The organism is Streptomyces sp. NBC_01089 (genome assembly GCF_045162975.1).
Lineage (GTDB): Bacteria > Actinomycetota > Actinomycetes > Streptomycetales > Streptomycetaceae > Streptomyces.
In genome coordinates this window covers 4,544,564-4,602,234 of record NZ_CP108660.1, presented here as the reverse complement: position 1 = coordinate 4,602,234, position 57,671 = coordinate 4,544,564, and the positions used below count along the sequence as shown (strand labels likewise).

50 protein-coding genes, 1 tRNA gene and 2 pseudogenes (1 of these 53 cut by a window edge) are annotated in these 57,671 nt (G+C 69.0%); 35 read left to right on the top strand and 18 right to left on the bottom strand.

The features are described 5' to 3' along the window. Positions 1-1,206, bottom strand: partial view of a thiamine pyrophosphate-binding protein gene (locus OG510_RS20600; RefSeq protein WP_406138606.1) — the 5' portion only. It extends 510 nt beyond the left edge of the window; only the first 1,206 of its 1,716 coding nucleotides appear in the window; the start codon lies at positions 1,204-1,206; the stop codon falls past the left edge of the window. A 378-nt stretch (positions 1,207-1,584) separates the two neighbouring features. On the opposite strand from OG510_RS20600, the gene OG510_RS20595 reads away from it, so the two are divergent. The 4 genes from OG510_RS20595 to OG510_RS20580 all read left to right on the top strand — a co-directional run bounded on the left by OG510_RS20595 (position 1,585) and on the right by OG510_RS20580 (position 5,114). Continuing rightward, complete coding sequence (locus tag OG510_RS20595) at positions 1,585-2,580, top strand: aldo/keto reductase (RefSeq protein WP_406138604.1); 996 nt, start codon at positions 1,585-1,587, stop codon at positions 2,578-2,580. 140 nt (positions 2,581-2,720) lie between these two features. After that, a complete protein-coding gene (locus OG510_RS20590) occupies positions 2,721-3,176 on the top strand; it encodes a nuclear transport factor 2 family protein (RefSeq protein ID WP_406138603.1) in 456 nt (151 codons plus the stop codon). Between the two features lie 52 nt (positions 3,177-3,228). Continuing rightward, positions 3,229-4,428, top strand: coding sequence for a serine hydroxymethyltransferase (locus tag OG510_RS20585; RefSeq protein ID WP_406138601.1), 1,200 nt, complete (start codon positions 3,229-3,231; stop codon positions 4,426-4,428). Positions 4,429-4,514: 86 nt separating this feature from the next. Then, complete coding sequence (locus OG510_RS20580) at positions 4,515-5,114, top strand: flavin reductase family protein (protein ID WP_406138600.1); 600 nt, start codon at positions 4,515-4,517, stop codon at positions 5,112-5,114. 46 nt (positions 5,115-5,160) lie between these two features. Here OG510_RS20580 and OG510_RS20575 read toward each other — a convergent pair whose 3' ends face one another. Then, a complete protein-coding gene (locus OG510_RS20575; protein ID WP_406142466.1) occupies positions 5,161-6,948 on the bottom strand; it encodes a BTAD domain-containing putative transcriptional regulator in 1,788 nt (595 codons plus the stop codon). 628 nt (positions 6,949-7,576) lie between these two features. Between OG510_RS20575 and OG510_RS20570 the strand changes: the two genes are divergently transcribed. The 18 genes from OG510_RS20570 to OG510_RS20485 all read left to right on the top strand — a co-directional run bounded on the left by OG510_RS20570 (position 7,577) and on the right by OG510_RS20485 (position 27,377). Next, the gene (locus OG510_RS20570; RefSeq protein WP_406138599.1) at positions 7,577-10,141 is read left to right on the top strand and encodes a dCTP deaminase domain-containing protein; all 2,565 of its coding nucleotides are present in this window, start codon (positions 7,577-7,579) and stop codon (positions 10,139-10,141) included. Positions 10,142-10,143: 2 nt separating this feature from the next. Next, positions 10,144-11,361: a hypothetical protein gene (locus tag OG510_RS20565; protein ID WP_406138597.1), complete on the top strand. Its 1,218-nt coding sequence runs from the start codon at positions 10,144-10,146 to the stop codon at positions 11,359-11,361. Beyond that, complete coding sequence (locus OG510_RS20560; RefSeq protein WP_406138596.1) at positions 11,361-12,161, top strand: HAD hydrolase-like protein; 801 nt, start codon at positions 11,361-11,363, stop codon at positions 12,159-12,161. Before OG510_RS20565 ends, OG510_RS20560 begins: the two co-directional genes overlap by 1 nt. Further along, entirely contained in the window at positions 12,158-13,786 is a 1,629-nt protein-coding gene (locus OG510_RS20555) for an alkaline phosphatase family protein (protein WP_406138594.1), read from the top strand. The genes OG510_RS20560 and OG510_RS20555 overlap by 4 nt, the downstream gene beginning before the upstream one ends. A gap of 36 nt (positions 13,787-13,822) precedes the next feature. Beyond that, the gene (locus tag OG510_RS20550) at positions 13,823-14,920 is read left to right on the top strand and encodes a DUF6001 family protein (protein ID WP_406138593.1); all 1,098 of its coding nucleotides are present in this window, start codon (positions 13,823-13,825) and stop codon (positions 14,918-14,920) included. Between the two features lie 11 nt (positions 14,921-14,931). Further along, positions 14,932-15,501, top strand: a complete 570-nt coding sequence (locus OG510_RS20545; protein ID WP_343235047.1) for a DUF6031 family protein — start codon at positions 14,932-14,934, stop codon at positions 15,499-15,501. Positions 15,502-15,569: 68 nt separating this feature from the next. Beyond that, positions 15,570-16,007 (top strand): type II toxin-antitoxin system RatA family toxin, encoded by a 438-nt coding sequence (locus OG510_RS20540; RefSeq protein WP_406138591.1) that lies wholly within the window; start codon positions 15,570-15,572, stop codon positions 16,005-16,007. Positions 16,008-16,024: 17 nt separating this feature from the next. Beyond that, entirely contained in the window at positions 16,025-17,095 is a 1,071-nt protein-coding gene (locus tag OG510_RS20535; protein WP_406138590.1) for a hypothetical protein, read from the top strand. Continuing rightward, entirely contained in the window at positions 17,092-17,649 is a 558-nt protein-coding gene (locus OG510_RS20530) for an AAA family ATPase (RefSeq protein ID WP_406138589.1), read from the top strand. The genes OG510_RS20535 and OG510_RS20530 overlap by 4 nt, the downstream gene beginning before the upstream one ends. After that, complete coding sequence (locus tag OG510_RS20525) at positions 17,640-18,173, top strand: dCTP deaminase domain-containing protein (protein WP_203599405.1); 534 nt, start codon at positions 17,640-17,642, stop codon at positions 18,171-18,173. Before OG510_RS20530 ends, OG510_RS20525 begins: the two co-directional genes overlap by 10 nt. Continuing rightward, a complete protein-coding gene (locus OG510_RS20520; protein WP_406138586.1) occupies positions 18,160-19,506 on the top strand; it encodes a cation:proton antiporter in 1,347 nt (448 codons plus the stop codon). Before OG510_RS20525 ends, OG510_RS20520 begins: the two co-directional genes overlap by 14 nt. A 53-nt stretch (positions 19,507-19,559) precedes the next feature. Beyond that, a complete protein-coding gene (locus OG510_RS20515) occupies positions 19,560-21,248 on the top strand; it encodes a CTP synthase (RefSeq protein ID WP_406138584.1) in 1,689 nt (562 codons plus the stop codon). A gap of 34 nt (positions 21,249-21,282) precedes the next feature. Continuing rightward, positions 21,283-22,539 (top strand): ATP-grasp domain-containing protein, encoded by a 1,257-nt coding sequence (locus tag OG510_RS20510; protein ID WP_406138583.1) that lies wholly within the window; start codon positions 21,283-21,285, stop codon positions 22,537-22,539. Beyond that, complete coding sequence (locus OG510_RS20505) at positions 22,529-23,506, top strand: EamA/RhaT family transporter (RefSeq protein ID WP_406138582.1); 978 nt, start codon at positions 22,529-22,531, stop codon at positions 23,504-23,506. The genes OG510_RS20510 and OG510_RS20505 overlap by 11 nt, the downstream gene beginning before the upstream one ends. Continuing rightward, the gene (locus OG510_RS20500) at positions 23,503-24,315 is read left to right on the top strand and encodes a metallophosphoesterase (RefSeq protein ID WP_406138581.1); all 813 of its coding nucleotides are present in this window, start codon (positions 23,503-23,505) and stop codon (positions 24,313-24,315) included. Before OG510_RS20505 ends, OG510_RS20500 begins: the two co-directional genes overlap by 4 nt. Before the next feature lie 102 nt (positions 24,316-24,417). Further along, positions 24,418-25,419 (top strand): helix-turn-helix domain-containing protein, encoded by a 1,002-nt coding sequence (locus tag OG510_RS20495; protein WP_406138580.1) that lies wholly within the window; start codon positions 24,418-24,420, stop codon positions 25,417-25,419. 196 nt (positions 25,420-25,615) lie between these two features. Next, positions 25,616-26,317 carry a DUF4232 domain-containing protein gene (locus tag OG510_RS20490; protein ID WP_406138579.1) on the top strand — a complete coding sequence of 234 codons (702 nt, stop codon included), beginning with the start codon at positions 25,616-25,618 and terminating at the stop codon, positions 26,315-26,317. A 157-nt stretch (positions 26,318-26,474) separates the two neighbouring features. Further along, positions 26,475-27,377, top strand: a complete 903-nt coding sequence (locus tag OG510_RS20485; RefSeq protein ID WP_406138578.1) for a phosphotransferase family protein — start codon at positions 26,475-26,477, stop codon at positions 27,375-27,377. A gap of 76 nt (positions 27,378-27,453) precedes the next feature. Here OG510_RS20485 and OG510_RS20480 read toward each other — a convergent pair. Next, a tRNA-Thr gene (locus tag OG510_RS20480) sits at positions 27,454-27,527 on the bottom strand. 181 nt (positions 27,528-27,708) lie between these two features. Between OG510_RS20480 and OG510_RS20475 the strand changes: the two genes are divergently transcribed. From OG510_RS20475 to OG510_RS20465, 3 genes are all read left to right on the top strand, one after another. Next, the gene (locus OG510_RS20475; RefSeq protein ID WP_164262372.1) at positions 27,709-28,842 is read left to right on the top strand and encodes an ABC transporter ATP-binding protein; all 1,134 of its coding nucleotides are present in this window, start codon (positions 27,709-27,711) and stop codon (positions 28,840-28,842) included. 202 nt (positions 28,843-29,044) lie between these two features. After that, positions 29,045-29,458, top strand: a complete 414-nt coding sequence (locus OG510_RS20470; protein WP_164262374.1) for a hypothetical protein — start codon at positions 29,045-29,047, stop codon at positions 29,456-29,458. A gap of 86 nt (positions 29,459-29,544) precedes the next feature. Then, complete coding sequence (locus OG510_RS20465) at positions 29,545-30,294, top strand: NDP-sugar synthase (protein ID WP_406138577.1); 750 nt, start codon at positions 29,545-29,547, stop codon at positions 30,292-30,294. A gap of 167 nt (positions 30,295-30,461) precedes the next feature. Here OG510_RS20465 and OG510_RS20460 read toward each other — a convergent pair whose 3' ends face one another. The 7 genes from OG510_RS20460 to OG510_RS20430 form a co-directional block, all read right to left on the bottom strand. After that, entirely contained in the window at positions 30,462-32,102 is a 1,641-nt protein-coding gene (locus tag OG510_RS20460) for a DoxX family membrane protein (RefSeq protein WP_406138576.1), read from the bottom strand. A gap of 95 nt (positions 32,103-32,197) precedes the next feature. Continuing rightward, a complete protein-coding gene (rlmB, locus tag OG510_RS20455; RefSeq protein WP_164259779.1) occupies positions 32,198-33,154 on the bottom strand; it encodes a 23S rRNA (guanosine(2251)-2'-O)-methyltransferase RlmB in 957 nt (318 codons plus the stop codon). A gap of 84 nt (positions 33,155-33,238) precedes the next feature. Continuing rightward, positions 33,239-34,639, bottom strand: coding sequence for a cysteine--tRNA ligase (gene cysS, locus OG510_RS20450; protein WP_406138575.1), 1,401 nt, complete (start codon positions 34,637-34,639; stop codon positions 33,239-33,241). Between the two features lie 200 nt (positions 34,640-34,839). Beyond that, positions 34,840-35,244, bottom strand: coding sequence for a PPOX class F420-dependent oxidoreductase (locus OG510_RS20445; protein WP_406138574.1), 405 nt, complete (start codon positions 35,242-35,244; stop codon positions 34,840-34,842). 297 nt (positions 35,245-35,541) lie between these two features. Further along, complete coding sequence (gene ispF, locus OG510_RS20440) at positions 35,542-36,075, bottom strand: 2-C-methyl-D-erythritol 2,4-cyclodiphosphate synthase (protein WP_406138573.1); 534 nt, start codon at positions 36,073-36,075, stop codon at positions 35,542-35,544. Then, on the bottom strand, positions 36,065-36,859 hold the full coding sequence (gene ispD / locus OG510_RS20435; protein ID WP_406138572.1) for a 2-C-methyl-D-erythritol 4-phosphate cytidylyltransferase: 795 nt from the start codon (positions 36,857-36,859) through the stop codon (positions 36,065-36,067). The genes ispF and ispD overlap by 11 nt, the downstream gene beginning before the upstream one ends. A gap of 392 nt (positions 36,860-37,251) precedes the next feature. Further along, positions 37,252-37,734 carry a CarD family transcriptional regulator gene (locus tag OG510_RS20430; RefSeq protein ID WP_006380568.1) on the bottom strand — a complete coding sequence of 161 codons (483 nt, stop codon included), beginning with the start codon at positions 37,732-37,734 and terminating at the stop codon, positions 37,252-37,254. A 694-nt stretch (positions 37,735-38,428) separates the two neighbouring features. Between OG510_RS20430 and OG510_RS20425 the strand changes: the two genes are divergently transcribed. Then, on the top strand, positions 38,429-39,130 hold the full coding sequence (locus OG510_RS20425; RefSeq protein WP_406138570.1) for a DUF461 domain-containing protein: 702 nt from the start codon (positions 38,429-38,431) through the stop codon (positions 39,128-39,130). Between the two features lie 115 nt (positions 39,131-39,245). Here the strand turns inward: OG510_RS20425 and OG510_RS20420 are convergent, their stop codons facing one another. After that, on the bottom strand, positions 39,246-39,926 hold the full coding sequence (locus OG510_RS20420) for a response regulator transcription factor (protein ID WP_102918029.1): 681 nt from the start codon (positions 39,924-39,926) through the stop codon (positions 39,246-39,248). Then, positions 39,923-41,269, bottom strand: a complete 1,347-nt coding sequence (locus OG510_RS20415) for a sensor histidine kinase (protein ID WP_406138569.1) — start codon at positions 41,267-41,269, stop codon at positions 39,923-39,925. Before OG510_RS20415 ends, OG510_RS20420 begins: the two co-directional genes overlap by 4 nt. A gap of 211 nt (positions 41,270-41,480) precedes the next feature. Here OG510_RS20415 and phoU point away from each other — a divergent pair, with 211 nt between their 5' ends. From phoU to OG510_RS20380, 7 genes are all read left to right on the top strand, one after another. Next, entirely contained in the window at positions 41,481-42,161 is a 681-nt protein-coding gene (gene phoU / locus OG510_RS20410) for a phosphate signaling complex protein PhoU (protein ID WP_164259765.1), read from the top strand. Between the two features lie 98 nt (positions 42,162-42,259). Continuing rightward, positions 42,260-42,409, top strand: a complete 150-nt coding sequence (locus tag OG510_RS20405) for a hypothetical protein (protein WP_406138567.1) — start codon at positions 42,260-42,262, stop codon at positions 42,407-42,409. Between the two features lie 407 nt (positions 42,410-42,816). Further along, entirely contained in the window at positions 42,817-43,527 is a 711-nt protein-coding gene (locus OG510_RS20400; RefSeq protein ID WP_406138566.1) for a hypothetical protein, read from the top strand. Between the two features lie 462 nt (positions 43,528-43,989). Beyond that, a complete protein-coding gene (locus tag OG510_RS20395) occupies positions 43,990-44,427 on the top strand; it encodes a hypothetical protein (RefSeq protein ID WP_406138564.1) in 438 nt (145 codons plus the stop codon). Between the two features lie 188 nt (positions 44,428-44,615). Beyond that, positions 44,616-46,697 carry a TerD family protein gene (locus OG510_RS20390; RefSeq protein WP_406142465.1) on the top strand — a complete coding sequence of 694 codons (2,082 nt, stop codon included), beginning with the start codon at positions 44,616-44,618 and terminating at the stop codon, positions 46,695-46,697. Positions 46,698-47,364: 667 nt separating this feature from the next. Then, positions 47,365-48,531, top strand: a complete 1,167-nt coding sequence (locus OG510_RS20385) for an alpha/beta hydrolase (RefSeq protein ID WP_406138562.1) — start codon at positions 47,365-47,367, stop codon at positions 48,529-48,531. A 1,671-nt stretch (positions 48,532-50,202) separates the two neighbouring features. Beyond that, positions 50,203-51,093, top strand: coding sequence for a hypothetical protein (locus OG510_RS20380; RefSeq protein WP_406138561.1), 891 nt, complete (start codon positions 50,203-50,205; stop codon positions 51,091-51,093). 506 nt (positions 51,094-51,599) lie between these two features. Here the strand turns inward: OG510_RS20380 and OG510_RS20375 are convergent. From OG510_RS20375 to OG510_RS20350, 6 genes and pseudogenes are all read right to left on the bottom strand, one after another. Then, positions 51,600-52,103 (bottom strand): annotated as a pseudogene (locus tag OG510_RS20375) (UTRA domain-containing protein); the annotation flags it as partial. 242 nt (positions 52,104-52,345) lie between these two features. After that, positions 52,346-52,672 (bottom strand): annotated as a pseudogene (locus OG510_RS20370) (IS630 family transposase); the annotation flags it as partial. Positions 52,673-52,679: 7 nt separating this feature from the next. Continuing rightward, positions 52,680-53,342, bottom strand: coding sequence for an NAD(P)-dependent oxidoreductase (locus tag OG510_RS20365; RefSeq protein WP_406138559.1), 663 nt, complete (start codon positions 53,340-53,342; stop codon positions 52,680-52,682). 277 nt (positions 53,343-53,619) lie between these two features. Beyond that, positions 53,620-54,417, bottom strand: a complete 798-nt coding sequence (locus OG510_RS20360) for a CPBP family intramembrane glutamic endopeptidase (RefSeq protein ID WP_406138557.1) — start codon at positions 54,415-54,417, stop codon at positions 53,620-53,622. A gap of 370 nt (positions 54,418-54,787) precedes the next feature. Then, positions 54,788-55,462: a response regulator gene (locus tag OG510_RS20355; protein ID WP_406138556.1), complete on the bottom strand. Its 675-nt coding sequence runs from the start codon at positions 55,460-55,462 to the stop codon at positions 54,788-54,790. Then, on the bottom strand, positions 55,452-56,729 hold the full coding sequence (locus OG510_RS20350; protein ID WP_406138555.1) for a sensor histidine kinase: 1,278 nt from the start codon (positions 56,727-56,729) through the stop codon (positions 55,452-55,454). The genes OG510_RS20355 and OG510_RS20350 overlap by 11 nt, the downstream gene beginning before the upstream one ends. A 288-nt stretch (positions 56,730-57,017) precedes the next feature. Between OG510_RS20350 and OG510_RS20345 the strand changes: the two genes are divergently transcribed. Both OG510_RS20345 and OG510_RS20340 read left to right on the top strand, forming a co-directional pair. Beyond that, the gene (locus OG510_RS20345) at positions 57,018-57,152 is read left to right on the top strand and encodes a hypothetical protein (protein ID WP_406138554.1); all 135 of its coding nucleotides are present in this window, start codon (positions 57,018-57,020) and stop codon (positions 57,150-57,152) included. 52 nt (positions 57,153-57,204) lie between these two features. Then, positions 57,205-57,669, top strand: coding sequence for a hypothetical protein (locus OG510_RS20340; protein WP_406138553.1), 465 nt, complete (start codon positions 57,205-57,207; stop codon positions 57,667-57,669). Positions 57,670-57,671: the final 2 nt, after the last annotated feature.

Sequence of the window (57,671 nt, the reverse complement as noted above, 5' to 3'; positions counted from 1 at the left end):
GCCCTCCCCCGACTCGGCGGACTCCCCCATCACCGTGTTCATGCAGTCGATCACCTGGTGGACCCGCATGCCGTCCGTGTAGTGCTCGGGGTCGGCGAGGAACTCGGCGACCCGCTCACGCAGCGGGGTGATGTCGTGCGCGGTCTTCGGCGCGAGCCCGGCCGTCCTGCCCTCCACGTACTCGACGAAGGCCAGTACGTCCGCGACCACGTCCACGTCGGGCCGGTACACCCGCGGGACGGGGTTGACCGTGGGAGACACCCGGACGGTCTTCTTCGGGCCGCCGCGCTCCCACATCGAGGGCCGCAGGTCCTCGGCGTAGTCGTAGCCGAGGGTGAGGATCGCGTCGGCGGGGCCGAAGAGGGCCTCCAGCGCCGGGAAGGAGAGGATGCCGTCCATGTAGCCGGTGACCGCGCCGTAGTTGAGCCGGTGGCCCTGCGGCAGCACGCCCTTGGCGATGTACGTGGTGATGACGGGGATGTTCAGCCGCTCGGCCAGGGCCCTGATGGCCGGTACGGCACCCGACCTGATCGCGGCCGCACCGACCACCAGTACGGGGTGTTCGGCGCCCGAGAGCAGTTCGGCGGCCTTCTCGGCCGCGTCCTGCCAGCCGTCCTGGACCGCGCCGACGGGCTTGCCGGGCGTGTGGGCCGGCGGGGCGACCCGTGTGGTGTCGATGTCGCTGCCGAGCAGGTCGACCGGGAGCGAGATGAAGCTGGGGCCGACCGGCTCGGTCATGGCCGCGGCGACCGCCGAGTCCACGAGGTCGGTGATGTCGTCGGGACGCTGCAGCTCCACCGCGTACTTGGTCAGCGGACGCATCACACCGACCGCGTCCAGGCACTGGTGGGTGTCGTTGGGGAAGATGTCGTGCGACTCGGACTGAGCGGCCAGCGCGATGACCGGCGAGCGGTCAAGCACCGATGTGGCGACACCGGTGGACAGATTCGTCATGCCGGGGCCCAGCGTCGCCCAGCACGCCTGCGGCCGGCCGCTGATCCGGGCCAGCACGTCGGCGGCGACACCGGCCGTGAACTCGTGGCGGGTCAGGACGAAGTCGATGCCCTCCACCTCGTCGAAGAGGATGGATGCGGCCTCCCGGCCGACCACGCCGAAGACGGTCTCGACTCCGTGGTCACGCAGGCGCTGGAGCAGCGCGTGTGCGGTTGTCGGGTTGTTGCTCGGGGTGGTGGACACGCGCGACATGGAAACTCCTCGTAGCTTACGGATGCTGCTCGGTATCGGGCGGGGGATTTCGACCTGAGCCGCTGCGTACCGTGGAATCGGCCCGCTCGGCACGCAGTTCCCACTGTGAAGACCGTGCCTTGCACGCGTATGGACGCCGCGCTTGCAGCAAATCCGGTACGCCCCGGGGAACACCGGCCGGTATTCCAGCGAAGCGTCAAACGACCGGACTCGGCGGGCGTTGTGAGCCCCGGTGAGAACGGATACCGTGCTGCCGTCCATACAGCACAGCCAATTCGCCCTGCCGACCGGGGAATTCACCACTCCCCCGTATTAAAGGCCGTATGGATTCAGCCATATGTCCCGATCCCGGCTCACCCGTACACCGGAGGTTCCGTCATGCCCTCGTCCTACGCTCCGCCCCTGCGCGACCTGCGCGGCCTACGGGTCAGCGCCCAGGGGTTCGGCTGCCTGCCGACCACGAGCTTCTACGGCCACCCGGACCCCGGCCGGGCGATCGCCACCATCCGCGCCGCCCTGGACGCGGGCGTCACGCTGGTGGACACCGCCGACGTCCAGGGCCAGGGGGCGGGCGAGGAACTGCTCGGCCGCGCCCTGGCCGGGCGGCGCGACGGCGTCGTGATCGCCAGCAAGTTCGGCATGGTGCGCGCCCCCGACGGCACCTTCGACGGCCTGTGCGGCGAACCCGCCTATGTGCGCGCCGCCTGTGAACGGTCACTGCGCCGCCTGGGCGTGGACCACATCGACCTGTACTACCAGCACTGGATCGACCCCGCGGTGCCCGTCGAGGAGACCGCTGGCGCGGTGGCCGAGCTGATCCAGGCGGGCAAGGTCCGCCACTTCGGGCTCTGCGAGCCCTCGGCGGCCACGCTGCGCCGGGCGGACGCGGAGCACCCGGTGACCGCGGTGCAGAGCGAATGGAGCCTGTGGAGCCGGGACATCGAGGCCGAAGTGGCCCCCGCCTGCCGGTCCCTGGGGGTCGGGATCGTGGCGTACGCCCCGCTGGGCCGCGGCTTCCTGACCGGCGGGATCCGCACCACCGACGACCTCGCCACCGACGACTTCCGCCGCGGCCAGCCCCGGTTCAGCGCCGCCGGCCTGGCGCACAACCAGCTGCTGCTGCGGCGGCTGCGCCCCGTCGCCGACCGGCTCGGCCTCACCCTGGCCCAGCTCGGCCTGGCCTGGCTGCACCACCGGGGGGCCGACGTCGTGCCCATCCCCGGAACCAGTGATCCGGCCCATCTGACGGAGAACCTGGCCGCCTGCGCCGTACGGCTGGAAGCGGACGATCTGGCCGCCGTGGCTCGGGCCGCGGACGTCCCGGTGCACGGAGACCGCTACGCGCCCGCGATGCTCGCCATGACCGGCAACTGAGTGCGCTGCAAGCCGGGCGGCAGAACGACGTCAAGGCAGCGCCAAGCGCGCCCTGCGATCGTGGATCACGGCCGCTCGGACACCCCCCTTCCTCGATGCGGCGCGCTTTCCGGGAATTCCGGCAGTTCTGGAGGTCGTTCATGCCCGCGGCAGTAACCCCTATGACGGACGAGCAGCGGAAAGCTGTCGTCACCGCGTATCTCAAGGCATTCGACAATGGCGGGACCGGCCACGACGGGACCCCCATTCTCGACTACTTCGCCGATGACGCCCAATTCTTCTTCCCCAAGTGGGGACTGGCGCACGGAAAAGCCGAAATAAGCCGGACGTTCGGCGATCTCGGCAGCGCGGTCAAGTCGGTCGAGCACCATTTCGCGGCCTTCAACTGGATCGTCACCGGAACCGACCTGCTCGCGGTCGAGGGAACCACACACGGTGAACACCGGGACGGGCCCTGGCGGGTGGGCGTGCCCGAGTGGGGGGCGGGCCGCTGGTGCGGGGTCTTCGAGGTGCGTGACCTCCTCATCCAGCGCGCCTTCATCTATCTGGACCCCGACTACGCGGGCAAGGACGTCGCCCGCTATCCGTGGCTCTGACGCCGCGCCCGTCCCGACCCCGCCACCCCTTTCCCCCAGCACAGGAGCACTGATGGACGTCCTGGCCGCTCTTCAGCAGAGGCCCAGCCTCAACCTCTTCCCGATCGAGAACCGGCTCTCGCCCAGGGCCGCCGCCGCGCTCGCCACCGACGCGGTCAACCGCTACCCGTACTCGGAGACGCCGGTGGCCGTCTACGGCGACGTCGCGGGCCTCAGCGACGTCTACGACTACTGCGTGGACCTCACCAAGGAGTTCTACGGCGCACGGCACGCCTTCGTGCAGTTCCTCTCCGGACTGCACACCATGCACACCGTGCTCACCGCCGTGACCCCGCGCAGCGGCCGAGTCATGGTGCTGGCGCCCGAGGACGGCGGGCACTACGCCACGGTCACCATCTGCGAGAGCTTCGGCTACCGGGCCGACTACATCCCCTACGACCGCAAGCGCCTGCAGATCGACCACAGCGCACTCGCCGCGCGCATAGCCGAACAGCCCGTCGACGTCATCTACCTGGACGCCTCCACGACCCTGCACCTCCCGGACGCCCGGGCGCTGCGCGCCGCCGCACCCGACGCCCTCATCTGCCTGGACGCCTCGCACCTGCTCGGCCTGCTGCCCGCCGCGCCGCAGACCCTCGTACTCGACGGCGGTTTCGACAGCATCTCCGGCAGTACGCACAAGACACTGCCCGGCCCGCAGAAGGGCCTGTTCGTCACCAACAGCGACACCGTCGCGGAGAAGGTGGCGGCACGCATCCCGTTCACCGCGTCGAGCTCGCACTCGGCGACCGTCGGCAGTCTGGCGATCACCCTCGAAGAGCTGCTGCCGCACCGGGTGGACTACGCGCGCCAGACCATCGCCAACGCCCGCCGGCTGGGCGAGGAACTGGCCCGGCGCGGCTTCGACCTGCCCGGCGAGGACTTCGGCTACACCGATACCCACCAGGTCTGGGTGCATCCTCCCGAGGAGTGCTCTCCGCACGAGTGGGGCCGTGCGCTCACCCGCGCCGACATCCGCACCACCACGGTGGGCCTGCCCAGCAGCGGCCGTTCGGGGCTGCGCCTCGGCTCCCAGGAGCTGACCCGCTGGGGCATGAAGGAGGCCGACATGGCCGCGGTCGCCGAGCTGCTGGCCCGGCTGCTGCTGCGCGGCGACGACACCGGCCGGGTTGCCGCCGATGTCGCCGACCTGGCCCGTGAGTTCCCCGGCGTGGCCTACGCGGGACAGCCCGCCCCGGTCACCGTCACCTGAGGGTCCTCGTACTATGCCCGCACGGGGGCGCGCCGCGTCGCACCGCGGCACGTCCCCGGCCGGTACGACCGGAGGAACTCCCCGAGATGTCGCACTCCATGGAGAACGCCCGCCCGGCGCACGGCAGTCCGGCGCACGGCAGTCCGGCGCACGGCAGTCCGGCGCAGGCCGGTGAGCCGGCGGCGGCCACCGAGCGGTTCCGCCGGGTGGCCGGCCACTACCCGACCGGACTGGTCCTGGTCACCGCCCCCCGCCCGGCCCCGCACCTGCCGCCGCCCGCGATGGTCATGGGAACCTTCACGTCCGTGTCACTGCAGCCGACCCTGGTGGGCTTCCTCCCCTCGAAGTCATCGACCACCTGGCCGCGCATCCGGGCGGCCGGCCGGTTCTGCGTCAATGTGCTCGCCGCCGACCAGGAGCAGCTGTGCCACAGCTTCACCAGCGCCGCGCCCGGCCGCTGGGAGATACCGCACCGGGAGACCGCCACCGGCTCGGCCGCGCTGCGGGACGCCATCGCCTGGTTCGACTGCGAGCTGGCCGGTGAAGTGGACGCGGGCGACCACTGGTTCGTCACCGGCGCCGTCCGCGATCTGGGAGTCCAGCGGTCAGCGCCGCCGCTGGTCTTCCTCCGGGGCGGCTACGGCGCCTGCAGCCCCCGCCCCGGCACAGCCGTGTTCCAGCGGTGAACGAATCTGCCCGGGGCCCCGGGCCGCGTCGGCACGGTCGGCGCGGTCACGGGGCCGGACATGTCACCGGCATGCTCACGCCACTCAGGGTGTACGCGGCCGCCTGGCACGGCACGACCGTTCCCTGCGCCGGGCCGGCGGCCGGCAGGGTCCGGGCGAACCAGCGGACCAGGTCGTGGAAGGAGTAACGGCCCAGTTCGAACTGCTCGACCAGGTGGACGTCCAGCAGATGCTCCAGCGTCTCCTCCGCCCGGCGCGGCTCGGTGCCCAGGAGCGCGGCCGCCGTGGCGACGTCGAGGTCGGCTCCCGTATGCAGACTGAGCAGCCGGAAGTCGGCCTGGCGGTTGGGCGGCATGGCTTCGTACGAGACCCGCAGCACGCTCGCGACACTGCAGTCGCCGGACTCCAGCTCCCCCAGGATGCGCGAGCTGTCCCGCAGCCGTTCGGCCAGAAAACCCAGGGTCCAGTGCGGCCGCTTGCGCAGCCTTGCGCCCGAAATACGCAGGGCCAGCGGCAGGTTGCCGCAGAGCCGCACGAGTTCGGAGGCCGCGTGGGGCTCGGTGGCGACCCGGTCGGCGCCGAGGATCCGGCTCATCAGCTCGGTGCTGTCGTCATCGCCGAGCAGGCCGAGTGACAGCCCCGCCGACCCTTCGAGTTCGGGCAGTCGGACCCTGCTGGTGATGATGACAAGGCTCCCCGGGCAGGTCGGGAGCAGCGGCCTCAGCTGCGCGGCCTCGGCAACGTTGTCAAGAATCAGCAGAAGCCGCCGCCGAGCGGTCGTGGCCCGCCACAGGGCCATACGCCCGACCACGCCGTCGCTCATGGAGTCGGCCGGCACGCCCAGCACCCCCAGCAGCGCGCCCAGCGCGGCCCCCGCGGACAGCGGCTGCTCACCCGAGGTGAAGCCGCGCAGGTCGAGGTAGAGCTGGCCGCCGGTGTAGTCCTCCGCGAGCAGGTGCGCCACATGCACGGCCAGCGCGGTCTTGCCGCTGCCACCCATGCCGTCGATCACCAGGACGCGCGGCCCCGGATGCCCCTCGTTCGCCGGGACGTCCTCGATGAGCCTGCGCACTTCCTCCTTACGGCCGGTGAAGTCCACCAGATCGTGGGGCAGGGTGCACGGGGCCGCTCCGGTCACCGCCGGCGGCCGTTGGGCCGCGGCCACCTCGGCCCGCCGCGGATCCTCGAACTCCAGGGCCCCGCGCAGGATCGCCACATGCAGCTCCGCCAGCCGGAAGCCGGGCTCTATGCCGAGGTCCTCGGCCAGCAGGGTACGCAGCCGGGCGTACTCCTCCACGGCCTCGGCCTGACGCCCCGAGCGGTGGAGCGCCAGCATCAGCTGACCGCGCAGGGACTCCCGGAACGGGTGCGCGGAGATGAACTCACGTAACTCGCTGACCAGTTCTCCTGCCTCACCACGGGCGAGACGCAGGTCGAAGCAGTGCTCGGCCGCGGCGATACGGCGCTCCTCCCAGCCGGCCGCCGCGGCCTCGATGACGTGTCCGCCGGCGTCGGCGAGGATGGATCCGCGCCACAGGTCGAGCCCGGCCCTCAAGTGGGTCACGGCTTCGTCCAGGAGCCCTTCCGCGTGGGCCTCCTGGGCATGGCGGACCCGGGCGTCGAACACCTTCAGATCCACCTGGCCCTCCGCCACCGTCATGCGGTAGCCGGGGGGCTCGGTGGCGATCAGTTCACGTCCTGAGGGGATACGCCGGCGCAGGGCCGCCACGGCCTTGCGGATCTGCTGGAGTGCCGTGAAAGGAGGCTTCTGATCCCAGACCGCCTGAATCAGCCGCGAAACCGGGACCACACGCCCCGCTTTCAGCAACAGCATCACCAGAACACGTTCGTTGACAACGCCGCCGAGTTTCAGGCGCCGCTCCCCATCCCACCCTTCCAATGGCCCGAGGATTCCGAAAAAGACGTCGTCATGACTGGAGTTCGACTGCATTGCCCGTGCTCCAACTAGTGCCGGCCCCGTCGCGGGCTATCTGCCCCTGGGACGTCGGCGCCATGCCACGTATGAGCAGATTTTCTTCGCGCTCGACCGGAGCCGGCGCGCCGGGCGGATAGCGGATTCAACGGTTCCGGAAACGCTCCGGCCGCCGGGACGGCCCTTGCGACCGCCCGGACGACGGCACGCGACCGCTGCCGGGACGGCGCACAGGGCCGCCGATTGGCCGGGCATATCGGTGTTTAGCGCTTCTTGTCCCCCTGGCATCAAGCTGACGTGCAGCATGTTGATCCATGCCTGGCTATGCATTCCCATCCAGCCCCCGGCAGAGTACGGGTAAGTCCACAACCGCTCATAAGCGAACAGTTTCTGAACGATCGGGGTGCCCGCAGAGGGCCGCCCTGTGCTCGGTGGCGCCCGTTCGCGCCCACGCATCCAGCCATCGCGACCCGGTGGTGAGTAAGGAACGACTGGCACATGCCCGTTTCTACGTCACGGAGGCAGGAGTTTGATTCTCACCGGTAACGAGATCGAGCGTGAGTACCGAAATGGTCGCATCACGATTGATCCGTTCATTCCCGAGCAGGTAAATCCGAACAGTTACAACTTCCGGCTGGGGAAGACGCTGCGGGTGTACAAGGACCTGCCCCTCGACGCCCGGCGTGCCAACGAATTCGAAGAACTCACCATCCCCGACGAGGGGTACGTCCTGGAGCCGGGGCGGCTGTATCTCGCCCACACCATCGAGGTGCTCGGCAGCGAGCACTACGCCCCGACGTTCGCGGCCCGGTCGTCCGTGGCGCGCCTCGGGCTCTTCATCAACCTCTCGGCCAGCCTGGGCGACATCGGCTACACCGGCCAGTGGACACTCCAGCTGTACTCGATGAACCGGGTCAGGGTCTACCCGGGGATCAACGTCGGCCAGATGATGTGGTGGCGCCCGCAGGGCAAGGTCCTGCTGTACGACGGCAAGTACCAGGGCTCCGTCGGCCCGCGGTCCAGCGACATCCACGTCGACTTCGAGAAGCAGTTCGCGCGTCAGCGCTTCCCCGGGCTCGGCGCGAGCGGCGACTGGGCCGAGGTGGGGCCGAAATTCGGTCAACTCGCGCAGGTCCACCTCGACTTCCCGGTTCCTCCGGCATTCTGTGTTCCGGCGGCCGAGTTCACGGCCGCGCTGGACGAACGACAGGCGGCGGAGCTGAAGAACGCGTTCACGGATGTCCGGGCGACCGTCGGCGCCTTCTTCACGGAGTCACTGGCCAGGATCACGGACACGGCCCGCGGGATCCGGATCCCCGAAGCGACGCGCTCGCTGCTGCGCACCCGGCTGCAGGACATGTTCACCCTGCCCGGCGACCTCCTTGCCGTCCGCTCGTCGGGACTCGACGAGGACGGTGACAACACCAGCCTGGCCGGCATCCATCACTCCGTCCTCCACGTCGACAGCGCCGACGCCGCGCTGGAGGCCATCGAACGCTGCTGGCAGTCCCACTACGAAGCCCCGGCCGTCGCCGCCCGCGTACGGAGCGGCGACTTCGACGCGATGCCGCGGCTCGCGGTGTTCGTCCAGCGGATGATCAAGCCGGACCTGGCCGGTGTCGCCTTCACAGGACTCGACTCCGGGGCGCACGACACCGGGGCGCACGACACCGGGGCACAGGAATCCGGGGCGCACGAATCCGCGGCGCACCACGTGACACTCGAATACGTCGAAGGGCTCGCGGACGAACTGGTGGCGGGCACCGCCGACCCGGTCTGCGTCGACAGCGCCTCGCTGGAGTCCTCCGGCGCAGCACCCGCCCCCCATCTCGACGCGCTGCGCCAGGTGGTCGCGATGGTGCGCGGCCTCAGGGAGCGCGCCGGTCACGAGATCGACGTGGAGTGGGCCGCCGACCCGGAGGGTGTCCACCTGATCCAGGTACGGCCGGTCACCGCGCGCCGCTCGGGCCCGACCACGGACGACAAGCCGGTCCTGAACGTGCTCCGGCTCTACTTCGACGAACTCACCGACGACTTCGAACTCGGCGCGGTGGCAGCCGTGTACAGCGGTTACGCGGCGAAGCGCGGCCCCGCACACCGGCTCGCGCACGAGAGCGGCGTCACGGTCGGCCGCGGCTGGGTGGTGCGCTTCAACGGCCGGGGTCTGCACGACGACGACTGCGCCGCCTCGTTCGCCGCCCTGCTCGCCGAGGGCCACATCCGCGAATGCGTACTGGACTTCGGCGAGACACTGCGGCAGATCGTGGTTCCCAAGGAGGACGTCGTCGCACGGCTGGCCGGGCTGACCGGCGCGGAGACGGACAGTACGGCGCTCCACAGCGTCGTCGTGCGCGACTTCGTCCGGGGCCGGCTCGGGGTGATCTCCCGCCGTACGGCCGAAGGCGGCCTGGTGGTGGAGTACACCGACGAGGGGCTGATGGCCCTCAACCGGGGCACCGCGGGCGGCGACACACTCCTGGTCGCGGACACCACCCGCCCCAGTACCGCGGAGGGCAACCTCACCGCGGCGGACTCCGCCCGGCCGCTCGTACCCCACCTCGACGGCATGGCGCGCTTCACGCTCGCCATGTACGAGCGCTACGGCGACCTCACCCTGGAGTGGGTCCTCGACCAGGACCAGCTCTTCTTCGTGGACTACTCGCTCCTGGGCGGCGACACCGCGGTGACCGTCTCCCAGGGTGAGGTCTGCATCTCGGGCGGCCACGCCGAGGGACCGCTGCTGCGGCTGGACGACGACGAGCTGCTGCGCAGGCTCTCGATCGGCCCGGCCGTCAGCATCGACAAGTCGCAGGACGTCAGCGAGCACGAGGGGCTCGCCGATATCGCCGACCGGGTAAGGGCGTTCAGCGAGAAGCCCATCATCCACGCCGCCCGCCCCTACGCGGTGCTGTCGGTACTCCTCGACGATGTGGCGGGCTTCGTCTTCGACAAGGGCTCCGCCCTCGGCCACCTCGCCATCCTGCTGCGCGAAGCCCGCATTCCCGCTGTCTCCGCCGCCGATGTCCACGGGACGCGGGCGGTCATCACCGACGGCACCGTCGCCACGACCCATGACGCCCCCAAGGAGCAGTGACCATGACATCAACGGCCGACACAGCGCACACCCGGCGGGCCTGGCTCGTCCTGGGCGGCCTCCATCTGCTCAACGGTTCCCGCGCCCTCGCGAAGGGCGACCCCCTCGTCCTGGCCGAGCTCGCCGAACCGCTGGAAGAGGTGTTCCCGAGCAACACCGTGGTGCTGCGATGGGCGGACCTCGGTGCTGTCTCCCTGAGCGCCGGCCGGTACGGGGAAGGACACACCACCGCCCACGGCAGTGTGCCCGCGGACGAGCTCTTCCCCGGCATGCTGCCGGGGAAGGCACTCTCCGCCCTCCTCGACCCACCGGCCGTGCCCCTCTTCTATCTGTCGCTGTCGGACGGTGAACTCCACGTCCACAGCCAGGTCCGGTTCCTCGCCGAGGACGCCTGCTTCATCCGCACCACCGCCGAGCCGCTGCGTTCCGACGACCCCCTGACGCTCGACTGGCTGCCGGAGGCCGTGCGCCTGCACGCCGGGAACTACCTGTTCCTCAACAACCACCAGCGCTACTACCAGAAGCTCTTCCCCGGCAAGGAACTGGAGTACAAGTACACGCTCGAACCGCCGGTGGACTCCTGGACGCTCATGGTCGAGATGTACCGCGAGCTGCTCGACGGAGTCCTTCCCGGCTACATCCCGGAGTTCCGCGACGAGTTCCAGGCATGGGACTACGCCAACCACCTGTTCGAGATCACCGGGCCCACCGAGGCCGAGCGGGGCTACGCGTCCTTCATCCCCACCACCGACGGCAAGCACCTGCTGAAGCGCAAGTGGTATGTGGAGGACGGATTCGAGCGGCGTGAGACCCACACGTACGGTCTCGACCTCACCGACGACGGCGGCTTCGAGCGGCACATCACCGAGGTGCTGGGCGTCACCGGGGTCCGGCTGCCGTCCTTCCGGCGGGTGCGTTACGACATCAACTTCGAGTCCGTCCGCACGGGCCACGTCTACGGAATCTTCTACGACCACTGCAGCCTGGTCGACGACCCCGGCGTCACCCTCAACCAGTGCGAGCTGGAGTACCTCCGCAGCCGGGTGGCGGTCCCGGCCGCGGAGGCGGACGTACTCGAAGAGATGTCGGCGATCACGACCTGGCTGGAGAGCTTCCTGCGGGCCCGCGGCCTGAACGACGAGGCGGGGTTCTACTCCAAGCGCACCTTCCTCAAGGACACCGTGAAGCTCCGGCCCGACCTGCTGCGGACGGTGGGCTGATGGGCACACCCCTGAGGGGCACGCGGGTCGGGGCGGTCCTCCTGGACATGGAGGGCACCCTGTACGCCAACGGCGCGGCCCTGCCCGGAGCCGTCGACGCGGTCGCGGCACTGCGCGAACTGGGCGTCGGGCTGCGCTTCCTGACCAACACCGACTCCCTCACGGTCGAGCGCGTCCACGGACAGCTCACGGAGTACGGCTTCGCCGTACGGCCCGACGAGGTGTTCTCACCTGTCGTGGCGGCCGGCCGGCTGCTGGAGGACGAGAAGGCGGTGACGTACGGGCTGGTCTCCGCCGATCTGGAGAGCACCCTGCCCACGGTGAGCGCCACCGGTCCTTACACCCATGTGGTGGTGGGAGACTGCCGGGACCGCCTGGACTACGCCCGCCTCGACGACGCGTTCGGCGCCGTCAGGGCCGGGGCGAAACTCCTCGCCCTGCAGAACGGCCGCTACTTCAAACGGCCCGGCAGGGACCACATCGACACCGGTGCGCTGGTGGCCGCGCTGGAGTACGCCACCGGCGAGAGCGCCCAGGTCCTGGGCAAGCCCGCCCCCGCCTTCTTCCAACTGGCCGCCGAATCCATGGGACTCGGCGCCCGGCCCGCCGGTTGCCTGGTCGTCGGCGACGACGCCACGACGGACGTACGCGGCGGCCACGACGCGGGGATGCGCACCGTCCAGGTGCGCACGGGCAAGTGGGCGGACCAGCGGGCGGACGGGCTGACCGGGCACGCCGATCACGAGATCGGCGACATCCGTGAACTGGCCGCGCTCGTCTCGGAGGTGAACAGGGAGTGACGGTCTACTGGGTCGTCTTCGACGCAGCCGCACACTGGGTCGTCGACCGGCTGGAACGTGAGGGCTCCCTGCCCGCGGTGTCCCGGCTGCGCCGCGGCGGCAGGATGACCGCAGCCCGGCCGGCCCGGCCGAACTGTCAGACACCGCCCTCCCTCGCGACCCTGTTCACCGGGACGTGGGCGAGCGAGCACGGGGTGACCGGATACTCGGTACCGGGCGCGGGCCAGGGGATAGGCAGCCATGTCAGCGGCTTCTCACCGGGCTATCCGGCGGTGTCCCCGATCTGGCAGACGGCCGCCGAACGCGACCTCACCAGCGCGTTCGTCCATGTGCCCTGGGTGTTCGGCGGCACCAACCGGGTCGAGCCCGCGGTCGAGGGCGCCATCGAGGCGTACAGCCGCCGAGTGGTACGCCACGACATACTGCGGCTGCCCCTCCCCGCCCAGGACGCGGTCCCCTGGCGCATCGGGCCCTTCACGGTGGAAGTCACCGGACCCGTCGACGGCGGGGGCGTGCACATCAGGACCGGGCACGGACAGGTCACCCTGACCGCACGGGGGCCGTGGCGGCCCCTCGCCCTGGACGACCGGCACGGCACCTGGATGGGCCTGACCGGATCCGGGGACGACATGACGCTGGTGCACACCGGCGTCTGGGAGCCCCGGGTCGACGGCAGCAGCACCGACCTGGTGAAAGCACTTGAGGCATGCCCCCCGTTCGCCGGTGAAGGGGTGGGGCCTCTCTACCGGCGTGGTGTATTCGGCCCCCGGCTCGTGGACGGGGGCGACGGCACGGCGGAAGACGCCTTCCTGGCCTCACTGCGCTGTGTCGCCGATTCCTTCGGGGCCTGTGCGACGGCGGTGCTCGCCAGGCACAGCGCCGATCTCGTCGTCGTCTATCTGCCGCTCACCGACGACATCGGTCACGAGATGCTCGGATGGTGCGACGAGCGCAGCGCGGCCCACCGGCCGGACATGGCCGACGCCGTCTGGGACCGCATCCGGCAGTGCTACGGGTGGGCCGACGACGTTCTCGGCGAGGTCATCGACCGGGCGGGCGACGAGGACACCGTGGTGCTCGGCGCCGACCACGGCATGGTGGGCAGCACCCACCTCGTCCACGTCAACCAGGCCCTGCTGGACGCCGGGCTGACCGTACTGACCGGACACGACGCGATCGACTCCGTACGCTCACGGGCCTTCTACCACCCGGCCAACAACGGCTCCCTGTGGGCGGGCGCACGGAGCGCGTCCGACCGCGACGAGGCCACCGCGCTCCGGCAGGCCATGGACGTGATCGCCGGGATCACCGAACCGGCGACCGGGCAGACCCTGCTCCGGGGTTTCCAGGACAGCCACGGCCGGCGCATTTCGAGGGACGAGGTCACCTGCGGACCTCTCTTCGTCTGTTTCGCGGACGACTACCAGCCCAGCTCGGTGCTGGACCCCGGCGGTGCCGTGGTGTGCGCGACCCCCAAGTCGGGTGCCCACGTGGTGAACACGGGAGACCCCAGACTCCACGCGATTCACGCCGCACTCGGACCGGGCATCCCCGCCGGCTCGGATCCCGGGGTCCTCGACAACACGGCGCCCGCCGCGCTCGTCGCACGGCAGCTGGGCTTCTGACCGCACCGGCTTCATATCCAGGAGGACGCACCGCGCATGCATCCCGATTTCCCGCACCACCTGACCCCGCTCGATCTGGCGGCCCTGCGGCACAGCCGGGTGGAGAAGTTCCTCTCCTCCCGTGGGCTCAGCCCCGACTGGCTCACCGGCATCATGAAGGACCAGGTCGGCGACGGCCTGCTGATGCTGACCAGCTCACCCGTGCACGGGCTGGCCAACGCCACGTCCGACTTCGACTTCATCCGTATCCAGCCCGAGCCGATCGGCGGGCCCCGGATATCGACCAAGATCTTCGAGCAGGGGCACCACCTCGAAGTGGTGTCGTTCAGCGAAGCCGAGGTGACCGCGAACCTGGCGGAGCTGAGGCGTCTGGCCGCCGCACCCTTCAGCACGACCGTCGACGGGTTCCGCTCCTGGGACAAGACCCGGGAGCCGCGCCGTAAGCAGACCGAGCGCATCGTCAACGGCATCACCCTGGACGGCAGCGCCCCCTTCCTCGACGCGCTGCCCTCCCTCAGCACGGTATGGGCCCGCGCGGCCCTGCAGACCGCCGCCGAGCAGACGGCCCACCTGGTGCTCGCCGAGCGGGCGGGCGAGACACGCGGGAGGGTCGGGTACGCCTTCAACGTCCTGCTGCACCTCATGGACGCCCTGCTCTCCCACCACGGCGACGTCTACACCACCCGCAAGTGGTACGTGCTGCGGTGGACCCGGATGGTGCGGGACGGAGACTGGCGCACCCCGGCCGCGCGCCGCGCCGCCGAAACGCTGGAGGGGCTGCGTAAGGACGTCGCCGCCGCACTGTCCCCCGAGGCCGCGGGAGAGCCCCTGGGCCCGGCCTACCAGGCGCTGCTGCGCGATGTGCTGGAGGCCGTCGGCCATCAGGGCCGGATCGCCGTCACCCTGGAACCCGCCCCGGGCGGGCCCGCGCCCTTCCTGCCCGGTGCGTCGATGCTCGTATCGGCCGAGAGCGCCGTACTGCTGCCCGGACGTGACCACACCCGGCAGCTGCCGCTGACCGCTCCCGGCGCCGAACTGCCGGATCTCGCCGGTCTCGCACCCGAGGACGCGGCCGTGGTGCTCCGCGCAGTCCGTGCCGGAGCCGCCCGGCTGACCGTCGTGCCCGAGAGCTGAGGAGAAACCGAGTGACCACCGCACGCCACCCCAGGGCGCACGAACTCGCCCTGAGTCTGCCCGCCTTCCCTTCGGTGACGACAGGGCACGCCATGCCGTCCGCGCAGGGGGTCGCCGCATGGGTCCAAGCGGCCTGGCTGATGCTCGCCGAGGGCCGGGCCTACGTCGAGGACCTGGAAGGCGGCGAGGAACAGCCGCAGATGCAGCAGGCCGTCAAACTCCGCTTCCTGGAACAGCTCCTGGACATCGACCTCCGGCTGGCGGGCCGCGTCCCGGTCGACGACGCCCACTGTCTGGCCGTGGCCCTGGAGTACGGCATGACCGAGGTCCTGGGCGCATCCGGCACCGACCTGGTCGAAGTCTTCGGCCTGGAGGAGGAGTTCGGCGGTGACGAGTGCCAGGTCGGCTCCGTGTACCCGCTGTGGGAGCGGCTGCTCGCCGCGTTCCCCGGGGAGCTTCCCGACCGGCTCGTCGCGGAGGGCCAGCGGGACATGCTGCTCACTCTGCGGACCTGGGCCGAACTGGCCCGCAGGGCAGGGCTCGACATCGGATTCCTCGCCCCGTTCATGAAGGCGGCGTGACCGGCCGCCGCATGACCGGCCGCCGCACGATCCACCGCGGCATGACCCACCAAGGTGAGGAGAAGTAGATGCCCGACGTCACGGTCAGCCGTGTGCTGCCCGACCACAGCGCCGACGAGGTCTGGAACCTCGTCAAGGACAGCAGGGAAATAGGCTCACGGGCCCGGAGCGTCCTGCACGTCCACTCGGTGTCGCACGCGGAGAAGCTGTTCCGGATCACCGACTGGAAGGTACTGCTCAACGGCAGCGCCGTCTCCTGGCGCCAGCGGGAGGCGGCGGGCCCAGGGCACAGCCTCCGGTTCGAGCAGACCGAGGGCGACCTGGAGAGCCTGTCAGGGGTGTGGCAGGTCCGCGCCCTCGGTCCTGACACCACCGAGCTGACCCTCACGATCAGCTTCGAACTCGGCGTGGACGGTCTCGCCCCCCTGCTCGATCCCATCTGGAGCCAGTCCTTCCGCGCACACGCCGACGAACTCGTACGCAGCGTCGACCGCCTGGCCCTGTGAAGGCCGGAAAGGCAGCCATGCTCTACCTCAACTTCCTGCACACCACCATCGAACTCGACGTCGACGCGGCCGCGGAAGCGGCCTTCGGCCGGATCCGCCGGTTCTTCCGGCACCTGCTGGACGACACCCCGCGCAACGAGACGACCTTCCGGGTCGCGGTCGCCCCCTACGACCCCGACAGCGACGTGGACCCGGCCGTCTGGGCCGTACCGGAGTCCGTCGTACGGCTCAGCAGCGCCCGGGAGTTCACGTTCCACGCGCACATCGTGGACGACGCGGACCGCCGGAGCTACACCAACCGGAACATGGTCCTCGACGCTCCTCACGACGCCATGAAGGACCCCGTCTTCCGCACCCGCGTCACCGAGCGGGCGGCCGTGCAGATGATCGACTTCCTCCGGGATCTCGTGATCAGGAACGAGGAGCAGCAGGGCACCGTGGTCCTGCACGCCTCCGGCATCCACGACGGACGGCGCGCCGTCTGCATCGCGGGCCCCAAGGGGGCGGGCAAGACCACCACCATGCTGTCCTGCCTGCGGCGCGACGACTGGTCGTACTTCAGCGGCGACAAGGTCTTCTGCACGTTCGACGCGAGCGGTGTGACCGTTCACCCGTGGCGGGACTACCCCTACGTGGGCGTCGGCACGATCCGGGCCGACAAGCGTCTGGAGCAGCTCGTCCGGGACGGCGTCGACGCCGCGGTGGACACCTACGAACCCGGGCACAAGATCCTCATCGATCCTGATGTCTTCGAGGAGTGGCTCGGCACCCCCTTCGACGCGACCCCCAGGCCGCTCGCCGCGCTGTTCCTGCCCCGCGTCGAGCCGGGCGAACCGCTGCGTGCGCGCCGCCTCGACTCCGACAACGAGCGGTGGGCCCACCTCAACAAGATCATCGACCGCCAGGCCGACACGACGTTCTTCACCTGGCAGTCGTATCTCGTCCCGGACTACACGGAGTTCTACCGGTCGCTGTCGCGGCTGCGCCAAGTGGCCGCGGACCTGCCGATGGTCAGGCTCACCGGAACCCTCGATGTCGATCCGTCCGATGTCCTGAAGAACCTCGACTCCGCGAAGGAGACGGCGTGACCACCACCACGGCCGGTCTGCGTATCTGCGTGACCGGGCTCGCCGGCGCGGGCAAATCGACCTGCGGTTCGCTCATCGAGGAGTGGGCCGCGGCCCGCGGCCTCTCCTTCTCCCGGGTCAAACTGGCCCAGCCGCTGTACGACCTCCAGCGCGCCGTGTACAGCAGAGCGAACGCCCCGCTCGCGGAAGGGGCCCAGGACCAGGTGCTGATGGAGGCGCTGGCCGACGCCATGCGCCGGGCCAATCCGCGCTCCCTCGCGGAGGACTTCCTGGCCCGCCTGGAGAGTGCGCAGGCACAGGTCATCGTGAACGACGACCTGCGGGACCCCCATGTGGACGCTCCGGTCCTGCGGGAACAGGGCTTCCGCGTCGTACGCGTGCGGTGCGACGAGGACACCCGGCAGAAACGGCTGGCCGGCCGCAGCGACCCGTCCCGCACCGACAGGTCCACCAGCGAACTCGACGCCATCACCCCGGACGCCGTGATCACCAACGACGGCGAGCTCTCCGACTACCGCACGGCGATATCCGGCCTGCTGGAGGGATGGCTGTGATACTCAGCGGCCCGGAGATTCTCAGCGAGGTGCGCGCCGGGCGCATCCACATCGACGACTTCGATCCGGAGCGCATCGAGCCCAACAGCTACGGCTTCCGGCTCGCGGAGGACATCCTCTGGTACGAGCAGGACATCATCGACTGCTTCGAACCGCCGAAGGCCCACCAGGTCACGATGGGCTCCGACGGAATGGTCCTGGAGCCCGACCGTCTCTACCTCGGCGGCACCATGGAGGCCATGGGCAGCCCCCACTACGCGGCTGAGCTGTACGCCTGCCTGTCCACCTCCGCCATGGGGATCTGGATCCAGTACTCGGCGCCGCTCGGGCACAGCGGTGCGGTGTTCCCCTGGACACTGGAGATCAAGGTCGCCCATCCTGTCCGGGTGTACCCGGGCATGATGATCGGCAAGCTGGCCTTCTGGGCGATGCAGGGCACCGCCGTGGACTACAACGGCAAGTACACCGGCTCCACTTCGGCCGTCGCGTCCCGGCTGAGTCTGGACGCCCATGTCCCAGGCTGACCTGTTCCATGTCCTGCTCGGCATCGCGCTGCTGCTGGCCGCTGCCCACGGACTGGGGCGGCTGTTCGTACGCCTCCGGCAGCCCGCCGTCGTCGGAGAGATCCTCGGCGGTCTGCTCCTGGGACCCACCGTGCTGGGACAGGCCGCCCCGGGACTGGCCGACTGGCTCTTCCCTTCCACGGGCGCCGGCGCGGTGGGCCGTGACCTCGTGTACCAACTGGGCCTGCTGCTGCTCATGTTCACCGCGGGCGCGCACATGCGGAAGGTCTTCTCGCGCCAGGACAGCAAAGCGGTGGTGCTGACCGCGACCATCGGCATGGTCGTCCCGTTCGCGGTGGGTCTCGCCGGCATGTCCCTGGTGACATCGGACGGGCTGATGGGCCCGGCCGGCAACACCGCGGCGCTGACCATCGTGGTCTCCTGCTCGATCGCGGTGACCAGCATCCCCGTCATCTCGCGGATCCTGCTCGACCTCGGGATCATGCGCAGCGCCCTCGCCCGCGTGGTGCTGTCCGTCGCGGTGCTGGAGGACATCGTGCTGAACGTCCTGCTGTCGATCGCCCTCGGCATGGTCGCCGGCAGCTCGCACTCCGTCTTCGGACTCGCCAGGACGGTGCACGCGGGGTCGGGGACCGGGGCTGCCGTGTACTACGCGGCGGCCTCCATAGGCTTCTTCCTCTTGGCCCTGCTGGCGGCGTTCCTGCTCAGAAGACTGCCGAACGGCCGTGCGTGGCGGCGGCCGTGGGACTCGGTGGCGATGCGGACCACGGTCGTACTGGGCACATCGGCGCTCTGCCTCGTCCTCGGGGTCGCTCCGATGTTCGGCGCGTTCGTGGTCGGTCTGCTCACCGGCACCACCACCGGCCGCGCCGGGACCGGCGCCGCGAGCCCCACCCGTACGGTGCAGGACTTCGCCGCGGGCTTCTTCATCCCGGTGTACTTCGCCGTCGTCGGACTGAAGCTGGACCTGATCCACTCGTTCAGCATCGGTTTCACGCTGGTCTTCCTCGCCGTCGCCTGCGTCGCGAAGGCCAGCAGTGTGTACGCCGGAGCGCGGTTCGCCGGCCGGCCGGGAGCGGAGTCCCTCGACCTGGCCGTCGCGCTGAACGCGAGAGGGGGCCCGGGCATCGTCATGGCGACCACCGCCTACGACGTGGGCATCGTCAGCGCATCGCTGTTCACCACACTGATCGTCACCGCGGTCCTCACCTCGCAGCTGGCCGGCTGGTGGCTGGAACGCGCGGTCCGGGGCGGCCGGGTGAGCCCGGCCCCCGATACTCGGGTGGACGACCGCGCCGCGACCCGCTCACCGTCCCCGGCGGGGACCTCATGACCGGATCCCCCGCATCGCAACCGAACCGGCGTCAGGGAGAGGAGACCCGCCACATGCCGCAGCGCGCCGCCAAGAAGGCAGTGGTCAAGCACATCTTCGTCATCGGGGGTGTCGCTTCTTCCCTGGGCAAGGGTCTGACCGCGTCCAGTCTTGGTGCGCTGCTCAAGGCCCGCGGCCTGCGGGTCACGATGCAGAAGCTCGACCCGTATCTGAATGTCGACCCGGGCACGATGAACCCGTTCCAGCACGGTGAGGTGTTCGTCACGAACGACGGCGCCGAGACCGACCTGGACATCGGGCACTACGAGCGTTTCCTCGACGTGGACCTCGATGGTTCGGCCAACGTCACGACGGGGCAGGTGTACTCGACGGTCATCGCCAAGGAGCGGCGTGGTGAGTATCTCGGTGACACGGTGCAGGTCATTCCGCACATCACCAATGAGATCAAGCACCGGATCCGGCGGATGGCGACGGACGATGTCGATGTGGTGATCACGGAGGTCGGCGGGACGGTCGGTGACATCGAGTCGCTGCCGTTCCTGGAGACGGTGCGCCAGGTGCGTCATGAGGTGGGCCGGGACAATGTGTTCGTGGTGCACATCTCGCTGCTGCCCTACATCGGCCCTTCGGGCGAGCTGAAGACCAAGCCCACCCAGCACTCGGTGGCCGCGCTGCGGAACATCGGGATCCAGCCGGACGCGATCGTGCTGCGCGCCGACCGTGAGGTGCCGACGGCCATCAAGCGCAAGATCTCGCTGATGTGCGATGTCGACGAGGACGCGGTGGTGGCCTGCGTCGACGCCAAGTCGATCTATGACATTCCGAAGGTGCTGCACACCGAGGGCCTCGACGCGTATGTGGTGCGCAAGCTGGATCTGCCGTTCCGTGATGTGGAGTGGTCGACCTGGGACGATCTGCTGGACCGGGTCCACAACCCCGACCACGAGGTCACCGTGGCCCTGGTGGGGAAGTACATCGATCTGCCGGACGCGTATCTGTCGGTGACCGAGGCGATCCGGGCGGGTGGGTTCGCCAACCGGGCGCGGGTCAAGGTCAAGTGGGTCACGTCCGACGACTGCCGCACGCAGGCGGGTGCGAAGAAGCAGCTCGGGGACGTCGACGCGGTCTGCATCCCGGGCGGGTTCGGTGAGCGCGGGGTCGACGGCAAGGTCGGTGCCATCCAGTACGCCCGCGAGAACCGGATCCCGCTGCTCGGCCTCTGCCTGGGCCTGCAGTGCATCGTCATCGAAGCCGCGCGGAATGTCGCGGGTATCCCGGATGCCAATTCCACGGAGTTCGACGCGGGTACCGCGCATCCGGTGATCTCCACGATGGAGGAGCAGCTGGCGTACGTCGAGGGTGCTGGTGACCTGGGCGGCACGATGCGTCTGGGCTTGTATCCGGCGAAGCTGGCGGAGGGTTCGCTGGTGCGTGAGGCGTACGAGGACCAGCCGTACGTCGAGGAGCGTCACCGCCACCGTTACGAGGTCAACAACTCCTACCGGGCCGAGCTGGAGACCAAGGCCGCACTGGTGTTCTCCGGAACCAGCCCCGACAACAAGCTCGTCGAGTACGTCGAGTACCCCCGCGAGGTCCACCCCTATCTGGTGGCCACCCAGGCCCACCCGGAACTGCGCTCCCGGCCCACCCGGCCGCACCCGCTCTTCGCGGGCCTGGTCAAAGCCGCCGTCGAGCGCAGAACGGCAGTATCCACAAGCACCCGAGAGTTCATCGCGCCGTGAGGCCCGAATTACTCAGCTACCGAAAGGAGCCGCAATGAGCCCCGCCTCACCCCGCCCGGTCGTGGCCATCGTGGACGGTTACTCCACGGGCAGCCACCTGGCCCCGCTCTTCGCCGACCGGGGGTACGACTGCGTCCATGTGCAGAGCACCCCCAGACTGCCGGAGCTCTACACCTCCACGTACCGGCCAGGCGATTTCACCCATGAGGTCGTCCACGCGGGCGACGCGCGGGCGACGGCATCGGCGCTGCGGGCGTACGCGCCGACGGCCGTGCTGCCGGGCGCCGAATCAGGCGTGGAACTCGCCGACCAGATCTCCGAATCCCTCGGGCTACTCACCAATGGGACGGCCCTCACCGAGGCCCGCCGGAACAAGTTCCGCATGATCGAGACGGTCAAGGCGGCGGGACTGCCCGCAGCGGACCAAGTGCTCGCGACCGACCTCGAAACCCTTCTCACCTGGTACGGCGACGTGCCGCGCACCGTGGTGCTCAAACCGGTCAACAGCGCGCTCAACGACGGCGTTTCCTTCTGCACCTCCCGTGCGGAGGTCATCGACGCGTTCACCGCGCTCCTCGGCACCGACTCGGCGTTCGGCCTGAACAACCGTGCCGTCGTGGCCCAGGAGTACCTGGTCGGCGCCGAGTACTACGTGAACTCGGTCAGCCGGGACGGCAAGCACTATGTGTGCGACGTCTGGAAGACCCAGCATCTGCAGGTCAACGGGGTCCGCGATCTGCTCGGCGGCTCGCAGCTGATGACGCGCCGCGGCCCAGAGCAGGACGTGCTGGTCGCCTACGCCTTCGGCGTGCTGGACGCGCTCGGCATACGCAACGGTCCCGCGCACACCGAGCTGAAACTGACGCCTCAGGGGCCGCGCCTGGTCGAGACCGGGGCGCGGGTCTGCGGCGCCCAGCTCCCGCTGCTCACCCGCGCGGCGCTCGGCAGCAGCCAGCTGGAGTGGACGGTCCTCGCCTACACCGACGCGGACGCCTTCCACGCCCGCGCCGAGCAGGACTACGTCGTGGATCAGCACGCCATCTGCGTGAACATGATCGCCCCCAAGGAGGGCAAGCTCAGCGGCCTGCCGCGGATGGACGAGGTCCGCGCGCTGGAGAGCTTCCACGACGTCCTGCTGAAGGTCGCTCCCGGCGGGCTGATCAAACAGACCAGGAACGACCTGACCTATCCGATGCTGGTGCATCTGCTGCACCCCTCCGAAGGTGTCACCGTCAGGGACTACATGACGGCCCGTTACCTCGACGGGGAGGGCTTCTACGATGTCGATTAGGCGCAACGCCTCCGTCGTGGGGCCCCTGTTCGTCACCGGCTACTGCATCATCAACTCGACCAAGTCGGTCCTCGAAGGCGCGCTCGTCCAGGACCTGTCACCGGAGTTCATCGCCCTCAACTCCTTCGTCCTGGCCCAGCTCTTCTACTTCCTGACGCTGCGGGACAAGAAGGCGCTCTTCCGTGATGTGCGCCGCTGTCTGCCTGACGTCATCATGCTGAACATCATGACGGCGATCTGCTGGATCGCCGTGCTCTACGCGTTCACGGTGTTCGAACCCGCCATGGCGAACGCCATCATCATCGGCCTGGGCCCGACCGTGACCATCCTGCTGGGGTTCAAGCTGCGTCCCGGAGTCCGGGCCTACCGGCTGGAGATCGCCGCCGCGGCCGGGATGCTGGCGGTGATGGCCTATCTCCTCGTCGAGGCGCTCGACGGCTCCAGCGCGATCGGGAGCGTATCGACCGGGAGCATCATTTTCGGTGTGTGCATGTGCGTGGCCACTTCCGTCTCGCTGGCGGGCATCACGTACTACACCAAGCGGCTCAGCGACCAGGGGATGGTCGTACGGCAGATGATGGCCTCCCGGTTCCCCGTCCTGATCGTCTCGACGTTCGCGCTCATGCTCTTCAGGTCCAGCTTCGGCACCTACACACTTGCCGACACCGGCGCGATTCTGGCGATCAGCATCGTCGGGGTCATCATTTCGCTCTACCTTCTCCAACAGGGCATCGTCCGCACCGAGCCGATCACCGTCTCCATGCTGTACGGCATGAACCTGGTGATCACCTATCTCACGCAGTTCCTCGACCCGCGGCTGCACCAGTCGTTGAGCACTTTCGTCGGTATCGCGCTGATCACGATGGCCATGGTGCTCGGCACTCTGACGCGCTGGCGTGCCGACCGTAAGAAGGAAGCGGCCGCCGCTCCGGTGGCCCAGCCCGAGACCGAGGGCATCGAGGCATGACACTGATCGCCCACCTCAGTGATCTGCACGCGGGCGCCGGCGCGGACAGCGGCGAGCGTATCGCCGCTGCCGTGGCGACGGTCGCGGCGACGCCGGGGACGCTCGACGCCGTACTGATCACAGGTGATCTCGCCGATCACGGAGCCCCGGAGGAGTACCGGCAGGTCGCGACGGCGCTCGCCCCGCTGCGGGAGCGCTGCCCGGTGCTCGTGTGTCCCGGGAACCACGACAGCCGGGAGGAGTTCCGGAGATGGTTCCCGGATCACGGCGACGGCCCGCACCGCACGCCCGGCACGCCCGGCGCGCAGGGCAGCAGTGGCCCTCTGAACCGGTCGGTCCTCCTGGATACGAACGGCCCGCGTCTCCTGCTGTGCGACTCGTCCGTACCGGGAGCCGCACACGGAGTTCTCGACGAGGAGACCCTCGGCTGGCTCGACACCCAGCTGACCGCCGCCCCGGACGTGCCGGCCTTCATCGCCTTCCACCACCCGCCGGTTCCGCTGGGCATGCCGTACATCGATTCCATCGGCCTGCGGGACCCGGAGGCCCTGGCGACGCTCATCGAGCGGCATCCCTCGGTGAGGGCGGTATGGACCGGCCATGCCCACACGGCCGCCTTCGCCACCTTCGCCGGTGTCCCGCTGCTGAGTGCCCCCGGCATCGTGTCGACCGGACTGATCACCGCGGAGCAGCATGCGGATGCCACCGGATGGAAGAGCACCACCATGCGGCCTCAGTACTTCCTCCATCTCTTCGAACACGGGCGGCTCGTCACGCACGTCCGCAATGCGGAGGAAACAAGGTTGTAATCGGCCGGCCTGCTCACAAATGACTGAAAGCTCTCTATTCGCCGCCCATGGGCGGCTATTCTGCGCGGCACCCCGGTATGAGCCAATACATTGGAGGTTGTCTTGGACACGGAGACAGTCAGCCGCGACGTACTGATCGACGTGTACAGCCATGTGCTGAATCACGCGCCGAATCAGGAGATGGAGCACAGCGTCGTCTCGGCGAGGCTCGCCGAGGAGCTCTCACTGTCCCGCCCGGCGGCCGAAGCCGCGGTCGAGTATCTGCTGACCAGGGGATTACTGCGCGTCCTTTCGGGCGGACGGCTCATCGCCGTCCCGCCGGACGAGGCGGCATCCGAGGTCCTCATCCCCCTGGAACGGGAGATACGGACGCGGCGGGCCCGTATGGACCGGACCCGCCGCGACCTCATGTCCTTCATGCCCGTCTTCGAGGCGAGCGTCTCCCCCCAGCAGCCCCGCAACCAGTTCCAGCTCATCCATAACCGCACCGACGTGCATTCGGTCATCGCCGACCTGACCGGTCACTGCAAGGAGGAGATCCTCACGGCGCAGCCCGGAGGGGGCCGCGAGGAGAGCGTTCTCGCCGAGGCGGTGCCCCGGGACGAGGACGCCCTGAAGCGGGGCGTCCGGATGAAGGTCCTGTACCAGCACGCCGCCAGGCTGAGCCTGGGCACCAGTGCCTACGTCGAGCGCATCAGCCGGCTCGGAGCCCATGTACGCACGCTGGACGACCGTTTCACCCGCATGCTGGTCTTCGACCGGAAAGCGGCGGTGATCCCGGTCCCGGACAACCCGCACGCCGCGGCCCTCATCCAGCAACCGCACGTGGTGGCGCTGCTGGTGGAGGTCCATGAGCGGCTGTGGCTGGCCGCCGAGCCGTTCACGGTGGGCACCTCGCGGCAGCCCGACATCACCGAGGGCCTGCGGCAGACGATCATCCGGCTGCTGATCGAGGGCATGACCGACGCCTCCGTCGCCACCCGCCTCGGCATCTCCGTACGCACCTGCCGCCGCCACGTCGCCGAGATCATGGCCGAAGTGGGCGCCCAGAGCCGCCTCCAGGCGGGCTATCTGCTGGCTGCCCAGGAGCGTACGAGAGCCTGACGCGTCACCGGTGGTGGACTCGTACGCGAAGACGGACACCCGGGCGCGGCGAGGACCGGCGCCGGGGCCCCTGCCGTCGTCCGTGGGGGCAACACGCCTGTGACAGAACGAGGACGTCGCGGAGGACGGGCTGTAACCCGGTGCGGGATAGAAATACTTCAGTCCGCACGCACCGCGCCCGCTCTGGGGGAACACCGTGAAGTACACCCGCATAACCGCTCTCGCCGCCGTCAGCCTCGCCGCCACCCTCTCGCTCACCGCCTGCGACAACGGCTCCGGGCAGGACTCGTCGTCCAAGGGCTCCTCGTCCGCGGCTGCCTCGTCATCGGACGGCAGCTCGAAGGCGGAGGGCGGCTCATCGGAGAGCGGCTCGGGCTCGGACTCCTCCTCTTCGTCCTCGGCCGGCAGCACGGCGTCGAAGGGTTCCTCGGGCTCCGGTGCGAACACGGAGTCCCGCGCCGGCGCCGCGAACGGCGGGACGGCGAGCAGCGGCAAGCTCCCGATCTGCAAGACGGCGGACCTGGCCATCGACGCCGCGGACGCCTCGCCCGACGGCAAGGCCGGCATCATCGACATCACCATGGTCAACCGGGGTTCGACCACCTGCTCGGCGAGCGGCTACGCGGGCGTCGACATCACGGACGCCGACCACACGTCGGAGCCCATCACCCGCGGCAAGGCCGTACCGCGTATCACCAACCTGAAGCCCGGCGACGCCGCCGTCTTCAACCTCTCCTACACCATCGACCCCACCGGCAAGAGCTACACGCACCCGACCAAGCTCGAGGTGACGCCCCCGAACGAGACCCACACCGTGAGCGTGAAGTGGCCGGCCGGCGCAGGGCAGGTCAAGGGCTCCTACGTCGGCGTCGAGGTCTACCCCACACACAACAAGTAGAGCCGGTACAAGCGGCCGGGGCTCCGCCCCGGGAGACGGCCAAAAGGCTTTGCGCGGGCCGCCGTCCGACTGCTGGGGTGGCACGGTGACCCAACACGAAGACGCGGTGCCCCCTCACCATGACGCGGCAACTGTCCGGCCGTTGACACGGGCCTGGGTGAGCCGGCACCTGGAGGCCGGTGAGCGGATCGTCGGAACCGTGGCGCTGCACGGCGGCATCACCGCCGAAATGCGGAGGCTGACCATCGGCGGACGGGACGGAGGCACCCGCGACCTGGTGCTGCGGACCTTCGTCGACGTGGAGCAGGCCGAGGACTGGCTGAACAGGGAAGCGGGCACCCTGACTCTGCTCACGGGGACCGGCGTGCGGGCTCCAGGACTCATCGCGGCCGACCCGACCGCCGCGCAGTGCGAGTACCCGTCGCTCCTGATGACCCACCTGCCGGGCAGCCCGGTCATCGCCGACGAGGGACTGGAGAAGCGCGTCCCGCTGCTGGCCGGCCAACTGATGGCGATCCACGCACTGCGCCCCGCGGAACGGCCGGGAAAATACCTGACGTTGACGACCCCCGACACCGTCGTGACTCCGAAGGACGCCGACGCGACGGCCTGGGCGGCGGCGATCGGCATGATCCGCAATCCCGCCCCGCCCTACGAAGGACGGTTCCTGCACCGGGACTTCCAACCGGGCAACGTACTGTTCGACGCACCGCCCCCGAGCCCGGAGACCCCCCGGATCACCGGCGTCATCGACTGGGTACAGACCTCCTGGGGCCCGGCCGACCTCGATGTCGCGCACTGCTCCACCAGCCTCGCGCTGCTGCACGGCCCGGCATGGGGCCTGCGATTCGCCGAAGCGTACGAGAAGGCCGGCGGGTCACTGGCAGCGGCCACGGACGAGCGCCGGTACTGGCTGGTACGGGACGCGCTGGCGGCCTCCGAGGAAGTACAGGAGGTATCGCAGCCATGGCGGGAGGCGGGCAGGACAGAGCTGACACCCCGGGCCGTGGAGAAGCGCCTTGACACCTACCTCACCACCCTGATGGACACCCTGCGCTGAGCCCTGAGGCTCCGGGCGGGGCACCCCAGACATGAAAAACCCCAGGTCACGCCCTATGCGACCTGGGGTTTCCTCGAGCCCCCTATCGGATTCGAACCGATGACCTACGCATTACAAGTGCGTTGCTCTGGCCAGCTGAGCTAAGGAGGCGCGTCGGAGCATTCTAACCGCAGCGCGAGGGTGGTCACGCCGGAAATTTGCCGGGTCCGGAACTACTGACAGACCGCAAACCGCCAGGTAGCGTCTCGTTGCAGTTCACCCGTGTGGACTACACCACTCACCTTTACTCGGATCGTCCGGCACGTTCCTGCCGGTGAAGGAGCACACACTCATGGCAACAGTCACGTTCGACAAGGCCACCCGGATATACCCCGGATCCACCAAGCCCGCCGTGGACGCGCTGGAGATCGATGTCGAGGACGGCGAGTTCCTCGTCCTCGTCGGCCCCTCCGGCTGCGGCAAGTCGACCTCCCTGCGCATGCTCGCGGGTCTCGAGGACGTCAACGGCGGCGCGATCCGCATCGGTGAGCGTGACGTCACGCACCTTCCGCCGAAGGACCGTGACATCGCGATGGTGTTCCAGAACTACGCGCTGTACCCGCACATGACCGTCGCGGACAACATGGGCTTCGCCCTCAAGATCGCCGGTATCAACAAGACCGAGATCCGCGCCAAGGTCGAGGAGGCCGCGAAGATCCTCGACCTCACCGACTACCTGGACCGCAAGCCGAAGGCGCTCTCCGGTGGTCAGCGCCAGCGTGTCGCGATGGGCCGTGCCATCGTCCGTGAGCCGCAGGTCTTCCTCATGGACGAGCCGCTGTCGAACCTCGACGCCAAGCTCCGTGTCTCGACCCGTACGCAGATCGCGTCGCTCCAGCGCCGCCTCGGCATCACCACGGTCTACGTCACGCACGACCAGGTCGAGGCCATGACCATGGGCGACCGCGTCGTGGTGCTCAAGGACGGTCTGCTCCAGCAGATCGACTCCCCGCGCAACATGTACGACCGCCCCAGCAACCTCTTCGTCGCCGGCTTCATCGGCTCCCCCGCCATGAACCTGGTCGAGGTCCCGATCACCGACGGCGGCGTGAAGTTCGGCAACAGCGTCGTCCCCGTCTCCCGCGAGGCCCTCGCCGCCGCGTCCGAGAAGGGTGACACCACCGTCACGGTCGGTGTCCGCCCCGAGCACTTCGAGGTCGTCGAGCACGACGAGGTCCCGAAGTCCCTCGCCAAGGAGAGCGCCGAGGCCCCGGCCGGCCTGGCCGTCGCCGTCAACGTCGTCGAGGAGCTCGGCGCCGACGGTTACGTGTACGGCTCCGCCGAGGTGAACGGCGTGGACAAGGAGCTCGTGGTCCGCGTCAACGGCCGCAAGGTCCCGGACAAGGGCACCAAGCTCCACGTCGTCCCGCGCACCGGCGAGATCCACGTCTTCTCGACCTCGACCGGCGAGCGCCTCAGCGACTGACGGCCTCCGCCAGGACCGCCCGCGGCCCCGCACCTCCCCCACCGGGAGGCGCGGGGCCGCGGCGCGTTCCGGGTAAACACCCCGGCAGAGCGGGCATTTCGCAGCGTGCCGTCAACACCTGATTCGAAAAGCAAACTCGAACCATCCCCCGCACGAGTGACTAAATGTCGCCAAATCATCACCGACCGCTACGCTCCACAGCGTGACCCACACAGCCCGCCGAATCGGCCGAACTCTCGCACTTGTCCTGCCCGTCGTCCTGGTTCTCTCCGGGACGCTCGCGGTCACCCGCGTCCCGTGGGCAGGCACCTCCAACGGCTCGCAGATGCTGACCGCCTCCAGCAAGGAGGCGCCGGTGCGCGCCAAGACCCGTACGCCGCAGGACATTCTGCGTGACGAGCTCCTCGTCGAGCTCCAGGAGAAGGATCCGGGCAAGGCCCTCACACACCTCCAGCGCGAGGTCGAGAGCCGGCCGTCGCTGGCGAGCCACTGCATGTCGATCGCCCGCTCGCTGGGCCGCGCCGCGGTCGAGCGGTACGGGCCGACGCGCGCCCAGTCGTTCTCCCGCCCGGTCTGCGACACGTCCTTCGCGTACGGAGTCGCGCACCAGCACTGACCCCCACCGAGTACGGCGTGAGGGCCGGCGCTCACACCGGCCGGCACCGGCGTTCTTGAGGCGTACCAGGTCATAGGGTGCGCCTCATGACGACGACCGCTGATCCTCACGCACACGCGCTGCCCACCCAGGCCGTGGTCCTGGCGGGCGGCCAGGGCTCCCGGCTGCGCCCGTACACCGACGACCGTCCCAAGCCGATGGTCGAGATCCCGGGCACCGGTACGCCGATCATCGGCCATCAGCTGGCCTGGCTGGCGTCCGAGGGTGTCACCGACGCCGTCATCTCCTGCGGCCATCTCGCCGAAGTGCTCCAGGAGTGGCTGGACTCCGCCGAACTGCCCCTGCGGGTCACCACCGTCGTGGAGTCCGAGCCGCTCGGCCGCGGCGGGGGTCTCAAGTACGCCGCCGCCCGGCTGCCCCACGCCGACCAGCCCTGGTACGCGACGAACGGCGACATCTGGACGCGCTTCTCACTGCGCGAGATGGCCGCCTTCCACACCGAGCGGGACGCCGTCGCCACGCTCGCTCTCGCCCGCCCGCGGATCCCGTGGGGCGCGGTCGAGACGGACCGGTTCGGGCATGTACTCGACTTCATCGAGTCGCCCCCTTCGCCGTACCTCATCAACGCGGGCATCTACGTCTTCTCCGCGGGCTTCACGGCCCTTCTGCCGGACCGCGGCGACCACGAGCGGTCCACCTTCCCGCGGCTGGCCCGCGAGCGCAGGCTGGCCGGTTACCCGCTGCCGCACGGGGCGTACTGGCGGGCCATCGACACCGCCAAGGACCTCACGGAGGCGGCGAAGGAGCTCAACCGGCCCGTCTCGCCGCACGGGTAAGCCGCACGGGTAGGTCGCACGGGTAGGTCGCACGGGTAGGTCGCACGGGTAAGGGGCGACCGCCCTGGCGATCGCCCCTTACCCGCACACATCCCGCCGACTCCAGCTGACTCCATCCGTCAGCCGAAAGGCCGGTCAGCCGCCCGGCCCGTCAGCCCGTCAGCCCGTCAGCCGAGAAGCCCGCCGATCGGGTTCTTGTTGCTCCCCCCGCCGGACGAACTGCCGCCCTCGCCGCCGCCCGACGTACCGGAGCCGCCGCCGGCGCTGCTGCCACCGGTGCTCGTACCGCCCGAGGCCGACGGGCCCGCGCTGGTGGCCGCCGGGGGCGGCGGGGCCTGCTGCTGCTGTTGCTGCTGCGACGGCTGCTGCTGGCCCGTCCCCTGGGTCGCGCTCGGCTGCTGCCGGCCCGTGGAGCCGGCGGTCGCGCTCTCCCGGACCGCTCCGGGCGTCGACGGGTGCGCCGAGGCGTGCGCCGAGCCGCTGGCGGAGGGCGCGGGCGACCTCGACGTGCGCTGCTGCGACGGGCTGCCCGACGCGCCGGGCTCCTGCGGAAGCGGCTGTCCCGGAAGCCGGTTGGTGGGATCGGTGTTCGGGCCGGGTACGGTCACGACCTGGGCGGAGCGCACCGCGCCGCCCAGCACCGCACCGATGATCATCGTCAGCCCGACGACCACCGCGGCGACGACAGCGCCGCGCCGCAGCACCCGGCGCCGCAGCTCGGCGAGTTCGGACCGCGGGCCGAGCGTGCGCCACGCCTCACCCGCGAGGCGGCTGTCGATCGAGTAGACCGGGGCGCCCGCGATGATCAGCGGCGACCAGGCGGCGAGATAGATGATGTCCGGCGCGTCGTACACCGGGACGGTCCGCCAGCTGACCGTGACGACGAGCGCCGCCGAGAGCAGCGCCCCGAACACCCCGGCGACCCGCTGCCAGAGTCCCAGCACGGTCAGCACACCGACGACGACCTGCAGGAACGCGATGGTCAGCCCGGCGCCCACCGGGTGCGACAGCGCGAAGTCGCGGAGCGGACTCGCCAGCGCCCAAGGGTGCAGCGAATGCAGCCACTTGACCATGGAGCCGCGTTCGCCGCCGTCGAAGTAGACGGGGTCGCAGAGCTTGCCCATGCCGGCGTACATCGAGATGAAGCCGAGGAACACACGGAGCGGGAGCAGCACCACGCCGAGGTTCATCCGGCGGTCGGGGTAGTAGGCGTGCCGGATACCGTCCGAGCCCGGCCGCTTGCCCTCGGTACGGCTTCCGCCGCCGTCGGGGCCGTAGTCGAGGCCGTCGTCGTACGCCTCGTCGGCGTCGTCGGGGGCATGCGCGTACGCGCCGCCCGAGTAGCGCTCCTGCTCGTCGTACGCGCCGACGGCCTCGCGCATCCTGGGCAGCAACTGCGTGCCGGGGCCCTCGCCCCCGGGGCCGCCGCGCTTGGGGCCGTCCGCTCCGTCGACGTCGATACGGGGGATGACCTGGGTGGCTCCGGCGTCCTGGCCGGATGCGTAACCGACCTCCTGGACGCCGGAGTTCCGCACGGCCTGGAGAAGTCTGATGGCCCCGGTGTCGTCGGGGGCGGACTTCCCGCTCCACACGACAGGCGCCCTGCGCCGCCCGCCCGCGCCGGCGGCCGCGGGGATCCTTGCCGTGTCCTTCAGGCGCGAACCGGCGGGCCGCGGAGTCGAGTTCGGTGCGAGCTGCACCCGGAAGCTGGCGTGGTTGACGACGACCTGTGCGGGATCGCACGGCACCTTGACCATGCTCAGCGCGGGTAGGTCGTCGAACCCGGGTGTTCTGGTGTCCACGCTCATCTAACCGAGTGACACAGGTTTAGGACACTGCCTTGACACCCCGGATCTGTCCGCGACCCGTCAACACCCCGCGCGGTCCCGGGTACTGGAGCCGCTCAGGCCCGGCGGCGCGCCGCCTCGTACAGGACGATGCCCGCGGCCACACCCGCGTTCAGCGACTCCGCGCCACCCGGCATCGGGATCCGCACCCGGTAGTCACAGGTCTCGCCGACGAGCCGGCCGAGGCCCTTGCCCTCGCTGCCGATGACGATGACGACCGGGCCGCCCAGCGCCGCCAGGTCCTGCACCTCGTGCTCGCCGTCCGCCGCGAGGCCGACGACCGTGATGCCGGCCTTCTGGTAGCCCTCCAGCGCCCGCGTCAGGTTGGTGACCCGGGAGACCGGCGTACGCGCGGCCGTACCGGCGGACGACTTCCAGGCGCCCGCCGTCATCCCGGCCGCCCGGCGCTCGGGCACGACCACACCGTGGCCGCCGAACGCGGAGACCGACCGGACGATCGCCCCCAGGTTCCGCGGGTCCGTCACCCCGTCGAGTGCCACGATCAGCGGGTCCTCATTGGCGTCGTACGCGGCGGACGTGAGGTCCTCCGGGTGCGCGTACTCGTACGGCGGGACCTGGAGGACGAGACCCTGGTGGTTCAGGCCGTTCGTCATCCGGTCCAGCTCCGGGCGCGGGGCCTCCATCAGGTTGATGTTGCCGCGCTGCCCGGCGAGCTGGAGCGCCTCGCGCACCCGCTCGTCGTTGTCGATGTACTGCTGGACGTAGAGCGTCACCGCGGGGACGCCGTCGCGCAGCGCCTCGTACACCGGGTTACGGCCGACGACCATCTCGGACGTGCCCTTGGCCCCGCCCCTGCGCGGCGCGGGGCGGCGGGCCGCGGCCTGCCGCGCCTGAGCGCCCGCGATGCGGTTCTTCTTGTGCCCCTTGCGTTCGGACGCGGGGGGCGTCGGCCCCTTCCCCTCCAGGCCGCGGCGTCGCTGGCCCCCGCTGCCGACCTGCGCGCCCTTCTTGTTGGACGTGCGGCGGTTCCTGCGCTGGCTGTTCCCGGCCATGACCTACCTGTTTCTCTGCTGCTCAGTTCGTACTACGTATAGGAAAGTGTGCCGCGAACGGCGGCGTGGCGCTCACCGCGGGCGTCACCGCGGGCCGAGAGTCCAGCGCGGACCGTTCGGTCCGTCCTCGATGACCAGGCCGGACTGCTGGAGCTGGTCGCGGATCGAGTCCGCGGTCGCCCAGTCCTTGCGGGACCTGGCGGCCTCGCGCTGTTCGAGTACGAGCCTGACGAGCGTGTCCACCGCCCCGTGCAGATCCTCGCCGCGGTCCCCCTCGCCCGCCCACGGCTCGTCGAGCGGGTCGAGACCGAGGACACCGAGCATCGCCCGTACCTCGGCCAGTCTGGCGACGGCGGCTTCCTTGTCGTCGGCTGCCAGCGCGGAGTTGCCCTGGCGGACCGTGGTGTGCACGATCGCGAGCGCCTGCGGCACACCCATGTCGTCGTCCATCGCCTCGGCGAAGGCGGGCGGCACCTCGGCGGCCGGGGCGACCGCGCCGCCGGCCTTCTCGATGACCCGCTGGATGAACCCCTCGATCCGGGCGAAAGCCGACTCGGCCTCCCGCAGGGCCTCCTCGCTGTACTCGATCATCGACCGGTAGTGCGGGGTCCCCAGGTAGTAGCGCAGGACGATGGGGCGCCACTGCTTGACCATCTCACTGACCAGCACGGAGTTGCCCAGGGACTTGGACATCTTCTCGCCGCTCATGGTGACCCAGGCGTTGTGCAGCCAGTACGCCGCGAAGTCGTCGCCGTACGCCTTGGACTGCGCGATCTCGTTCTCGTGGTGCGGGAAGATCAGGTCGATCCCGCCGCCGTGGATGTCGAAGGCGCTGCCCAGGTACTTGTGGGCCATGGCGGAGCACTCCAGGTGCCAGCCGGGCCTGCCGGGCCCCCACGGGGTCTCCCAGGAGGGCTCACCGGGCTTGACGGACTTCCACATGGCGAAGTCCCGCGGGTCGCGCTTGCCGGTCACACCGTCCTCGGCGGGCTGGCGCAGCCCGTCCAGGTCCTGGTTCGAGAGCTGGAGATAGTCGTCGTACGAGCGCACGTCGAAGTAGACGTTGCCGTCGGCCTCGTAGGCGTGACCGCGCTCGATGAGGACGCGCATCATCTCGATCATCTCGGTCATGTGGCCGGTGGCACGCGGCTCGTACGTGACCGGCAGGCAGCCGAGCACGTCGTATCCGGTGTTGAACGCGCGCTCGTTCTCGTAGCCGATCGCCCACCAGGGGCGGTTCTGCTCGGCCGCCTTCTTGATGATCTTGTCGTCGATGTCCGTGACGTTCCGGATGAACGTGACCTCGTAGCCGCGGTACGCGAACCAGCGGCGCATGATGTCGAAATTCAGCCCGGACCTGATGTGCCCGATGTGCGGGGCCGCCTGCACCGTGGCGCCACAGAGGTAGATCGAGACACAGCCCGCAGAGAGCGGAACGAAGTCGCGGATCTGCCGGGCGCTGGTGTCGTACAGACGAATAGTCACTGCACCAGGGTAGTGGCCCCATACCAGTGCCAGGCGACCCTTTGCCCGACGGGGCAGGGAAGTGTGACGCAACAGTGCCCCGGAGCGCCCGCCCGGCGGCCGGTGAACGGCCGCTGAACGGGGCTCGTGCCTGCGCGGGGCCGCTCGGGCCCGGCCCGGGAGTCCGTGATGACCGGGATGCCGACGGCGAAATCCAGCCGTCAGACCCCGCCGACGACCTTGCGCGGGGTGATCCTGACGACGACCCGGGCGGCGTCGTTGGCGGAGTCCGGGTTGAACTCGGCGTACGGCTTGCCCGTGTACTTCAGCGCCAGCTCGTCGATCAGTTCCTGGCCGCCCTCGGTGGTGAGCGTCGCCGTGCCCCGGATCTCCGCGTACGAGTAGGGGGCGTCGAAGGGCTGCACCACCACCGTGACCCGGGGGTCGCGGCGGAGGTTCTTCTCCTTGCGGCGGTCGACCGTGGTCGAGATCAGGACATCGTCGCCGTCCCGCTTCGCCCAGACCGGGCTCACCTGGGGACTGCCGTCGGGCTGGATGGTCGCGATGTTGACGAAGACGGGGCTGTCGAGGAGTTCCTTGAGCTTGTCGCTGAGTGCGGCAGACACGGGCTTGGCCTCCGATTGCTGAACAAGGGTGCGGAAGGGGTACTGACGGAACGGGTACTGACGGAAGGGGGTACGGCTTGCGCCCCCATCCCTACCCCAAACAACGCGGCCCTGTCCCAGCTTCCCGGCGGAGCGTCGCCGCCCCTGAACGGAGCAGCCGCCCCGGGGACGGGGTCGCCGCCCTGGAGTGGGGGCGACCCCGTCCAGGAACGGAACGGACCGGACCGGACCGGAACAGGAAGGGACGGGACGTGATCGTCCGAAAGGGCACCGGACGGCCGGCCCCGCCACCGTCCCTTACGTACGGACCACCAGGGCCGTCGCGATGGCCGCCAGCCCCTCGCCCCGGCCGGTGAAGCCGAGCCCGTCGCTGGTGGCGGCCGAGACCGAGACGGGCGCGCCGACCGCGCCCGAGAGGATCTGCTGCGCCTCGGCCCTGCGCTTGCCGATCTTCGGCCGGCCGCCGACCACCTGGACGGCCACGTTACCGATGGTGAACCCCTCGGCGCGGACGATCCTGGCGGCCTCGGTGAGCAAGGTGATTCCGGATGCGCCCGACCACTCGGGGCGGCCGGTGCCGAAGTGGGCACCCAGGTCGCCGATCCCGGCGGCCGAGAAGAGCGCGTTGCAGGCGGCGTGCGCGACCACGTCGGCGTCGGAGTGCCCGGCGAGGCCGGGGCCCTCGCCCTCCCAGCGGAGGCCGGCGCACCAGAGTTCGCGCCCCTCCTCGAAGGCGTGGATGTCGGTCCCGATGCCGACCTGCGGCAGCACCACCTGCGGGGGAACCGTCGAGGGCTGCTGCCGCTCGGGCTGCCCGTGTTCAGAAACCACTGTTGATCCTCCTGCGGGCGAGAACCGCCTCGGCCAGGACCAGGTCGAGCGGCCTGGTCACCTTGAACGCCTCTTCGTGCCCAGGGACCACCACGACCCGCACACCGAGCTGCTCGACCATGCTCGCGTCGTCGGTGACGTCGTGGGTGACGGTGGCGTGCGCGCGGGCGAGCAGCGCGCGGTCGAAGCCCTGCGGGGTCTGCACCGCGCGCAGCAGGGCACGCTCCGGGGTGGCGACGACCGGCTCGGGGGCGCCGTCGGCCCGCGGCTCGACCTGTTTGACGGTGTCGGCGAGCGGCAGCGCGGGCACGACCGCCGGGGCGCCGTTCCGTACGGCAGCGACGACCGCGTCCACGGTCTCGACGGGCACGAGCGGCCGGGCCGCGTCGTGCACGAGGACCGCGGTGACGCTCTCGGGCAGTACGCCGATCCCGAGGCGGACGGACTCCTGGCGGGTGTCACCGCCGGGTACGACCAGCAGCTCGGTGCCCACCGGCCAGGAATGGCCGGCCAGCAGGGCCTCGACCTCGGCGGCACCGTCCGGCGGGGCCACGACGACCACGAGGGAGACCGCACGTGATCCGGCCATCGCCCGTACGGCGTGGACCAGCATGGGGGTTCCGTTGAGGGCGCGGAGTGCCTTGGGGGCTCCGGGACCGAGCCGGACACCGCGGCCGGCGGCAGGGATCACCGCGGCGGTGGTGTGGCTGGATCCAGCCGGAGCGGCGGCAGGAGATCCGCCGGTGGAGCTGGTAGGGGACGGGGTCCCGGGCTCGTCTGACATCGGTTGCGCGTTCAGGGTTTGTGTCCTCAGCCGACATGGGTATGGCCTGGGAGTGCCGGGCGCGACGCCCTGACCGGCCCCTTCCGTGACGACTGGTCGAGTCGGCATCCCGGGCCCGGCACACCACGTACCGATCAGTATCGGTCACGGTACGGCTCACGCAGCATCGCTCCATGAAAAACAGGCGAACAGCAGTACCGACCGCCGTCCGAAGCCGCGGAGGCCAGGAGACCCTGGGCCCGCGGTGGAAGCGCTGCGCGAGAAAGCAACATGCCGTGGCGCCCGATGACACATGGAGTGATCCGGTCGGAGAGATCCGAGCGGACTGATCCATGTGGTCAGCGGGCACCACGGCATTCAAAGCGTGAAACAGGCGAAACGGGTCAAGCGGTTCAGGACGCGAGGACCTCGTCGAGCAGAGCCTCGGCCTTGTCTTCGTTGGTGTTCTCCGCGAGAGCGAGCTCGCTCACCAGAATCTGGCGGGCCTTGGCGAGCATGCGCTTCTCACCAGCGGAAAGTCCGCGCTCACGCTCACGACGCCACAGGTCACGGACCACTTCGGCCACCTTGATGACGTCGCCGGAGGCGAGTTTCTCAAGATTCGCCTTGTAGCGACGGGACCAGTTCGTGGGCTCTTCGGCATACGGTGCGCGAAGCACCTCGAAGACCCGGTCAAGTCCTTCCTGACCAACCACGTCACGCACGCCTACGAACTCCGCATTGTCCGCCGGCACACGAACAGTCAAGTCGCCCTGAGCGACCTTGAGCACCAAGTAGGTCTTGTCCACGCCTTTGATCTGGCGAGTTTCGATAGCCTCGATCAGCGCGGCCCCGTGATGGGGATAGACCACGGTGTCGCCAACCTTGAACGTCATGTGACAGGTACCCCTTCCGTGGCTATCCAGTCTAACACGAGAACGGCTTCTTCTGAATGACGTTTTCGCAGGTCAGGGCATATCTCGGGGCTTGACAACAGCAACACGAACGTGCTGCGGACAGCTCCCCCGGGACGGTATTCGCAGGTCGGAGCGGCTCTGCGTACGGAGAGAAACGCGGACACCACAGGGATCCGAAGCCTTCCCACAGGCGGCTAACGTCCCGATTTGCCGCATTCGAAACGGTGAACTTCGCGACCTCAGTTCGGATGTCGATCACCCATACGGACGCAATCAGAAATTGATCACTGTGCGCCGGAAGAGGGTTTTCCGTAAGGAATACGTGGCGGCCGGGAGCGGCAGAGGGAATTGATCACTCGCGATATGTGAACGGCGTACGAAGCCAAGAGTGCGGACCCGTGAGTCAGGGCGTGAGTCGGGGCGTGAGTCCGAGCATGAGCCGGACCTCGAGTTCGGAGCATGAGCCGGAGCGTGAGTTCGGACCGTGAGCCGGAGCCATGGGGCGGGCGCCCGCGGCATCCGCCGGGTACCCGTACCGCCCGCGGGGCGGGTCGGGTGCGGGGCCGTGACGACGGCTCGGTAACCTGAGGCCGCTGACACACCCTTAGGGAGGCTTTACCCCCTCCCGCCCCCTGTCCCGTCCTGTCCGTACGTCCTAGGAGAAGCCGCCGCCGTGAGCAGCAGCCTTCGACGCGGCGTCCTCGCCGCTTCTGCCATCGTGGTCTCGATCGCCGCCCTGTCCGCCTGTGGCGCGGGCAACAACGCGGCGACGATCGAGGTCAAGCCGGACAACGCCGCTACGTCGGTCGGTGTCATCAAGGTCCAGAACGCGACGGTGATCACCCAGCCGAAGGCCACGGTCAAGGGCCCCGCCGTCATCTCGGCGACCCTCTTCAACAACGGTGACACGAACCAGACGCTCCAGGACGTCAAGCTCGCGGGCTCCAGCTCCGCGGTGAAGCTCACCTCGGCCAAGGGCAAGGGGCCGATCTCGGTGCCCGCGCACGGTTCGGTGATCATCGGTGGCAGGAACAACGCCGCCGCGGTGCTCGCCGACGGACGCTCGGCGGCCGCCGACGGCTCGACGCAGAACCTGGTCTTCCAGTTCAGCGAGACCGGCCGGGTGGCACTGGCCGCGCTGGTCGTCCCCGCCACCAGCTACTTCCACGGCTTCGGCCCGAGCAGCCTGCCCGCGACGCCCTCCGCCCCGGCCACACCGGGCGGCAAGGCGACGCCGGGCGGCAAGGCCACTCCCGGGGGCAAGACCACCCCGAGCGGGAACACGACCCCCAGCGGTAACGCGACTCCCGGCGGCGGCACGCCGGCCGGCACGGGCACGGGCACGGGCACGGGCACGGGCACGCCGAGCAGCTGACCCCGCACCGCGGACGCACAAACGCGCCGCCGCACATACAGAGGTGCCCCGCCGGACAGTCCGATTCCGGCGGGGCACCTCTGTATGTGCGTAGGCGTAGGCGTACGCGTACGGTTTACGGCTCGAACTTGTAGCCCAGCCCCCGGACCGTCACCAGATAGCGGGGCGCGCCCGGGTCCGGTTCGATCTTGGCGCGCAGGCGCTTCACATGGACGTCGAGGGTCTTGGTGTCCCCGACGTAGTCCGCGCCCCAGACCCGGTCGATCAGCTGCATCCGGGTCAGGACCCGGCCCGCGTTCCTGAGCAGCATCTCCAGCAGGTCGAACTCCTTGAGCGGCAGGTCGACCTTGGCGCCGGAGACCGTCACGACATGGCGGTCCACATCCATCCGGACCGGACCCGCCTCCAGGGCCGCGGGCGAGACCTCCTCGGGCTCGCCCCGGCGGCGCAGCACCGCGCGGATACGGGCGACCAGCTCCCGTGACGAAAAGGGCTTGGTGACGTAGTCGTCGGCCCCTATTTCCAGCCCGACCACCTTGTCGATCTCGCTGTCCTTGGCGGTCACCATGATCACCGGGACGTTGGAGCGGCCGCGCAGCTGGCGGCAGACTTCGGTGCCGGGCAGCCCCGGCAGCATCAGGTCGAGCAGTACGAGGTCGGCGCCGTTGCGCTCGAATTCGTCGAGTCCGTCGGGGCCGGTGGCCGCGATGGCGACCTCGAACCCTTCTTTACGGAGCATGTAGGACAGGGCGTCGCTGAAGGATTCCTCATCCTCGACGACAAGCACTCGGGTCACGGAAGGACCTCCGGGGCAGGAATGGGTTCAGAGGACAGGAAGGTCGCGAACGGCTGATCACCGTCGTCACCGTCATCGCCGACAGCGTCGTCGGGGTCGGCGGGAGTGTCCGGTGCGGCGGCGGGTGCGGGGGCCGGATCCTTGCGGCCGCGTCGATTGCGTACGGAACCGGCTTCCGGCAGCCGCAGGGTGAAGGTGGAGCCCTGGCCCTCCGAGCTCCACACCGTGACCTCCCCGCCGTGCGAGGCGGCCACGTGTTTGACGATGGCGAGGCCCAGGCCCGTACCGCCGGTGGCGCGGGAGCGGGCCGGGTCGACACGGTAGAAGCGCTCGAAGATCCGCTCGCGGTCCTTCTCGGTGATGCCGAGGCCCTGGTCGGTGACGGCGATCTCGATGAGTCCCCCAGAGCCGAAAGCCTGGGAGGTGCCCCCTCCGCCGGGGGCGGAGGAGCGGCGGGCGGCGATGCCGACCCGGGTGCGGGCCGGTGAGTAGTTGACCGCGTTCTCCACGAGGTTTCCCAGCGCGGCGGCGAGCTGGGAACGGTTTCCCCAGACGTGGAGGTCGGCGGTGCCGCCGGCGGCCATGGTGATCTGTTTGGTGCCCGCCTGGTGGCGGCAGCGGTCGATGGCCTCGGCGACCAGGACGTCGACCCGGACCGGCTCGGCGTCCTCGAGGGGGTCGTCGTTCTGGACGCGGGAGAGATCGATGAGCTCTTGGACCAGATTGGTGAGCCGGGTCGCCTCTATCTGCATCCGGCCCGCGAAACGGGTGACCGCCTCCGGGTCGTCCGATGCGCCCATGACCGCCTCGGAGAGCAGCGAGAGCGCGCCGACCGGGGTCTTCAGCTCATGGCTCACGTTGGCCACGAAGTCGCGCCGGACGGCTTCGATGCGCCGGGCCTCGGTGAGGTCCTCGACGAGCAGCAGCACCAGCCGGGAGCCGAGCGGCGCCACCCGGGCGGAGACGGCGAGCGCCTCGCCGCGGCCGGTGCCCCGGCGGGGAAGGTCGAGCTCGACCTGTCGTATCTCCCCGTCACGCCGGGTGTCCCGGGCCATGTGCAGCATGGGCTCCACGGCCAGCTTCCCGCCCCTGACCAGGCCCAGGGCGTACGCCGCCGAGCTGGCCTTGACCACCGCGTCGCTCTCGTCGAGCACCACGGCCGATGAGCTGAGCACGGAGAGAACGGTGTCCACGCCGGGCGGCAGCACATCGTCGGTGTGCAGGGAGGTCCGGGTGGGGCGTGCCAGCTCGCGCTCGCTCCAGCGGAACGCCAGCACGCCGATCACACCGGTGCACAGCCCGGCGATCGCGCTTGCTGCGGCGACCGCCGCGTTCACGTCCATGTGTCCAGGTTATGCGGCCCCACCGACACATCCCCAGCCATACGGGTGTCTGCTCGAACGTTCGTCGCTCAGAGTTCACCGAGGGGATAGGGCCGGTTCACTTGGGATGACGGAAACGGACGCGTGGCCCACCGACCGTGGAAGCGTGGAGGTGGGGACACCTCTCCACCGGTCAGCCGTACATGATCAGCCGTACAAGAGAGGGACTCCCATGCGGGACGCGTACCACGAGGAACTGGACTCGATCGGCGAGGGACTGGTCGAAATGGCCCGGCTCGTCGGTTCGGCGATCGGCCGGGCCACGACCGCGATGCTGGACGCCGATCTGAAGCTCGCCGAGAGCGTGATCGCGGCCGACCAGAAGGTCGACGACCTCCAGCACGACCTCGAAGCACGGGCCATCGCCCTGCTCGCCAGGCAGCAGCCCGTCGCCACCGATCTGCGCATCGTGGTCACCTCGCTGCGGATGAGCGCCGACCTGGAACGCTCGGGCGACCTGGCCCAGCATGTCGCGAAGCTCACCCGGCTCCGCTACCCGGACCGGGCCGTTCCGCATGACCTGCACGCCACGATCCTGGAGATGGGACAGCTCGCGCAGCGGCTGATGGCGAAGGCCGCGGAGGTCATCATCACGATGGACGTCGACCTGGCGCTCCAGCTGGAGACGGACGACGACGAGATGGACCTGCTGCACCGGACGCTCTTCCAGCACCTGATGGACGACCGGTGGAAGCACGGCATCGAGACGGCGGTCGACGTGACGCTCCTCGGCCGCTACTACGAGCGCTTCGCCGACCACGCGGTCTCGGTGGCCAAGCGGGTGGTGTATCTGGTGACGGGCGAGCACGCCGACGAGATCCAGTCCGCGCCCGCCCAGGTAGAGGGGGCGTGAACGGCGCGCTTGCGCGCATGCGCCGTTGATGCGCCCCACCTGGGTGGGTATGGGATGGCGGAGGCAGTACGTCCTCGCATGCCGAGCAGGAGGAAATCATGGCCGATTCCCCCGTCACCGAACCCCAGCAGGATGCCCCGATCGAAGTGCACCATCTGCGCGTTCTCGGAGCCTGCGGCTGCGGCTCGGGCTGCGGCTGCGGCTGCCAGTCCGGCGCTCCGTGCCAGTGCGGCGGCTGCCAGGGCTGAGGCGAACGGTTCCGTACGACAGCGAGGCCCCGGCCGTACCACCTGACGATGGATCGCGGTGGTGCGGCACGGGGCCTTCGCTGTGCCGCTTACGGGAGGTACGGGCGGCGGTACCTGGGGAGGAGGGACGCTCCCCCGCCCACCCGGCCCCCTGATCTACCGTCAAATTCACCTGATCCGCATCATGTTGCCGCGCGGCGCGAGGACACTTCGCCCTGCCGCGGGCATGGCATGGCACGGCATGGCATGGCACGGCTGCGTTACGTCAAGCGGGTGGAACGGTGTGGGCGAACAAGTGACCCGGGCGGCCACACGGAGTGACGCGCGACGCCCGGGGGACGGATCGCGGTGCGGCTCCGCGGGCGTCATGGCCACGACGGGGCGCGACACCACCGCTGAGGGAGACCATGGGTTGGACACGCACACGTCGGGCAGCGGCCTCGGTCGCCGCCGCCGGGGTGATCGCCATCGTCGCGGCGGCTCCGTCACCGGCCGTCGCGGGCACACGGACCGAGGCAGCACCGTCATCAGGGACCACGTCATCACGGACCACCACTCCCCGGCCACCCCAGCTCCCGCGTGACTTCCGCGGAAAGGGCAAGTGGGTGGTCAGGGATCTGAACATCACCGTGCCGTTCACCTGGCAGGGCAGAGACGGCGACAGCCAGATGGTCGCGGGAGGCCCGCAGTACCCCATCTGGTTCACCAACCTGATCTACCACGACACGCTCTACACGCTGACCTACAAGTGGCCCGGCCTGAACGACCATCCGTGCTCACAGATTCCCGGTGTCAATCTGGACCAGTTGAACCAGGTGTTCAAAACCGCACGGTTCGTCGGGCCGGAGATCCTGGAACAGCACCCGCGGCGGTACGTGAACCACTGGAGGGCCGGCGTCGTCCAGCCGACCCGTCCCCCGGGGAAATTCCTCAGGTTCCCGCTCGCACTCGGCGACATCTACGTCGATCAACACAATCGCGGGACGTTCTGGCAAGTACTGCAATTCGGTATCCAGAACCTCTACGACCCGGAGCTGGACGAGTGGCTGGTGATGAACACCTTCGACCACCGGCCCGGAAAGGTGACACTTCCCCGGCGCTGCCGGACAGCAGCGTGACCTGACTTCCGGCGGGGGGCCGGGGCAGCCGGAAAGGGACACGGCTACCGAGTGGTGCGGACGGCGGCGTCCAGCACTTTCGGCTGGGCGTCGACGAGATCGCTTGCGATGCCGGCTGACGTTCCAGGAGCCTCGGAGACCGCTTTGCAGACCGCCGGCGTGGAACCGTGGCGTACAGCAAGCACGCTGGCGGAAAGCTCCAGGCCGCCCTCGCCCCGGTTCCATGCTCACCTTGCCTCCCCCTTCACAGACGCGCGGTCGGCATCCGAGGTACTCGGCTCCGTAGTACAGCTGCGTCCCCGGCTCTGTCCGGGGGCGGCCCGGGAACAGCCCGGGACCCAGCCGACGGCCGGGCTTCGTCGATGGCCAAGAGCGACCTGCCAGCGCCGGCCGCGCGCCCTCAGCTCGACTCAGTACGAGTCAAGGACTATGGGAAGCCATACCGACTCAGCCGGAGCTTCCATGTCTTCCAGAGACTCAGACATCGACTTCACCTTCAGTCAGGCCGTAACAGTGCGTGCCGTGCACAGCGCTCTGGCCGTCGCAGGGTGGTCGTTGAAAGAGCCCCTGGGCATCTCGTACATGGTGAACGAGGACAACGGTTACGACTGGCAGTCCACGAACCCCGGCCTCGAGGACGAGGTACTCACGCTGCTGGACGCCCCCGAGAAGCTGACCTTCGAAGTCGGTGTCTGCATGTACCACCAGGAAGCCGGAACAGGCGGCCAGTTCCTCTTCCGGGCAGGCCGTACGGAGTGCGCCTTCATCCCGACCATCAACCGGCGCAGCCTGCCAGAAGCACCGGAATTCACCGACCTGGCCTGGTACCTCCAGGCCCTGGTGACGCCCCTGCTGCCGATCGGGCTCCACAGCTACGAGGCGTCCGACACCGGGTTCTAGCGCCCTGCCGTCCGACGGGAACCCCCGCCCCGGTCACCACTTCGTTCCTGGCGACAAATACCGCAACGCACCCACTGGGAGCTAAAGTTCAGCTCGTGCAGCAGGGGTGCTGCACACGTTCAATGATCGGCCGGCAGCCCCTCGGGGGCTCTGAACCGGCCGGTGCGCTGGGGGGCGACATGCTGGAAATGGTCAAAGGCGCCAATGTGGGGCTCGGCTCTCTGAGCGAGGATGCCGGCTCCGTCGTAGTGAGCCTGGCCTGGTGCAGCGCGACGGGAGACGGGGACGCGGACGTCTCCGTACTGCTGTTGGACGCGGACGGCAAGGTGCGCAGTGACGCGGACTTCTTCTTCTACAACAACCCGGCCGCACCGGACGGAAGCGTCCAGTTGCTGGGCAAGACACCGACGGCTGACGGCAGTGAGGACCGCATCAGCCTCGACCTGAGCGAGATTCCCTCGGCCGTGGAAAGGGTTGTTGTGACGGCGAGCCGGTACGGCGGCGCGCCGTTCGGCGAACTCGACGGCCTCCGGGTGACGATCGCCGACCGTACGGGCGAGGCGCTGCTCGGCTTCTCCATAGCCGACGCGGGCGCCGAGACCGCCTTCATCTTCGGCGAGCTGTACCGGCGGAACGGGGAATGGAAGTTCCGCGCTGTCGGCCAGGGTTACGAGTCGGGACTGGCAGGTCTGGCGACGGACTTCGGAATCGACGTGGATGATTCTCCCGAAGAGCCGGTGGAAGAGCCGGTGGAGGAGCGGGCGGGGGAGCCGATAGGCGAGCTGCAGGAACTCGCCCTTGAGGCCATCCCCTCACTCTCCGGGGCGGACGCCGAGAGACCGGAGAGACCGGATAGACCGGATAGACCGGACAAGCTCCTGATGGCCGTACCGGCACAGCCGACGGCCCCCGAGGCATCCGCAGAGAAGAAGCGGCGCCCGCGGACCGCCAAGAAGAAGGTCGTCCTTCCCAAAGTGGCCCGCAAGTCGCTTGCCGAGAACGAGGCGTGGCGGCAGTCCCGGCTCTTCCCGGCCTCGTCCCTCAAGAACGACCGGGAACGGGAGACACGGGCGACCTCCGTCCTGCTCTCGGTGATGGCAGAGGTACCGGAGTTCGGGCGCAGGCTCACCACGGCGTACGGAGCTCCCGCAGGCCGCATGGAGACATTCACCGAGGTTTCGCTGCCGTACGGGGAGACGCCCAAGCGCCCTGACGGGGTCATCCGGGTCGAACGGGCAGGCAAACTGTGGACCGCGCTCGTGGAGACGAAGACCAACGGCAACCCGCTCAAGCCCGAACAGGTCCAGGACTACGTGGACATCGCCGCCCGGCGGGGCTACGAGGTGGTGATCACGCTCTCCAACGACGTGGAGCTGGAGGGCAGGCCGCTCATCGATATCAAGATCGACAGGCGGCGCAAGAACAAGGTCGCGGTCCGGCACCTGTCATGGGCCGAGGTGACCCACCAGGCGCAGATGCTGATTCGCCACGAAGGTGTCGGCAATGCGGCCCATGCCTGGCTCCTCCAAGAGTTGCTCCACTATCTGCAGCACGAGAACTCCGGCTGCCACGGCTTCCAGAACATGGGTCCCGCCTGGGTGCCGGCCCGCAAGGGCATCGAGGACGAGACGCTCTGCCAGGGCGACAAGCGGGCCGTCGAGGTGGTCGAGAGCTGGGAACGGCTCGTGCGCCAGGTCTGCCTCCGGCTGGGCGGCGAACTGGGGCAGAAGGTCCTGCCCGTCCAGCGCGCCAAGCGCGGCACTGATCCCCACACCCGCCGTGCCGCACTTGCCGACAGCTTCTGCGGAGACGGCCGTCTGAACGCCGAGATCCGCATCGACGGCACACCGGGCATCATGGCCATCGTGGCCGACCTGCGTACGAGCAAGCTGCGGACCTCCATCGAGGTGGAGGCGCCCGAGCAGGGGTACCCGCTCACCTGGGCCAAGCGCCTGATCCGTCAACTCGCGGAAGCCCCCGCCGATCTCCACATCGAGACCCTCGTCCCGGGCGAGAGCGGAGGCCCGCGTGGCACCCTGGAACGCTTGCGGCCCGAGCCTGCCGACCTCCTCCCGAAGGACGGCTCCCGGATCACCGGATTCCGCCTCTCGCTCCTGAAGAGCATGGGCAGCACGCGCGGCAGCGCGGAGTCCGGATTCATCCGCAGCGTCGACAACGCGGTGGACCGCTTCCACGCCACGGTGGTCGCCCAGCTGGAAACCCATCCGCCACGTCGGCCACAACCTGCCCCGGCGACGCCTGCGGGGTGACGGGGCCGGGCCGGGCCGGGACGGTGCGACGTCGGAGAAGCCGTTCCCGCCCAGCGCGGCCGTCGGCGCGTGTATCGACGGGCAGGACCGGGGGCCGGCCCGGGCGACGACCTGACGACGACCTGACGACGACCTGACGACGGTCACCGTGAACGCGGAACTGGGCGAACACGTCCGGAGATGCTGCCGGGCCCGGTCATCGACTGAAAACAGGAATCTGACAGCCTCCTGACACTCTCTCCGTACCCTCCAACCCATGCGATCCCCGCCCGTTCCGTCGGCCGGCCCTCCGTCCGTCGCGGCGCATCACCGCGGCGGCCGGGGTGGCCGGGGTGGCCGGGGTGGCCGTACGCAGGGCGGGTTCCGCGACGCCACGGGCGCGTCCTGCGCCGTCCCCTCCCACGACGGCTAACAACGCCACCTGGGCGGCCCGCAGTCCGGTCCGGGATCGCAAAGCCGCTGTACGACCGGGGCCGGCGGCCCTGAATGGCGCCCCGGTCCGACATCTACCTTCCACATGGGTGAGGCGAATATGAAACTTGGACGCACAGGGCGTGCGAAGTTGCTGCTGCTTGCCGCGCCCGTAACAGCCTGTGCTGTTTGCTTCACCTCGGCAGAGGCGTTCGCAGCCGCCGGTGGGTCCGGTGCTCAGCCTGCGCGGCACGGGGTGAGCGAGGTGCGTTACAACCTGGGCGACGAGGCTTTCCCGCCGCCCAAGTCTCTCGGATACGTGGGCAACAACGAGCTGGACGGGGCCGTTTACTACCCCGACGACATCTCCTCGGGCACCCACCCGCTGATCATGATCGAGCATGGATTCTGGGACACCTGCGCCGACGCCGACGCCTCCACGTCACTCGCCGCAGCGCAAGCCGCACTGGCGAAGGACGAGCAGAGCGGTGACACGGCCGACGCGGCGAAACAGGAGGCGATCATCAAGGCCGACTCGGACCGGCTGTCGGCCTGGCCGTGCGCATCGGGGGTGCGGCAGATCCCCAGCTATCTCGGATACGACTATTTGGGCCGTGATCTGGCGAGCCAGGGGTTCGTCGTTGTCTCCATCGGCGCGAACGGCATCAACTCGACGTCGTCCGGCCAGGCCGACACGGTCTATCAGGAGCGCGCGGCACTGATCAACGCCCAGTTGCGTATGTGGCAGCAATTGTCGTCGACGGGCGAGGGCCCGCTGCACGGCAGCTTCGTCGACGCCAGGTCCGGACGTCCGTCGACGGTGAACTTCAAGAACCATGTGGACCTGAAGAACGTCGGGCTGATGGGCCACTCCATGGGCGGCGGCGGAGTGATGCAGGAGATCGCCGACAGCAGCCGTGACACGTGGCCCAAAGGTGTGTCCATCAACGCCGCGTTCGCTCTCGCACCCACCGCCACCTGGGACGTCGATCCCATCACCAAGACATCGTTCGCGGTGATGTGGGGCACGTGCGACCAGGTGAACACCGGGGAGTACTTCGACTGGAACAAGGACGACAACAGCGCACCGATAGCCCAGTACACGGTGCCGGGCGGTGTCCACGACTTCTACAACAAGCAGTGGTCACCCAGCAGCGGCCAGGTCAGCGCACATGACGACGCCGTTCCCGGCAGCAAGCCAGGCACCTGCAAGTCCCAGTTCCCCGGAGCCACCACCCCCCAAAGCGATCAGAAGGAACTCCCGGAGCAGCGGCAGCGCCGGATCACCCAGGATTACGCGAGCGCCTATTTCGCCGACCACCTGCTCGGCCGGACGCAGTACGAGCCCTACCTGACGGGAGAGAAGCCCTTTCCCGGGATGGGCGGTGCCGTCAACACTCAGCTCGACGGGGGCAACAACTGAGCTCGATCCGTGTGAGGGCCCCCACGGCCCCCACATGCACACCCCCGCCCAGCTGAAAGCGCCCTGCCCACGGAGACTCCGCGGGCAGGGGGCTTAAAGCCTCGGGGCTTACTTCTTCTTGCCCTGGGTCTTGTCGGGGATCTTGGTGAGCTGCGTTTTGGCAGTTCAGGACGGCCTTCGTGAGCAGCTGAGCGGTCGTCATTGGTTGTCATTGGCCGCTGTTGAGCAACCTCGGACGGCCCAGAGACCGCCCAGCATTGATGCTCCCCGGGCGCCTCAAGTCCGACCGTTGTCAGTGGCTGGGGCTACGGTCACAGACGCGCGGTCGGCAGCCGAGGTACCCAGCTCTGTAGTGCAGCTGCATCCCCGGCTCTGTCTGGGGGCGGCCCCGGAACAGCCCGGGACCCAACCGACGGCCGGGCTTCGTCGATGGCCAAGAGCGCGACCCGCCGGCGCCGACCGCGCGCCCCTTCGTCCCAGCGTTGGTAGCCACCCACGGTTGCGATGGTCGCTCTCTCCGCTGGTATGCCCCAGCTCGATCACGCTCAAGGACGGTCCAGCATCACACCTCCGATTGGCGTCGCCCGCGTCTGTACTACAAGATCCCGTGGGGGTGACTATGGAACGGGATGTGCTGGCACAGCTTCTGGCCGGCGATGACGAGGCGTCGGCCGCTGCCCTAGAGGCGTTTCACAGCAGTACTTCCTACGTTGTCTGGGACGGGACTCCTCATGCTGGTTCGCTCGCCCGGATCTACGGACGCCGCCTTCGGCACACACAAAGGACAGGCATCCAGACCGTGGGCCTGGAACGAGCAGTGCAACTCCTCGGCCAACACGACCGCCCCGTGCGTCTCGGTCAAGTCAAAGCCGCCGATGGGAGATGGGTCTTCATGCTGTTCCTCACCGAGGACGCCAGCGCGTTGGTGGCATGCACCGGTGTGCGGCAGAGAGAGCCCTGAGCGCTGCTTTGTAAGCCTGGCACCCACAGCTGATCCGTCACCGCAGCTCACCCCATCTGGGCACTGGGACGGCTGTCACAAGCTGTGGACGCCGTAGTGATCCTCCAGTGACCGTGGTTGACCGCTCGATCTGGCCCGCATCTGACACGCGTGCCCAGAGCTCAACCCGCTCGCTCACGACACCATCAGCCGGCTCCCCGTAGCGGAGGACGGCATGCGCCGACCGGAACGGAAGCGCACGCACGCCTGGCTCCATCACCCGCTAAGAGCGTCCGCGTCAGGCCCGTAGGCGAAAATGACGACCTTGCCCCCACCGAACTCGTTACCGTCGACCTCGCCAACACCCGGCAGCTGCGACCGCAGCCCCGATGGACCGCTCGACCTCAGAAACCAGTGACTACCGATCAGGTTCACCGAGGTCTTCGCCACCCAGCCGGAAGAGAGCAATCACGGCGTGCTCCGGAGGTGTCGCCGGCAAGTCGAAGAGGGCGTCCTGCATGGCAGCACCCTCCCATTGATAACTGACAGTCGACCTCTGTTCGGGGTATCCGAGCTGTCAGCGCCCGACCGACATTCGCTTCACAAGTTCACCCAGCCGCTCTTGGGTGCCTCACGAGAACGTCTTCTCGGATCACTCAAGTCCCATGACGCTGCTTCAGGTGTTCCGCTACGGTTGATCTATCGCTCGGAAGGTGGATGTCGAGGGGCCCATGCCGACACTGCTCTACTACCCTTTGGTTAGACCGCCCCAGGCAGTCCTACATCAGGCGCTGTTGTACTGGGACGACATCGCGTCCGTAGTACCGGGCGATCCAGAGGTCTACGAGGTCGCGGTCTCGGAGGAGTTGAAGGGCCTCAAAGAGAGAGGGCTCTACCACCCCATCGTTCTGGGCCAGCAATACAACCAGCCTCTTGACGACTTGCTCCACCTCGATGTCTTGATCAGGGAACTTCGTGAACTGGCCGCCAGTCCACCAAGCCCTCAGGTCTCCGTCATGGACGCCTTCCTCTTCCGCTCAAAGGTCGGATACCTCTTGGAGTCGGAGATCATCCGCCTAGGCTTGGGGCGGCGGCTTGGGAACGCACGGACGCCACTTGGCGCAGCTGTAGCTGTTTCCAGGGAGGTACAACTCCTCTTGATCGGCACGTTGGCACAGGAAGTAGCTCTCACGGCCGATGCTCGCGCCTACACGCCGTACACGGATCAACGATCTTCCTACGAAACGTCTTTGCGCCCCATAGCTCCTGGCTTCGGTGTGGCGGCCTGGCGGGTGGAGTTGGGCCGCCTGCTTCCGATGCCAGCGCCAGGGACACCCACTTCTGAGGTTCTAGCTTTTCGCGACAGGTATGCCTCCGAGCGGGAGCGCTTGATGCGTGCTACGCAGACCATGCTGAGCGATCTATGCCGTGAATGGGAGCATCCAGCCGACGTGCTGCAACGAATGCGGGTGGAGCTGAACCACGCACGCGGGGATTATCAGTCGGCGGCCCGAGCGAGCCGTACAGCCTGGGTGCACAGGTCCATCTCGGTCACGGTGGGAGTAGCTACAGCCGCTGTAGGCGCGTTGGTCTCCCGGATCTCGACTGGGTCGCTGGCATAGCGGGCAGCATCGGGTTCAATATCGCTACCCGAGAAGTCCGCCCACTGTTCTATGCGAAGAGAGAGCATCCGTTTAGCTACCTGCACCAGGTGGATCGCGAGCTAGCGTAACGACGACTGCCCAAGCGCTCGTTGCCGACGCAAGCCGCTCGCACCTCGACTGCGTGGATGAGACTACTGCTTTACGAGTTCGATCTTCCCTCAGCTTGGTCGGGACTCGCCTCATGAACCGGTGCCGTCCGGGGCTGCTGTGCGCTGCCCGCCTCCGGGGCCGTTGATGTCAGCACTGGATGTCACCGGAACCGCTCGGGCACCGGGCAAGCCTCTAGCGGCTCCTCCGGGTGCCCAGCGCCACCAGGTGTGCTGATCGGTGCACCGCCACAGTGAGCGGCATGTCCGCCGACCGTCGTCGTCCCGCTTTGAGAGTACGAGCCCGCCTCCTGCCAGCGGTTGGCCGCACTCGGGGCAAGAGGCTGAGTCGTTGGCCATGTGGGACCCTAGACGGGGCTATCGAATGATCGGGATCTCATGGACGATCTCGCAGTGAGCGGCGGGCACGATGATGTCCGCCGTCTCCACGGGCCGACCCTCGTCGCTGTAATACGTCCGTCGGATGTGCGTGACGAGGGCCGCCTTCTGGATGCCCAGGATTGACGCCTCCTCGCCGGTCGCCTGGCGCGGCTCCGGCTGCTCCACCGCATGGCTGACGGTGATGCCGATCTCGGCCATGCGGTTCACGACGCCCGCCCCGGCGTGCGGCCCACCCTCGGGGAGGACGACGAGTGTGCCGGCGGTGAGGTCGTACGGTTCCCAGCTCGTCGACAACTGCACCGGCCTGGCGTCGGCCAGGAACTCGTACACGGTGCGGACGCACAGGTCACCTTCGGCGATACCGAGCCGAGCCGCGATGTCCGTCGGTGCGGGGACCTTGGCCTCGATCCTGCTCTCCCAGTCCCCCTGCTTGCCCACGGCCTTCGTGTCCGCGCGGAACGGATACGGCGGTTGCTCAGACATGGCGACGGGGGCTGCTCTGTGCCTGCTTCGGAGGCAAGCGCCGAAGGCATCGCAACCCGGCTGTCCGCCCTCGGACTCGCTCCCCGCGCGGAACTCACACCTACGTCACGTCGATCGAAGCGGAGGTACCGGAGCCGCTCTCCGCCGACACGTGGCGAGGGGTCCTGGAAGCGCTGGCGGAAGCCGATCGATTCGGGCTCCTCGCCAACAGCTTTAACGGCCGTACCTTATGGCCTGTCTTAAGTCTGCTGCTGGTTTTCGGTGTTGGGTGGGCTGATTTTGATGAGGTAGTCGGCGAGGGAGGTGAGGATCTCGTCGGCGATCTTGGTTCAGGTGAACGGTTTGGGGTTCTCGTTCCAGGTGTCGATCCAGGCGGTGATGTCCTTCTCCAGGGCTGTCACGGAGGTGTGGACGCCGCGGCGGATGAGCTTGTCGGTCAGCAGGCCGAACCACCGCTCGACCTGGTTCATCCAGGAGGAGCCGGTCGGGGTGAAGTGGGCGTGGACACGGGGGTGTTTACCCAGCCATGTCTTGACCTCGGCGATGTTGTGAGTGGTGTCATTGTCACAGAATTCAGTAGCCCACGGTAAACCGCTCATTGACGTGCCGTGCGTGCTCGATCTCGTCGACGACCGCGACAGCGAAGTCATCGGTAGAGATCCGACTCCTACCGTCCGCGCCCACGACGAGATGGTCCAGCGCGCTGCGGTACGTTCCGCTTCGGGAGCCGGGCCCGATCAGTGTGGGGGGACTGATTATCGTCCAGCGAACATCGTTGACGGTGCGGACATAATCCAGTGCGTCGCCACTCGCGTGCATGATCTGGAGCACAGGCTCCGGCAGTCCAACTGTGTCCCAGAGCCGTCTGTCGGCTGAGATGCGCAATGATCCGGCTCCGCCGACTGAGATCAGACGGGTGCCTGCCGGGCCGCCATCGAGCGCGCGCAGCCCGGCCACCAGCGATCTCACGGCCGGTTCGGCTGTGGCGAGATGCCCCGGGCCGTTGCCGTGACCACCACCGACCGCGCTGACCACGACATCCTGGCCCCTGGCGCCAGTACTGACCGACGTCGGCTGGAGGACGTCGCCGGTCACGACGCGCAGCCCCGGATGAGTGCGGGTCAGCTTCGCCCGATCGCGGACGACGGCCACAACGTGATGACCACGATCGAGCGCCTCGCCCAAGATGCGACCGCCGATCATTCCAGTAGCGCCGAAGAGAGCGATCCTCGCCAACGGTGTCTCCCAAGAAAATGCGTAACGGTGGAACCTTTGTTTGCCTCAGCGTAAATGGACCCAATAGCACGAGGCGGTCTGCTGTTGGCCACAGAGCGGCGGTGTCCATGACGGCCGCCGACGTCCAACCTGGGAACGTAACCTCGGCGGATAAGTTCCTGTGATGACTTGCCCCCACTGCCGGGGTTCAAGAGCTGGCCGTTGCTTTTGGGTCCGAGGTATATCGAGCGCGACGAGGAAGCCGGTCACTGCCTCGATCCGCCGACGGGCGGCCGCGTCACCTGCCGCTCGGGGAAGCGGAGACCGGCTCGAAGGCGGTGGTCGGACGGTAGCCGAGCCGGCCCCGGGTCAGAAGGAGGACGAGAAGGGCCGCGGCCACCGATGCCAGGAGGAAGGCGTAGGTGGTGTCGTCGTCGGGGAGCCGGGGAAACATGGCCGTCCAGGCGACGGAGAAGAAGTTGTTCACACTCGTGTGCATGAGCATCACGAGCGGCATGCTCTCGCCGGATCGGTTGAACACCCAGGTCATCGCGAAGCTGAAGCAGAGCGTCGTGGTGAGGAACGCCCCCACCTTGGCGAGATGTACGTGCGGGCCGCCGCCCCATTCGGTGAGGAACAGCGGCAGGTGCCAGGCGCCCCACAGAACGCCGACCAGGAGGGTGGCGGGCAGCGGGCCGAACCGTTCCTGGGCGCGCGGCATGGCGAACTCCCTCCAGCCGGGTTCCTCGGCGAGCCCCGTGGTGATCAACTGCAGGACCAGGCCCGGCAGGTACGCCGCCAGCACGGCGGAGGTCGGCGTGGTGGGGCCGCGGTCGCCCAGGGCGGTCGCGGCGATGGTGAGTGCCGCGGGCACGGCGAGCAGCACGGCGACGTACCAGCGCCAGCTGAGCCGGAACCTGGTCATGCGCCTGCCCCAGGTCCGTAGACCCCGGCGCCCCTCCGTGAGCCCGGTCAGCAGGAGGGCGGAGACGATGGGTCCGAGATAGGCGCCGGGCAGCACGCCGGTCAGCTGGCTTCCGCTGCTGCCTCCTGGAAACGTGAAGTGCCATACGCCGAGGCCGTTCTCGGACAGCACGTACGGGGTCCAGGCCGCCCAACTCAGCGAGAAGGCAAGCAGAAAGAACCAGAGCAGCGGACGGCGTCGGAGGCTGTCGCGCAGTCCGGAACCGTTGGGCGCTCGCCTGGGGCGGTGGCGGTCAGGCAGGCCGGTGTGGATCCGGTCAGCAGAAATGTGGCTGGGCTGCTGGTCCTGGTCGGCATGGAGGGTTCCGGTCGGCTGGGAAGTCCGGGCTGCTGGGACGCCTGCTCGGCTGCCTGTGGAGGCGTGGGTTTCGTGTTGGCGCACTGGATTGTTCCTTCGGGCGGGCCGGTTGATGTGTTCAGCACACCATCGCCGCGCCGTCGGATCATTCCCGTGTGCGCCTCGAAACGGGGTACAGCAGGCTCTACCTCGCCCTCGCCGTGGCGCCCTCCAGATACCTGAGTACGGCGGTCACCCTCCGGTCCACGTGGTCGGTGGGCGACAGGTCCAGCTTGGCGAAGATGCTGCGGATGTGCTTGTGGACCGCGCCCTCCGTGACGACGAGTTGTTTCGCGATCGCGCTGTTTCCCAGCCCTTCGGCCATGAGGGCGAGTACGTGCCGCTCGCGAGGGGTCAGCCGTTCCAGGCGGGCGTCCCGGTGGGACCGGGTGAAGAGCTGGGCGACTATCTCGGGGTCGATCGCTGTGCCACCGGCGGCCACCCGGTGCAGTGCGTCGAGGAACTCCTCGACCCGGCCCACCCGTTCCTTGAGCAGATAGCCCACCCGGCCCACGCCGTCGCTGAGCAGCTCGGTGGCGAAACTCTGCTCCACGTAGGCGGACAGCACCAGGATCGCCAGGCCGGGTTGACGGCGCCTGGCCTCAACGGCCGCGCGGATGCCCTCGTCGGTGTGGGTGGGCGGCATTCGCACGTCGAAGATGGCGACGCTGGGCTTGTGTTCATCGATGGCGGCGAGTGCCGCCTCGGGAGTGCCGGCCGTTGCCACCACCTCGATCGATTCGGCACGCAGGAGGAGGGCCAGGCCCTCGCGCAGCAGCGGGTCGTCCTCGGCGATCACGATCCGCGGGTCACTGTCCACAGGGGAGTACCACCTCAAGGGTTGTCGGGCCACCGGCAGGGCTGGCCAGGCTGAGTGTTCCGTCGTGTGCCTCGACCCGGCGGCGGATTCCGGTGAGGCCGGAGCCGCCGCCCTCGTCGGCGCCGCCCCGGCCGTCGTCGGTGATGGTGAGGCGGAGGTTTGCGCCGTCGGCCCGCACGCTTACGGCGGCCTGTTGTGCACCGCTGTGCTTCGCGATGTTCGTCAGGGCCTCGGCCACCACGAAGTAGGCGGTCGCTTCGGCGGAGACGGCGCACCGTGTAGGGACATCGACGTCCGTACGGCAGGGCACCGCGCAGTCGGCGGCGAGTCCTGTCAGGGCCCCGGCAAGGCCCTGGGCCTCCAGCACCGGGGGGAGAATGCTGCGGGAGACACCGCGCAGATCGGCCAGGGCCTGTTCGGCGGCGGAGTGCGCACGCTCCAGGATGTCGATGACCTCGTCCGTGTGGTCCGGCTCGCGGACCAGCCGGCGGCGGGCCGCGCCGAGTAGCACGGTGACGGAGATCAGCCGGTTCTGGCTGCCGTCGTGGAGGGCGCGTTCGATACGGCGCAGCTCGGCGGCGTGCGCGTCCAGGGCCGCGGCCCTGGACGCGGTCAGCTCCAGGACTCTGGCGGAGAGGTCGGTGTCGGAGTCGGCGGCGAGGAAGCGCTGGGCGGGCTTTGCCTGGAGCCGGACCAGCGAGGGAGCGAGTCCCAGGATGAGAGCGATCCACCCCACCCCGAGCAGGGAGACCGCGATCGCGTCCAGCCATGTGTGCGCGGTGCCGATGCCGATAGAAGCGGCGGTGGTGTCCTTCGGGGCGAACCGCCAGTACAGCGGGAAGGCCGTGTCACGCACCGCGAGTACGGGGAGGACGATGCCCGTCAGCGCCAACAGCAGTCCGGCCGAGGCGTGCTGGAGCAGCCAGCGCACCTCCCGCCGGGTGGTGGGATGGACGAGTCCTGCGCGTGGGCGCGTGGGCGGCGAGTCAGGGGCGATGATTTCGTGGCCCCGGCGGGCGAGCCGTTGGCGTTCGTGCCGGGCCAGGGCGTGCAGCGCACCCAACGCGGGGCCCACCAGCAGCAGACCTGTGCCGGTGAGCGACAGAGCAGCCGTGAGCAGCAGCAGAATCACGAGCGCGAGCGCGGAAAGCGCGGTGCCGAAGCCGCCGGCCAGCTCACCGATCGCGGCCCCGGCGGCTCTGAGCACCGCGGTGGTGGTTTGCTCCGCTCCGCGTAGGCGTGGTGTCCGCCGCAACGTCCCCGTCATCCTTCCCTCCCCGATCGCTTCCGCTTTCCTGTGCCAAAAGGGTTCCGGCGGCCCGGCGAGATCACCCGCGAAGAGTTACAGCCTGCTGTACCACCGGTCGAACAGCCTGCTGTACCCGCGGTCGAGCAGTCTGCGGGATCGTCCGGAGCGGAGACCGGCCGATAGCGTCAAGCGTGCCTTCGACCACCAGATTCGCAGAGGACTTCCCCCATGACGAACTTCGTCTCCCCGCCCCCGCAGCCGCGCCGTCGGACCACCTTCCGGTCCGTTCTGTGGGCCATCGTAGGTGTGAGCACTGCCATCAACCTCGCGGCGTCCTTCGGCGGTTCACACACCGGCACTCATCTGGGCTGCGGCATCGTGACGGCGCTCGGCGCAGGTATCCTCGCCGCGCACGCCCTGCGAGCGAATGCCTCCGCCTGACGGCCCGTAGACACCTCACAACCGGGCTACTGCCCGCAAGAGTGTCAGCCGGATGCCAGCCGACGCGGCCCGTCACTTCCCGTTCGCCCGTCATGGACGACTGCGAGCGGGTGCCCGCGCCGACCGCCCCGGCGCTGGGAAAGAATGGGGCCCCTTCCTGGAAGAGTTCTGCGCCCATCTGCGGACCCTGGGAGCCGACGCCCACCCCTGCCACATCGGCCAGTTCGATTACCGTGACGGCCGGGTCTGGCTCGGGGACCGGGCCGTCGACATCATCCACCGCATCTTCCTCGTCGAGGACCTGCTCGAATCACCCGACGCGCCCGCCCTGATGGACCAGGTCGTCAGCGCTGCTGCTGCCGGCGAAGTAAAACTGTTCGTCCCACTGGACGCGGAGGTCTACGCCAGCAAAACCACACTCGCGATGCTCTCCGACGAGGACAACCGGCGCCTGCTCGCGGCTTCGCCGGCGTACTGGCGCGCGGCACCCGCCTGGAGACCGACACGGGCATGGTGAAC

What these genes read in the sequence shown, in the direction of transcription:
- OG510_RS20525 (WP_203599405.1), top strand. Translation starts at nt 17,640, where the DNA reads ATGGCTGTGATACTCAGCGGCCCGGAGATTCTCAGCGAGGTGCGCGCC.
- OG510_RS20565 (WP_406138597.1), top strand. Translation starts at nt 10,144, where the DNA reads ATGACATCAACGGCCGACACAGCGCACACCCGGCGGGCCTGGCTCGTC.
- OG510_RS20560 (WP_406138596.1), top strand. Translation starts at nt 11,361, where the DNA reads ATGGGCACACCCCTGAGGGGCACGCGGGTCGGGGCGGTCCTCCTGGAC.
- OG510_RS20395 (WP_406138564.1), top strand. Translation starts at nt 43,990, where the DNA reads ATGTCTTCCAGAGACTCAGACATCGACTTCACCTTCAGTCAGGCCGTA.
- OG510_RS20590 (WP_406138603.1), top strand. Translation starts at nt 2,721, where the DNA reads ATGCCCGCGGCAGTAACCCCTATGACGGACGAGCAGCGGAAAGCTGTC.
- OG510_RS20580 (WP_406138600.1), top strand. Translation starts at nt 4,515, where the DNA reads ATGTCGCACTCCATGGAGAACGCCCGCCCGGCGCACGGCAGTCCGGCG.
- OG510_RS20505 (WP_406138582.1), top strand. Translation starts at nt 22,529, where the DNA reads ATGTCGATTAGGCGCAACGCCTCCGTCGTGGGGCCCCTGTTCGTCACC.
- OG510_RS20515 (WP_406138584.1), top strand. Translation starts at nt 19,560, where the DNA reads ATGCCGCAGCGCGCCGCCAAGAAGGCAGTGGTCAAGCACATCTTCGTC.
- rlmB (WP_164259779.1), bottom strand. Translation starts at nt 33,154, where the DNA reads ATGGCCGGGAACAGCCAGCGCAGGAACCGCCGCACGTCCAACAAGAAG.
- OG510_RS20540 (WP_406138591.1), top strand. Translation starts at nt 15,570, where the DNA reads ATGCCCGACGTCACGGTCAGCCGTGTGCTGCCCGACCACAGCGCCGAC.
- OG510_RS20595 (WP_406138604.1), top strand. Translation starts at nt 1,585, where the DNA reads ATGCCCTCGTCCTACGCTCCGCCCCTGCGCGACCTGCGCGGCCTACGG.
- OG510_RS20390 (WP_406142465.1), top strand. Translation starts at nt 44,616, where the DNA reads ATGGTCAAAGGCGCCAATGTGGGGCTCGGCTCTCTGAGCGAGGATGCC.
- OG510_RS20400 (WP_406138566.1), top strand. Translation starts at nt 42,817, where the DNA reads ATGGGTTGGACACGCACACGTCGGGCAGCGGCCTCGGTCGCCGCCGCC.
- OG510_RS20500 (WP_406138581.1), top strand. Translation starts at nt 23,503, where the DNA reads ATGACACTGATCGCCCACCTCAGTGATCTGCACGCGGGCGCCGGCGCG.
- OG510_RS20535 (WP_406138590.1), top strand. Translation starts at nt 16,025, where the DNA reads ATGCTCTACCTCAACTTCCTGCACACCACCATCGAACTCGACGTCGAC.
- OG510_RS20350 (WP_406138555.1), bottom strand. Translation starts at nt 56,729, where the DNA reads ATGACGGGGACGTTGCGGCGGACACCACGCCTACGCGGAGCGGAGCAA.
- OG510_RS20520 (WP_406138586.1), top strand. Translation starts at nt 18,160, where the DNA reads ATGTCCCAGGCTGACCTGTTCCATGTCCTGCTCGGCATCGCGCTGCTG.
- OG510_RS20465 (WP_406138577.1), top strand. Translation starts at nt 29,545, where the DNA reads ATGACGACGACCGCTGATCCTCACGCACACGCGCTGCCCACCCAGGCC.
- OG510_RS20585 (WP_406138601.1), top strand. Translation starts at nt 3,229, where the DNA reads ATGGACGTCCTGGCCGCTCTTCAGCAGAGGCCCAGCCTCAACCTCTTC.
- OG510_RS20340 (WP_406138553.1), top strand. Translation starts at nt 57,205, where the DNA reads ATGCCAGCCGACGCGGCCCGTCACTTCCCGTTCGCCCGTCATGGACGA.
- OG510_RS20575 (WP_406142466.1), bottom strand. Translation starts at nt 6,948, where the DNA reads ATGCTGTTGCTGAAAGCGGGGCGTGTGGTCCCGGTTTCGCGGCTGATT.
- OG510_RS20430 (WP_006380568.1), bottom strand. Translation starts at nt 37,734, where the DNA reads ATGACGTTCAAGGTTGGCGACACCGTGGTCTATCCCCATCACGGGGCC.
- OG510_RS20475 (WP_164262372.1), top strand. Translation starts at nt 27,709, where the DNA reads ATGGCAACAGTCACGTTCGACAAGGCCACCCGGATATACCCCGGATCC.
- OG510_RS20510 (WP_406138583.1), top strand. Translation starts at nt 21,283, where the DNA reads ATGAGCCCCGCCTCACCCCGCCCGGTCGTGGCCATCGTGGACGGTTAC.
- ispD (WP_406138572.1), bottom strand. Translation starts at nt 36,859, where the DNA reads ATGTCAGACGAGCCCGGGACCCCGTCCCCTACCAGCTCCACCGGCGGA.
- phoU (WP_164259765.1), top strand. Translation starts at nt 41,481, where the DNA reads ATGCGGGACGCGTACCACGAGGAACTGGACTCGATCGGCGAGGGACTG.
- OG510_RS20380 (WP_406138561.1), top strand. Translation starts at nt 50,203, where the DNA reads ATGCCGACACTGCTCTACTACCCTTTGGTTAGACCGCCCCAGGCAGTC.
- OG510_RS20550 (WP_406138593.1), top strand. Translation starts at nt 13,823, where the DNA reads ATGCATCCCGATTTCCCGCACCACCTGACCCCGCTCGATCTGGCGGCC.
- OG510_RS20460 (WP_406138576.1), bottom strand. Translation starts at nt 32,102, where the DNA reads ATGAGCGTGGACACCAGAACACCCGGGTTCGACGACCTACCCGCGCTG.
- OG510_RS20415 (WP_406138569.1), bottom strand. Translation starts at nt 41,269, where the DNA reads ATGGACGTGAACGCGGCGGTCGCCGCAGCAAGCGCGATCGCCGGGCTG.
- OG510_RS20405 (WP_406138567.1), top strand. Translation starts at nt 42,260, where the DNA reads ATGGCCGATTCCCCCGTCACCGAACCCCAGCAGGATGCCCCGATCGAA.